Origin of the sequence: Pseudomonas sp. NPDC089408 (assembly GCF_044749445.1) — a bacterium.
Classification (GTDB): domain Bacteria; phylum Pseudomonadota; class Gammaproteobacteria; order Pseudomonadales; family Pseudomonadaceae; genus Aquipseudomonas.
The window spans coordinates 78253-135042 of sequence record NZ_JBIVHY010000011.1; the positions used below are offsets into that span (position 1 = coordinate 78253).

A 56790-nucleotide genomic window follows, 5' to 3' on the forward strand; every position below is an offset into this window, starting at 1 on the left:
GGTTCACCCGCGAATGCGATGGCGGCTGCAACGGTGAACGGCCAGTGAAATTGGCCGGCAGGCCCGGCCTATTCGCGGGTAAACCCGCTCCTACAATGGGCTGTAGCGGGTCGCCGTGCTGCGTTTTCAGCCACCAACTGAACAGGGTTCTTGCCCGCAAGAACACCACCCCGCGGTCACCCGTGGCTGAACAGCACCCGCTTGAACGCTTCGGCCGCCAGGTGCACCTGCACCGCCCAGTCCCCCGCCGCATCGCTGCCGGCGTCATCAGAAATATACTTCAGGCATACGAACGGGATGCCTTCGCTGCGTGCTATCAACGCCAGCACATAGGCTTCCATATCGACCACGTCATAGGGCGCCTCAGCATGATTGATCTCGAAGCTGTCGCCGCTGCCGCATGTTTCCAGGGGCAGGCCGGGGATCAACGTCCCGTACTCCAGCAGCACTGGGATATCCGATAAGGGCGTTTCATAACGGGCGAAGCCCAACGGCGTTACGTCCATGTCACGCTGCACGAAGCGAGTGCAGCACACCACCTCGCCCTTGCCGTGGCGCTGGCTGCCCGCCGAGCCGAGGTTGACGATCAGTTTTGGACGGCGCGTTGCGATGGCTTTGGTCAGAGTGATGGCGGCATTGACCTTGCCTATTCCGGTGAACACGGTATTGACCTCGGTGAATACATCACCGGCCTCGGCCTCCAGGGCGAAGACGAACAGCGTGTCATCCAGAGAAATTTCAGGGTAGTGATTGATCAGCATCATGGAGCAGATGTTTCCGAATGGCTGCGAGGGGCGCGGCCATTGTCGGTCAACCTCGGCTAATTGCAAGTCCCGGCGGCCACCACAGCCCGTAGTGCTTGCGCCTTGCTCAACCCGCTGACGGCGGCCTGTTGCAGGCAGCGCATCTGCTGATCAGCATGGGTACCGTCACGCAGCAGGTGCTGGGCATGCTGATAGGCGCGTTCAGCGTCAACACTGTCAATGGGTACGCGCTCTTGTAACTGGGCCAGCCAGCCGGCAGCCGTCACCGGTTGTTGCTGGTGCATGCCGATGAACTCACCGTGACGCCCATGGCGCATGGCGCGCCAATAATTCTCGTGAGCAACCCAACGTAACTCGCGATTGCACGCAGCGTCATGCCGGTAGCTGATAGCGTGCTCCACCAGATGGCGGAACAGCGCGGCAATGCACAAGGCGTCTTCCAGCTGCGGGCAGCTGTCGCAAATGCGTAACTCTACTGTGGGGTAGCGCCGTGAGGGGCGTATCGCCCACCAGAAATCGCCTTCTGCCGTCATTGACCCGGTACGCTGCAACAGTGCGCGGTAACGCTCGTAAGCGCCCCAATCCGGCAAGGCTTCGGGCAGCCCCATGTGTGGCCACTCGCCGCAAATGACCCGGCGATAACTCATGTAGCCGGTACGCTGCCCTGCCCATAGCGGTGACGAGGTACTGAGTACCAGCAAAAGCGGCAGCCAGCCTAGCAGGCGATTGATCAGTTGCATGCGGTCGCAGCTTGGCGGAACACCAACATGCACATGCAGGCCATTGAGCAGGCTGCGCCGGGCGACATGGCGGTAGTCTTCGAACAACTGCCGGTAGTGAGGCGACGCAGCGGGCTGCTGGCGCAGCCAGTCGGCATTGGGGTGGCTGGCTGCGCCGTACAGGCCCAAGCCCTCCTCGTTCAACACCGTCCGCAATCTGCTGCGACTGTGCTGGAAGAATTCACGTGCCTCGAACAGATTGGCGAACACAGGAGAGGCAACTTCGATCTGGCTGCGGAACATCTCCTGGGCAAAATGCGCGCCTATGGCTTCGCGGCAGCGACCGATTATCGCTGGCGAGGGGGCCGCCGGAACTCGCCCGGAACCCAGGCTGACCAGCAGGTATTCTTCCTCGATGCCGAATGTGCAAGCCTCAGCCATGCGGGTCAGCCGTTACGGGTAACGGTAAGCGCTACGGCAGCGATGCGTTCGACGTGCTCATAGCCGCGCTCGTCCAGTTGCTCGCCGAATACATCCGGGTCGATTTCCCGGTACACCCAGGACCATTCAGGCCCGGCCAGGCGCAGTCGGATGGCCTCGAGCAAGGCATCACGCCCCTCGACCATGGCCACTCCTGTATAGAGTAACAATGAACCCCCGGCGCTCAGGCGTTCTCGCGCCTGTTCGACGATGCGCAGCGACAGCTCTGCCCCCAATGAGCCGCCGCCATGGCGATACGTGCGTTCGCCAACGTCCAGCATGTAGGGCGGGTTAGCCACAATCAAGTCGAAGCTGCCGGTCACGCCGTCGAGCAGGTTACTGTGTTCGACAGAAACGTTGCTTACGCCAGCCAGGGCCGCATTGATCGCGGTATAGCGCAGTGCGAGCGGGTTGATGTCCACGGCTGTAACCTGCGCATGCTGCGCGGCTTTGGCAATGACCAAAGCACCAACGCCGGTGCCGCAGCCAATATCCACGGCATGCTCAACGCGCCTGGGGCTACGTTGCAGGTGCTCGTGGATGACCTGGGCAAACCGGTAGCTGTCCGGACCGAAAAATACCGCGTCACTGGCCTCGGTCGGATAGGCGGAATGCACCAGCAGCAGGTCATCGAGCGTCGACCAGCGCACGGTGCTCTGCAGCAGCTCGCCTCGCCCGGCAAGCAGTTCGGCGCGTTGCAGCTGGCCCAGTTCGTCGGCAGACACCAATGCCGGAGCGAACGGCCGGCTCCAGCCGAACACGTCGCGCAATGTGTGCGCCTGCGCGGCGCCTTCGCGGGCGTTCACGCGGGCATGGGTAGCGGGCGTAACGCAAGTGAACCGATAACCATCGGCACGCAGGCGCTTGCCCAGTTGCAGTAGCGCCTGGTCGGTTGCAAGTTGTTGCGGGTCTAGCATCATCAGCGAGGTTCCTCCTGGATCAGGCCCGTAGCACGTAGGTAGGCGCGAGTGGCCAATAGGCCCTCGGGCGCCGCATGGCGATTGCCCGACATGTGCTCGATCAACGTCTCGATGTCGGCCTGCGTAGCCTTGGCAGGCTGCTCGTCGGATTGCAGCGGTACGTCCCAGCTGCCGGGCAGGACGCGCTTGATCCGCGATTGCCAGCCGGCCGCAATCCAGTCGTGCCACAATTGTTTCTCGTAGGCGGTGAACACCCCGTACATGGGCGCCGACGGCCCTTCCACCAGCTTCCACCAACGGCTTTGGGCTGGGTCCTCGCCACGGCGAATCCAGCCTTGGGCTTGCAAGGCGTCGAGGAAACCCGGCATGGCGCCCGGTTCGGCCAGCCACTGGTTGACGGTACGCCCCTGCAGTCGGCAGCGGTCGGAATGCATGAACTGGCCAAAATTACGCTTGTGTTCCAACGCCTGGATTAGCTCGGCCTCAAGGTCGAAACTGCTGATCAGGCTGGGTGTATCGACACCCAGGTCATTCAGGCGATAGCCGAGCCGTACGCGCTGATAGAACTCGCCCTGGCTGTCGGCCGGGCACAGCTGGCGCAAAGCCTGTATCGCTAGCTGGGCATGGCCACTAGCGGCATTGTCGATGGTGACATGCAGCTGGAAATACTGGCCGTCGATACCCAATTCGGCCAATTCATAGGTGGTGATGAGCAAATGCAGCGGTGGTTGTTCGTAGCCAAGGTTGTAGCCGATCACTTCTGGCAGGAAATCTTCGCCAAATCGCCCAAGCGCCAGCTGCACAGTGCCTTGCAGGTAGCGTTGGTCATCCAGCTGCAACGGGTCAAGGCAGCCCAGGCGGGTCATCAGGCGCTGGTAGATCAACACGTGATTGCAGCGCGGGTCTCCGCTACCCAACTCCTCGATATACGTTCGTATGAGACCGTGGTAGCGCGGGTCGCCCCAATGCCGCAGGGCACTGTACAGCCAGGCACCGTCGACAGCCTTGGTTGGCGCAACCTGTTGCAAAAACCATATCGCCTGGGCGCGATTGGCAAAATACCGGCGCGGCGCCCCTTCCCGGCGTTGCTCCAGATACAGTGCATAGGCCCCCGCTACCTGGGCGGCATGATCGGCGCTCCAGGCTTCGAGTTGAGCGGGGTTGACAGGCAAGTCATCCGGTATACGCTGTGCGCGCGACAATTGCTCGTTCAACCAGGCCACGCCTGCAGGGTCTGGCCCTTCAAGTAATGCGTGGTAACGCTGTTGCAAGGTCGGCCCGGTTGGCGAGGCCGGAACCATTGCGGCGGTCTTGCGAGTCATGACCGTCATGCCGAAATCCTCGTGCGCGGTTATTGGCTAGGTTTCTGCCCTGGCATAGGCTCAGGGTCGGGCGCAGGTTGGGGTGCAGGCTTGTCACCAGGCTGCTGCATCTGCAGCGATGGCTTGCTTGGGTCGGCATCCTTGCCTGGGTGATTATTATCGCGGTCGAAACAGCCGCCGACCAAGGTCAGCGTGCCCAGCAGGGCGATCAGAGATGTCAGTCGCATAGGGTCCTCCGCTGTGGAAAAGCGCAGTGCCGGCTGCCCGGCACTGCGTAGCCTCACTTACGAACGGCCGCCCTTGCGGCTGGAATCGCTGCTCTGGCCGCCACCGGAGTGCTGGCCGCCTTTGCGCCCTGCCTCGGAAGCTTTCTCACGGTCATTGGCAAAGTTGCCTGGGTTCTTGTTACCGCCCTGGCTGCCTTGTTGATTGCCGCTACGGCTGTTGTCTTTAGTGGCCATGGTCTAAAACCTCGTATGACTTCGGAATGCACGGCGTATCTGCCGTACATCTGTTCGGAGTTCGGACATATGGCGGGATTCGTTTTATCGCCAAGGGTTCGGACCGGCGGTATTAAATAAACGGGGAAGCCTTATTTGGTACACCGTTCAGTGGTGCAGCGGGCTATCCAGGCGTGCTTGGTGGCGACCCAACCAGCCACCGATCGTTGCCCAGCCCAAGGCAAGCAGGGCACCGATCAGCATCGCCAGCTGGGGATGCTCCCCCAGCACGTCCAGCGCGCGCTTGACCCAGCCGCTGAAAGCATCACCGCCACGGTAAACCACGGTGTCGATGAAGTTCTTGGCCTTGTACTTGTCCTCGGCAGGCAGCACGGTGAACAGCATCTCGCGCCCAGGCCGTACCAGCGCATATTCACCGGCCCGGCGTACCACCATCACCACCACGAACACGGCGAATACCGGCGCCAGGGCCAGCCACAGGAAACCTGCGGCCATCACCAGCGGTATCGCCACCAGCAATACCCCTACCCCCATCCGCCGCGCCAGGCGCCCGGTAAGGAACACCTGCGTGAGGATAGCCAGGGCCTGCACGACGCTGTCTATCAGGCCAAACACCTGGGTTTGCCGGGTGCGGTCGGTGAAGGTTTCGCTGACGATGCGCGCCTGCTCGAAGTACAGGAACGTGCTGACGCTGGCCAGCAACACCACAAACAGGGCGATGCCCAGCAGATACGGCGAGCGCAACACCGCGGTCGCCCCGGTAAACGGGTTGCCGCCCAATGGCCGCGAGTCGGGGCGCTCGGCCTGCGTCGGCAACGCTTGGCAGGCTCGCCAGCGTTGCAGGAACAGGCTTGCGCCGACACTGCCTAGCAGAAATACCGCGGCCAGCAGTAGCAGCCCGGCATGGCCCAATGGCGCCACCAGCAAGGTGCCAAGGATCGGACCGCTAAGGCCGCCCAGGCTGGCCCCGGCTGCCAGCAGGCCGAAGAGTCGCTTGCCCTGCGCGGTCGAGAACAAATCGGCCAATACGCTCCAGGCCAGCGAGATGGTCAGCAGGTTGAACACCGACAGCCAGATGTAGAACGCCCGCGCGGTCCACAGGTCGTCCGGGTGGCGGGCAAGCAGCGCGGCGAACAGCGCCAGGTTGCTGGCAAAGAAGCCGTAAGTCCATGGCAGGATATGCCGGCGTTGCACCCTGGACGCCAGCCAGCCAAATAGCGGCAGGCACGCCAAGGTGGCAATGAAAGTGCCGGTGAATAGCCATTGCAGGTTGTCCACACCACCGGCAACGCCCATGGTTTCGCGCACCGGGCGCAGCATGAAGTAACCGGTGAACAACAGGTAGAACAGCAGCAAGCCGGCGATCACCGCCGGCCCCTCGCCGGGCTGGATGTTCAGCCCTTGGTCCAGGCGCCGCCGCCAGGTACTCATGGCTTTAGGCAAACTGTTTGATCAGCGCCTGCTGCTGCGCTTGGGTAAGCAATGGCTCATGCCCGGCCTTGAGCTGATCGAGTTGGCGGTCCGGGCGCCCGGTAGCAGGAATGACCGTGGTCACCGCCGGGTGGCTGATGGCGAATTTGAGAAACAGCTGCGCCCAACTGCCGATGCCGGCATCTGCGGCCCAGCCGGGCAATGGCTGGTCCTTGACCCGGGCAAACAGGCGGCCATCGTCGAAGGCGCGGTTGATCAGCACGGCAACACCCTTGTCGTGGCACAGCGGCAGCAGCTCGCGGGCAGCGTCGGGGGCGTTGACCGAGTAGTTTATCTGGATAAAGTCCAGCGGCTCGCTGCGCACGATACGGGCAACGTCGTCCTGGCCACTGTTCAGGTAGTGAGTGATGCCGACGTAGCGGGTCTTGCCCTGCTGCTTCAGCTCGCGGGCATAGGGCAGCTGGGCCTGCCAGTCGCGCAGGTTGTGGATCTGCAGCAAGTCGACCTTGTCGGTGCGCAGGCTCCGGAGGCTGCCGGCCCATTGCGCCTCGGCGTCGGCGCGGCTGTTGGCGGCGATCTTGGTGGCGATGAAGCACTGCCGGTGCCAGCCACCCTCCTCCAGCAACTGGCCGAGAATGCTGTCGGCCCCCCCGTAGTTGGGCGAGGTGTCGATCACCCGCCCGCCACCATCGAAAAACGCCTTGAGCACTGTTTTCAGTTGCTGGTACCCGGCCGAGCCAGCCTCTACTTCGAAGCTGCCGGACGTACCGGCGCCTATCACCGGCAACGCTTCACCCGTAGCGGGTACTGTGCGGGTCAGCAAACCGGCCGGGGTGGCGGCGTTCAACCACGGGGTTGCAGCCAGTACGCCTAAAGCGGCACCGGCCCGTAGGACATCACGACGTGCGTACATGGAAAGCTCCCGTCATGAATCGGAAACTTTCAAGGCTAGCTGCCCTATCCCGCGCCGGTGGGTGTTTCTGTATCTGGATGTTTAGTCATCAAGCTTGCAGTAGCTGGCTTAGGTCGACACCCGCCTCGCCCATTGGCGGGCACCAGTAATAGCCGCCGGTCAGCGGCCGGCTGAAACGGTACAAGGCGTCGATGATGCCGTCCTCCAGGCCGCTCATGCGTCGCAGCTGCACCTCGAACGCATCCAGTGAACGGCCCAAGGCAACGAACGCCAGGCCTGCGCCACGGGTGTCGGCCCAAGACACCGACCGCCGCACCATGAAGGCCTCAGGTTCGAAGCTCTCCTGGGCTGTACGCTTGACGTGCGCAGACGCTGGCGCGTCGTCCAGTTCTTCGTTATCGCTCAAGCGGCGTCCGATGATGTTGTCCTGGGTTTCTTGAGGCAACGACTTGAAATACTGCAAGTCATGCTTCCACAGCTGGAATGCCGCGAAGCTCGAGCCGTTCAGGCCAGGCCCTGCGCCGGCGAGAATGGCCGCATCGACAGCCTCCTCGTCTTGCGGGTTTTCGGTACCGTCTTCGTAGCCAGTCAGGTCCCGGCCCCCCTGGTGCAAAAAGCCGTCGACATGATCGACCAGGCTGAACGCCGGGGCCAGCAGTTGCTCGAGCGCCTGCGCCCGCAGGTACAGGTCACCGCGTTCCTCACCGCGCAGCCACAGCCACAACGCGTGTTGGGTGCTGGGGTTTTCCACTGCAGCATCCAGTTGCGGAAACGGCTTCAGGCCCTGCACACAGGTGTTCAGGGCTTTAGCAAGGGGGGCACCGATGCCGAGCGTCAAGCGCAGGCCGTCCACTTCGGCGGCCAGCGCATCCAGGGCTGCCGGCAACGCCTCAGGCGTTTCGATGGCGAAGAACAGGTGACGGGCATGGACCGGCACCGGGGTGGCAAGCAGACCTTGCTGGAACGGCATGACAGGCGAATCCTCGGCAAAAGCGGGAATGCTACTGTGCTTGCACACCCGCTGCAATGCGGCGTGTGGCCTGATGCGCCTGCTCTGCCGTAACAAATGGTTACCAACGGCCGGCCCTTTGCGATCAGCTATCAATCAGTGCCGACCTACACTGCTCGGGATCCTTCGCCCGAGAGAACGCCCATGACCGCCTCGCCCTTGCTTACCGCTGTTCTGCCGCTTGCCTTGGGCATCATCATGCTCGGCCTTGGTTTGTCGCTGACCCTCGCCGACTTCGCCCGGGTTGTGAAGTACCCCAAGCCAGTGGTGATAGGCCTGGCCTGCCAGATTCTGCTGCTGCCGCTGGTGTGCTTCCTGATTGCCAACGGCTTCGGCCTGGAATCGGCGCTGGCGGTGGGGCTGATGCTGCTGGCCGCCTCGCCGGGCGGCACCACCGCCAACCTGTTCAGCCATCTGGCCCACGGCGATGTGGCGTTGAACATCACCCTCACGGCGGTCAACTCGCTGATCGCGATCCTGACCATGCCGTTGCTGGTGAACCTGTCGCTTAGCTGGTTCATGGCCTCGGACCAGGCCATACCGCTGCAGTTTGCCAAGGTCATGCAGGTGTTCGCTATTGTCCTGCTGCCGGTGGCGCTGGGCATGCTGATTCGCCATTTCGCCGCAGCATTTGCCGCGCGGATGGAGAAACCGATGAAGCTGGTGGCGGCGTTGTTCCTGGCGTTTACCATTGTCCTGGCCCTGGCCAAGGATTGGCAGACGGTTGTCGAGTACGCACCGGTGGTGGGCCTGGCGGCGCTGCTGTTCAACCTGGTGAGCCTGGCGGTCGGCTATTGGGTGCCGCGCTTGCTGAACATTCCCAAGCGCCAGGCGATTGCCATCGGCATGGAGATCGGCATTCACAACGGGACATTGGCGATTGCCCTGGCGTTGAGCCCTTCGCTGCTGAACAACCCGACCATGGCGGTGCCGGCGGCGCTGTACAGCCTGATCATGTTCTTTACGGCGGCGGGGTTTGGCTGGTGGGTCAGCCGGGGGCATGTGGCGGCGCAGCCTGAGGGTGAAACAGTGAATTGATGATGTTGCTGCCGGCGACAGGGCCAGAACAGGCTGTCACAGCTGGTTGCGCTTGCCCCGAAGTTGCTGCTTCAACACCTTCAACGGCGGTGCATAGAAGAACCCGAACGACACACTCCCCGTACGCCCCTTCACTGCATGATGCAGCTGGTGCGCCCGGTGCAGGCGCTTGAGGTAGCGGTTGACCGGCCGTGGCTTGCGCGGCCAGTGGCGGTGGAAGAAACCGTCGTGGGCCAGTACATATAGGATGCCGTAGCCCGCCACGCCCCCGCCCACCCATTGCAACGGCGCGTAGCCACTCTTGCCCAGCGCCACCAGTGCCGTGGCAATCAGCCCCAGGGCCGCCAGGTACAGGTCGTTGGTTTCAAGCATGCCCAGCTGTGGCTCATGGTGTGAGCGGTGCAGCCACCAGCCCCAGCCATGCATGATGTACTTGTGAGCCAGCGTGCCAACGCCCTCCATGGCCACCAGGGTGCCGAACAGCACGGCGAAGTTGAACAGCATGGCACGGTCCGGGTGATGGCAAAGGGAGGCGCAAGGGTACCGGCTAGCCGCACTTTTTTCCACGCAGGCGTGACCGGCTGTGTCCTGCTGCCGATGAAGCTATTGTCATGCTATACACATTGCAAAAGGATTGGTTGATGCAGATGTGGGAGCGGGCTGTTAAGCGGTATGGGCTGACAGGTGCATGTCCTGAGATGTTGGGTGCCTGTGAGATCGAGCGCCGCCCGCGCGGCGCTTCGCGGCACAAGGCCGCTCCCACATCTGTTTCGGGCCAGTTTCTTCTGTGAGATCACCTGCGCCCGCCTTGTTTGTCCCTTTCGATATCGGCTGCACCACTGCTTTTCATCAATCTCAAGCCATGCACTCAATGGGGCGCGCGCCGAAGGCACAGGCATAATTGGCCCGAAACAAATGTGGGAGCGGCCTTGTGCCGCGAAGCGCCGCGCGGGCGGCGCTCGATCGCATAGGCGCTGCTAGAACACCGACGAGCACCTCGCCTATTCCCGTATCACGAATCCACCCCCACCACCACACCTGCCGCCACCGCATAACCATCGCGCCCCTGCCGCTTGGCCTGGTACAACGCCGCGTCCGCCGCCGCGATCAGGGTTTGCGCAGTCACCCCTTCCCGCGCCAAGTCACCCACTGCAATCCCGGCACTGAACGACACCCTTCCCAACGAGCTGCCGGCATGTTCCAGCCCTTGGCGCCTCAGCAGTTGCTGCAGCTCCTGCACCAGCAGTTCTGCCCCGCGGGCGTCAGTGTCAGGTAGCAACAAGGTGAACTCCTCACCGCCGTAACGTACCGCCAGGTCTGCGGGCCGTTTCAATACCTGTTGCAACACCTCGGCAAAGCGCCTCAGGCACTGGTCACCTGCCAGGTGCCCATAACGGTCGTTGTAGGCCTTGAAGTAATCCAGGTCGAGCATCACCAGCGCCAGCGGGTAACCCTGGCGCGTCGCCCGCCGTAGCTCGGGTTCGATCACCGCATCCAGCCGTCGGCGGTTACCCAGCCCAGTCAGGCTGTCGGTCAAGGCCAGCGCTTTCAGCGTCTGGTGCGCCTGGTGCAGGGCCCGCTCGATGGCAATGCGTTCGCGCAACTGGCGCAGCACCACGCCGCCAAACGCCGCCAGCCCGACCAGCAACAGCAGCAACACCGCCACCGACTTGATCGCATCGTGCCGCCAGGGCGCGACGATTGATTCGCGCGACAGCCCTGCCTCCACCACCAGCGGGTAGCTGGCCAGCGCCCGATAGCCATACAACCGTGGCGTACCATCGATCACGGCGACCGCCTCGGCCACCCCTTCCGGGGCATACGGCAGGTAATTACGGAAGATCTCGCTGCTGGCCAGGCTCCGGCCTACCACCTGCGCCACGAACGGGCGCCGTACCAGAATGGTGCCATCACGCTTGGCCAGCACCAGCGCCCCGCGCTCGTCAATCTTGAAATCGCCGTAATAACGCACGAACCATTCGACTTTGATAGTGCCCAGCAGCACACCGGCGAAGCTGCCATCGGCATGCTCCAGACGCCGGGAGATGGGGATGATCAGGTCGCCGGTCGAGCGGCTGCGCACCACTGAGCCAATGCGTACACCGCGGTCGGCATGGTCGCGGTGGAAGACGAAGTAATCACGGTCAGCGTTGTTGGCATTAGGCGGGATAGCCGCCTGGTCGGTGACGATCCAGCTGCCGTCCGGGCCATATACAAACAACCCGTGCAACTGCGGCATGATGCTTTTCTGCTGTGCCAGCAAGGCATGCAGGCGTGGCCGGTCGATGTGGTCGAAACCGTCGCCTTGGAGGCGCTCGGCCAGGGACGCTGTAATGACGTCAACCTGGCGGATGGCGTCCTCGGCGTGCTGCGCCGTTGCCCGCGCCAGGTTGCTAACCATGTTCTCGGCGTTGTTGTAGGCGTAGCGGTAGTCACGCCAGATACGCCAGCCTTCCACCAGCACGAAGGCCAGCATGACCATCAGCATGAACGCCAGCACCAGGCGGAACAACGCCACGCCGCGGCCCTCGCCACTGGCTGCGAAAAGCCCGTCTTCTTCCTGTTTCCTGGCTGCGCACATTGGGTTCCCTGGCCATACCGCATTCGCCGCCTTTCACTATAGTTCAGCGCTGTTCATGCCGAACCGCTGGCGAAAAAGATTAAACCTTTACCGTGCCCTCACCCTCAACCGTACGCGACACTGACGTCGCGTCAAGTTTAAGGAGTGAAGCATGAGCAATCTCTTCATCAAGCGCGCTGGGCTCAGCATGGTGCTGGGGCTGGCATCTGTGCACGCAATGGCCGCCAGTTCCGATGACTTTGTCGAGGCGGCAACCGAGTCCGGCATCGCAGAGGTGGTCACCGGGAAGCTGGCTCAGGAAAAGAGCCAGAATGGCGAGATCAAGACCTTTGCCCAGCAAATGGTCACTGACCACACTCAGGCCAATCAGAAGCTTGGCGATATCGCTCGTAAACTGGACATTTCCGTGCCTGACGAGGCGGCGATGACTGACAAGGTCAAGAAAATGATCCTGGAATGGCGCGATGAATCATTCGACAAGTCTTATATCAACAACCAGGTCGATGCCCACGAAAAAGCGGTAGAGCTGTTCAAAAAAGAGGCTGCATCGTCCGACAAGGCCGAGCTGAAGGCATTTGCCAGCGAAACACTGCCCAAGCTCGAAGAGCACCTGAAGCATGCCCAGGCTCTTCAGGCCAAACATGGCAAGTGAGGCCCCAGATGAGCAACGATGCATTGAAAGCCGAAGTGCTCACCCGCCTGCTGCACGCGCACCCAGAGGGGTTGGGCAAGGAAGTGCTGGACAACTATCGCGGTGAAAAAGCGGTGGCCGGCATGCTCAAGACATTGCAGGAAGCGGGCTTGATTCAGGATGGCAGCGTGGCAGTAAGCAGTGATCACCAGATTAGTGTGAGCTACCCGATCAAGCTGTCGGCGGCGGGCGTTGAGGCAGCCAGGCAAGCTGAGAACTGATTGCTGCATAGCCAGGCGGCCCTATTGCCGGCAAGCCAGCCCCCACAGCAACAGCGCTGACCTTACGCCATGCGCTATTGCTGTGGGAGCTGGCCTGCCAGTGATGGGCTGCAGGGCAGCCCTCCCCCGTTTTACCCTTTTTTCTCGACGTCTCTGGGCGGGGTGGCCGGCCCTTGCGGGTCGACCTGCGGGTCATCGACATCCGGCGAATCCGGGTCGAAACCCAAGTCATCCGGCTTATCGGCCTGCTCGGATGAATGAGGCCCTTGGTCATGCGGTGGTCGTGATTCAGACATGGCGCTATCTCCGGTGTGTGTCTACGGAAGAAAGCCCAGATCTGGAAAAGTTTGATTAATCTGCAGCTTCAGCCACCTGCGCCCGGTACTGCGCCAACGCCGCGTCACGCTCCTTCAGCTGTTCCTCGAAGCGCTGCAACTGTCGCGCCTGCGCGGCACACAGCTCGCGGCGGTCCTCCAGGCTTTGCGCTTGTGCATCCAGCTGGCGGCGCATTTCCTCGCTGGCGCCCTGGGCCTGGGCCAGGATCGTGCGCAGGCCTTGGATCTGCGCATCGCGCTGCTCCAGCAACTCGTCCTGCGCCCGGCATTCGCTGGCGGCCTGGCGGTGCTCACCCAGCAAGCGCTCGTTATCGCGGTGCAGGCGGGTCAGCTCGTCCTGCTTGACGATCATGCCCTGCTGCAACTGGCGCAACTCCACCTGCATCTGCTGCAACTGCGCTTCGTGGCGGCGCTGTTCCTGCTCGCGCTGTTCGCGGCTGGCGTTGCGGTAGTGCTCCAGCGCATCGCGGGCGTGACGGTGCTTGTCTTCCAGCGACTTGACCTGCTCGTCCTTGTCGGCAAGGCGCACCTGCAGTTCACCTAACGACTGGTTGAGGCTGGCATTGCGCAGCTGCTCGGCCTGCAACGTGCTTTGCGTAGACAGCAATTTTTCAGTCTCAGCGGCCAAGGCACCTGCATCGATCTGGTGCTGCTGGTGCGCTGCAGCCAACGCCTGCCGCGCGACTTCCAGCTGCGCCTCTAGTTGTTCGCGTTGTTTGGTGAAGGTGCTTTCGGCCTGCTCGATCGTAAGGTCCGCCTCGTCCTGCAGTTGGGTTGCCAGTTGCCCGACCAGCCGGCTCAGTACATCGCTCAGGGCGGCGCCACCTTCGGAGGCCAATGGCTGCTGGCCGTTCAGCTCCTTCAGGTAGCGGTGAATCGTGGTCTTGGAGCCGGTATTGCCCAGCTCGATACGTATGGCATCGATGCTGGGGTTCTCGCCCCGGGCAATCAGCGCCTGACGCGCCTGCTGCACTACCACCTTGTTGATACCGCCCCGGGCCATGCTTGCTCCTACGATTTTGTACTGTGTTATGTAACATGTAATTACGTACCAATTATGGCGATATCGCAGCACACCTGCAAACGTTTCCTCAGGTGGAATAATCACGGCTTATCGCATGTGAAAGGCAAATTGCAGCTGTTTTCGCGTCTGGTAGCCGTACTGGCGCCTTGGGTGCGCCGGCTTGTGTCAGGTGCGCTTTGCCGCCACCATGGGCGTCCGGCCCTCAAGCGCATCAAGAAATGACCCTGGATAACTACAAGGCAATCGCCGACAGCATCGCCCTGCTGCTCTACCCGCACGCGGAAGTCATCGTCCACGAACTGGGCAGCCAGACCGTCGTGCACATCGCCAACAACTTCTCGCAACGTAAACTGGGCGATGATTCGGCGATCGATCACGAGCTGGGCGATCTGTTTGAAGGCGCCAACCTGGGCCCGTACGAGAAACTCAACTGGAACGGCCAGAAAGTCCGCTCCATCAGCACCGTACTGCGCAATGCCCAAGGCGACGCCGAGTACCTGATGTGCATCAACCTGAATGTGTCGGTGCTGGAACAGGCCCGCGTGGCGCTGGATGCGTTCTTCCAGATGAGCCGGCTGGTGCCGCAGCCTGACGCGTTGTTCCGCAATGACTGGCAGGAACGTATCAACACCTTCCTGCATGGCTGGCTACAGGCGCGCAACCTGTCGCTGCAGACGCTGCAAATGAAGGACAAGCGCAGCCTGGTGCAGGCGCTGCATGCCGAGGGCGCGTTCGAAGGGCGCAGTGGCGCTGACTATGTCGCCAATGTGCTGAACATGGGCCGAGCCACTGTCTACAAGTACCTGAAGGAACTCAAGGCCTGACAACCTCGCTGTCATGCTGGCCACCCAACCGGGTGTTGCCAGCGGATGTGCGCGCCTGCTTGTCATCTATGGATAATTAATCTACGGTAGACAAATAATCCACGCGCATTCAGGAGCGCAGCATGTCAGCCACCCCAGTATCCCCGCCCCTTGTCGATGCCGCTTACCTCGATGCGTTGTTCGAAGCGATCAAGCAGGCCCATGACGCATTGCGCCCCGCCGTCAGCGTCACACCACTCACTCGCAGCGCACGGTTGTCGACGCAGACGGGCTGCGAAGTCCTGCTCAAGTGCGAGCACTTGCAACACACCGGCTCATTCAAGTTTCGCGGGGCCAGCAACAAAATCCGCCTGTTGCCGGCCGAGCAGCACGGCAAAGGGGTGATCGCCGCGTCTTCCGGCAACCACGGGCAAGCACTCGCACTGGCTGGCAAAGCTGCTGGTGTGCCGGTGAAGGTGTACAGCGCAACGTCGGCGTCGCCTTACAAACTGGCAGCCATGCGCACGCTGGGTGCCGATGTGGTCTGCCTGCCCACCGACCCGTTGGGCGCAGAGTTGGAGGCCGCCAGGCAAGCCAAGGCACAGGGCGTACCGTTCGTGTCGCCGTACAACGACCCACAAGTCATCGCCGGCCAGGGCACCATCGGCATGGAGTTGTTCGAACAGGCGCCAGACCTGGACGCAGTGTTCGTCGCTGTCGGCGGTGGCGGGTTGATTTCCGGTATCGGCGCGGCCCTGCGCGTACTCAAGCCAGGTACTGAGATCATCGGCTGCTGGCCGGAAAATGACCCGGCACTGGAGCAGTCGCTGAAGGCAGGAGAAATCATCGAGGTGGATGCCCGTGAAACACTTTCGGACGGCACTGCGGGGGGCGTCGAGCCAGGTTCTATCAGCTTCCCGTTATGCCAGGCGCTGGTGACCAATACCGTATTGGTCAGCGAAGACGAAATACGCGCCGCCATGCGCGATATCGCCAACAGCGAGCGCTGGATCATCGAAGGTGCGGCAGCGGTTGCGGTCGCCGGTATGCAGAAACTGGCTGCCCGTTACCAGGGTAAACGCGTGGCGGTTATCCTGTGTGGCCGCAACATCGTGCTGGAGAAATTCCTCGAGGCGGTCAAATGAAGGTCGTCAACAAGGCGCAGATCATTGCCAGCTTCGACCCGGAACTGGCGATCAACCGGCTAGAGCAAGGTTTCATTGCTTACTCTGAAGGCAGGGTACAGGTGCCACCGGTGCAGGGCTTTGCGTTTGCACAGGCCAACGGCGACTGCTGCGTGAAGGCCGCGTACATCGAAGGCAGCCCCACCTTCACCGTCAAGCTGTCGACCGGCTTTTATGACAACCCGTGCAAGGGCCTGCCCAGTAACGATGGCCTGATGCTGGTGTTGTCAGCGCTCACCGGGCAACCATTGGCGCTGCTGCAAGACCAAGGCTGGCTGACCGGCATGCGCACCGCCCTTGCCGGGCGAATTGCAGCAAGGCTGCTGGCACCGGCGCGGGTCAAGGCGATTGGTATCCTCGGCACCGGCATGCAGGCACAGATGCAGCTCGAACAGTTGCGCGCCGTTACCGATTGTCGTCAGGTGTTCGTATGGGGCCGCAATGCCAGCGGGCTTGCCACCTATGCGGCCTTTGCCCGCAGCCTGGGCTTCGACGTTCACAGCACCCAGGATGCAGCAGAACTTGCCGCGGCAGCCAACCTGATTGTCTGCACCACCCCTTCCCGTCAGCCTTTGTTGCGCAGCGACTGGATCCAACCCGGCACGCACATCACTGCCGTCGGTGCCGATGCACCGGGCAAGCAGGAACTGGACCCGGCGCTGGTCGCCAGAGCCGACCACATCATCGTCGACTCGATCGCCCAGTGTAGCCAGTACGGCGAAGTGGCTTGTGCACTCAACAGTGGCCAGATCAACACTGACCAGCTGATCGAACTGGGCGCGCTGCTGGCGGGTCGCGCCAAAGGGCGTGAGCACGACGGCCAGATCACCCTGGCCGACCTGACCGGCGTGGCTGTACAGGATGCGCAAATCGCACGCTGCGCCTTGGCGGCAGTGAACGCCTGAGACTGAAGCCGCGTCAACGCATACGCCGCACCTGCGCTGGCGTGCGCTGCATCAGCACCTTGCCATTACGTACCGACACCAGTGCATGCCCCTGGCTGCGTACCATCTCGTAATCGTCCGGCGCCGACAGCAGCAACAGGTTCGCCGGCCGCCCCACCTCAATGCCATAGCGCTCGCCCAGGTTCAGGGTGCGGGCGCTGTTGTCGGTGATCAGGTCCAGGCAGCGCTGCAGGTCTTCGTAGCCAAGCATGTGGCAAATGTGCAGGCCTGCTTCGAGAATGCGCAGGATGTTGCCGTTGCCCAAGGGGTACCAAGGGTCGACGATGGAGTCCTGGCCAAAGCACACGTTCATTCCGGCGCGGTCGATCTCGGCCACGCGGGTAACGCCGCGGCGTTTCGGATAGTTGTCGAAGCGCCCCTGCAGGTGAATGCTTTCGGTCGGGCACGACACGAAGTTGATCCCCGACAGCTTCAACAGGCGAAACAGCTTATAGCAGTAGGCGTTGTCGTATGACCCCATGGCCACGGTATGGCTGGCCGTGACCCGCGCGCCCATGCCGCGAACCCGGGCCGCCTCGGCCAGCACTTCGAGGAAGCGCGATTGTGGGTCGTCGGTTTCGTCGCAGTGCACGTCCACCAGGCAGCCGGTGCGTTCGGCCAGGTCCATCAGGAACTTTACCGATGACACGCCCTGCTCACGGGTGTTCTCGAAATGCGGGATGCCGCCAACCACATCGGCGCCGATGGCCACCGCTTCGGTCATCAGTGCCCGGCCGTTGGCATACGATTCGATGCCCTCTTGGGGGAAGGCGACGATCTGCAGGTCGACCAGCTCACGCACTTCTTCGCGTACCTCGACCATGGCCTTGAGCGCAGTGAGTTTCGGGTCGGTGACATCGACATGGGTACGCACATGCTGGATCCCGTGGTCCACCAGCATGTCGACGGTCTTCTTCGCACGGGTCTTGATGTCGTCGTGGGTGGTTATTTCCTTGCGCTCGGCCCAGCATTCGATGCCTTCGAACAGGGTGCCGCTCATGTTCCATCTTGGCTCGCCAGCGGTCAGGGTGGCGTCGAGGTGGATATGCGGCTCGACGAAAGGCGCCACTACCAGGTTTTGCGCGGCGTCCAGATCATCGCCAGCAACAGCCGCCAGCTCGGCCTGGGGCACGATGGCGGCAATGCGTTCGCCGTTCAGTTCGATGCGGAACAGCCCGGGTTTGCCGCGCAGGCGTGCGTTGATGATGTGCATAGTGTCGCTCCTTGCCATGGACTTCGCTCATACGCAATTGTAGGAGTGAGTTTGTCAGTTAAACAGTAAGGGCTGACAGGTGCTTGTCTTGAGATGTTGGGTGCCTGTGAGATCGAGCGCCGCCCGCGCGGCGCTTCGCGGCACAAGACCGCTCCCACATCTGTTTCGGGCCAATTATGCCTGTGCCTTTGGCGCGCGCCCTGGGTGCATGGCTGGAGACTGATGAAAATCGGCGGTGCCCCCTTCAATATCGAAGGGAACAAACAAGGCGGACAGAGGTGACCTCACAGGAATAATTGGCCCGAAACAGATGTGGGAGCGGCCTTGTGCCGCGAAGCGCCGCGCGGGCGGCGCTCGATCTCACAGGCGACGCTAAAGGCACGGCGAACACCTCGCCTTTTTCAGGCAACCCCATCCAACCCCATCTGCCAGAAATCAGCCTCCAGGCTGGAGGCCTGGCCAAAAACACCCACCAGCTCGGTGAAACGCTGCTCGGTCATGCTGCGCGCCGCCAGTTCATCCAGGTGTTTGCGCGCCGCTGCCGCCACGCCCTGATAGCCTTCGCTGGCATATTCGCCAATCCATTCGCGGTACGGGTGGTTGCTCAAGTCGCCAATCTGCTCGGCCAGGGTCCGGCCTATCTCTGCATAGCCAATCACGCAGGGTGCCAACGCCACCTGCAACTCCAGCAGGTCACCGGCGGCGCCGCAGTCCAGTACGTAGCGGGTATAGGCCACGGTAGCCTGGTGCTCCGGTGCCGCCTCGATATCGGCCTGGCTCAGCCCCCAGCGCGCGCACAGGCGCAAGTGCAGCTCGGTTTCATCGAGGATCGCCGACAGCGTGGCCAGCGCGGCGCGGATGTCGGCCGGGCGGCGGCTCTTGTAGGCGGCTAGCGCCCAGGCCCGTGCGAACTGGATAAGGAACAGATAGTCCTGCACCAGGTAGGTCCGGAACGCTTCCTCGCTCAGCGTGCCCTCGCCCATCTGCCGTACAAAGTCATGGTCTACATAGCGGTTCCACTGCGGTGAGGCCGCAGCTTTGAGGCGCGCGAAGATGTCCATGCTCATTGGCCCTCCGGGTAGACAGCATCGAAGAAGGCCAGCTCCAGCGCCACGGTGCGCTGGTAGAAGTCAGCCGCCAGTGCGGCCTCCTGCGGCCCGACGCGGTCCAGTTCGGCCTGCAGGAAGGCGACGAAATCCTGGAAGGCCGGGTTGTCGTGCAGGGTGATCCACTCGGCGTGGACGAAGTGCTCTGGCATCGGCTTTGGCGCCTTCAGTGCCCAGTCCAGGTACAGCCCTTCGGCAACAGTGAGTACCGCCAGCGCTGCTGCGTATGAACGGGTCGCGGCCGCTTCACGCATGATTGCCTTGAAGCCTGCAGTGGGTGCGGTATCGGCGGGCTCAGTGCGTTGCGCCGGGCTTACATCCAAGGCCTCGAAGGCACGCAGGAAATAGGTGTTTTCGTCGCTGGAAATCATCCCGGCAAAGCGGCCAAAGCGCAGGCGCGCCTCGAAGGTGTCGGCCGTGGCGATGGCCGCGCCAAGCAAGGTCAGGAAGCTGTCGAGAAAGCGGTGGTCCTGCACCAGGTAGTCGACCATGATCGGGGCCGGCAGGCTGCCGTCGCACAATCGGGTCACGAAACGGTGGCCAACGGCCGCCGACCAGGTCGGCTCGCTCTGCTGGCGCAGGGACTGGCTAAAACGTTCGGTCATGTTGCTGTCCTTGGTGAAGGTGACAGCGAGACCTTGGCAAATGGCATGAACGGGCCTCGCAGTGAGGCCGGCAAAAAGGCAGGTAACCAATCCCATCCCTTCGCCGGCATGATCCGGATCAGGTTCGAAGGGTCACCGCGCTATTGCATCCAGCGGTTTCTCAGCCCGTTGCCAGGCTCCCCTTGGTGGCGTCACATATACCCCAGCGCGGCCCGGCTGTCACTACATAACCCAAATGGTGGGCCATAGGATGCCCCGCTACTGGGGACTTATCCCCACATTTGCGGCGCGATTATTTAGTGCGGCTCAGGTATTGCGCAGTTTTGTATGACAAAGCATTGCAGAAATAACGGTTGGCACAGCCATTGCTCCGGGCCATTTATCAGGCAAAACGCCATTGATGGCTTAAAGCTATTCAGCCGCGAGCGAGGCATAAAGCAATGAAAACACCTGCCGTGATCGACCCTGCCAGGCACGCATTCCAGCTGTCCTGCCTCACCGCGCTGATGGTCAGCCTTGGGCTGATCTCGGCGATGGCATCTCCGCTTGACGACAACAGCATGCCACCGCCGACCGACCCGTCGGCCTACACTGACCAACCCGCCGACCCCAACCCCGCCCTGCTTAACCTGTACACCCTGCCCGAGGCTAATGAAGGCGCTCTGGAACTGACTGATGGCGTGTACGGCGACCGTAACACGGTGCGCATTGACAATGTATTGCCACCGTTGCTGCAAACCTCGGATAAATACCCTACCAACGGCAAGCCGAGCCCGTTATTCGGTGCGCAACCATTCACGCAGCAACTGCTGCTGTTCGAGGAATTCGGCCCTGAGAAACTCGACCCGAATTTGCCAGCACCCGACCTGACCTTCCCGGTCCCTACGCTGGGCGCTGCGCCTGCACAAGACCCTAACGTGGTTGCCCGCAGCGGCCCCAGCGGCACGGCCCTGGAGGCGTTTCTCAAGCAACCGGGCCTGTACCCGTTCCCGACCCAGTACGCCAATGTGCTCGACCGCAACCCATGGAAAGCGCAGATCGAGATGTTCCTCAACCGGAAACCCGTGGGTTCGCCGGCAGAAGGCCGGCCACCAGGAAAAGGCTGGTCGCACCAACGTTGGAACGAGTTCTACCCGCAGGCAGCGTTCAAGACGGCCCAGGCCGGCGCGCGCATCAACCTTGGCCTGCGTGACCGCAAGCAGCTGCACAACTATGCAGTCGGCGAGTTTGCCCCGGGCGGCCTGTATTACCAGACCTCGGATATCCCGACCACGCTGGGCACCACCAAGGGCATCGACACCCGCTTCCACCCGAACATGCCGCTGCAGAACCACAAGTCGTTGTGGACCTTCGACGGCACCTTCCCGGTCAAGCTGCTGATGGTGCGCTATGGCCAGCCGATCCTCATGCGCCATTACAACGCCTTGCCGATAGACCCGTCGGCCAACGGCGGTTTTGGCCTCCACACTATCTCGACCCACGAACACAACGGCCACTCGCCGGCCGAGAGCGACGGCTTTGCCAACGCCTACTTCTTCCCCGGCCAGTACTACGACTACCGCTGGCCCGTGCAGTTGGCAGGCTACGACACCATCAACACGCGCGCGCAGGACCCGCGCGCGGCCTTCCCTTGCTCGCCGGGCGAAACCCTGTTCGTCAACGATGGCACGCCGGGCTTGAAAACCTGCCAGAACGGCAGCATCAAGATTCGCGGCGACTGGCGTGAAACCATGAGTACTCACTGGTTTCACGACCACATGATGGATTTCACGGCGCAGAACGTCTACAAAGGCAACGCCGTGATGATGAACTATTACAGCGCCCTGGACCGCGGTAACGAGGCCCTGCAGGACGGCGTCAACCTGCGTTTCCCCAGCGGCACCGCCATGCCATGGGGCAACCGTGACTATGACGTCAACCTGGTGATCGCCGACAAGGCCTGGGACGCCAGCGGCCAACTGTGGTTCAACCCCTTCAATACCGACGGTTTCCTCGGTGACCAGATGCTGGTCAACTGGCAGTACCAGCCCAAGCTTAAAGTGCGCGCACGCAGCTACCGGTTCCGCATTCTCAACGGCTCGGTATCACGGTACTTCAAATTTGCCGTGGTGCGCGAAATCGCCGGCAACGGCGGCGAGTTCAAAGGCCCCTCCGGCTCCAACGTGTCGTATGCACGGGTGCCGTTCCACATGATCGCCAACGACGGCAACATCATGGAACACGCCGTTCCGTTCGACGGTACCCTGGACCTCAACGGCGACGGCAACCTGCAGGACAACAACGCAATCCTGCCGCTGCAAGGCATCGCCGAGCGTTACGACATCATCATCAACTTCGCCAAGAACGGCATCAAGGTTGGCGACAAGCTGTATTTCGTCAACCTTGAGGAGCACCAGAGCGGCAAAGGCCCGGAAGGCACCATTGCGCTGGCCGATGTACTGTCGGAAACCTACAAGGCAGTGATCAAGCAGACCAGCAAGGGTCCGCAATGGGATAAAGGCGACCCGATAGTCGGCAAGTTCCTGCAGTTGATCGTGCAGCCCTACACCGGCCAAGACGTGAGCATGGACCCCGCCGCCTATGAACCGGCCAAACCAGGCAAGCCCGAAGGCCTGAAGATGATTCCGCTGCCCATCGACCGCAATTCGGCGTCCGACCTGGCCAAGATCAAGGATGCCCGCCACCGCGAGTTCATCTTTGGCCGCTCGGACGGTACCGACACAACCCCGTGGACCATCAAGACCGACGGCGGTTTTGGCTACAGCATGGACCCTCGGCGCATCAGCGCGGCGCCGCAACTGGCCAATCAGTCCACCGACGGCGGCTTCAGTGGCGACGGCACCCTGGAAGTATGGAAGATCAAGAACGGCGGCAACGGCTGGAGCCACCCGGTACATGTGCACTTCGAAGAAGGCGTGATCCTCAGCCGCGACGGCAAGGCGCCGCCAGAATGGGAAAAATGGGCACGCAAGGACGTGTATCGCATCGGGCCAGACGCCGACTCGTCGGAAGAAGTGGAAATGGCCATCCGCTTCCGTGAATTTGCCGGTACCTACATGGAGCACTGCCACAACACCCAGCACGAGGACTCGTCGATGCTGCTGCGCTGGGACCTTGAACACCCGGGCCAGTTCCAGGTGATGCCAACCCCGTTGCCGGGTTGGGATGGCGTGGAGTACATGGCGTCGGTGGGCTTGCCAACCTTCCGTACCAAAGGCCACAACGATGACGACGACCCGGCCAACAAGCCACCGGTCGCGGCCAATGACAGCGCGGCAACCACCGCCGGCAAGGCGATCACCCTGAACGTGCTGGCCAACGACAGCGACCCGGATGGCAACGTACCGCTGACCGTCACTGGCCTGAACCAGCCGGACTCCGGCAAGGGCGTGGTCAGTACCGATGGCACCACGGTGACTTACACCCCGCCGGCCACGGTCGATACGCCGTTCACCGCCAGCTTCACCTACACAGCGCGTGATGCCAAGGGCGCCGAGTCGGTGAACCCTGCCACGGTCAGCATCGTGGTGAACCCGGCGGCACCGGTCGACCAGATCCAGGTCACCAGTGCCGTGGTGCAGGTGCGCAGTGGCAACCGCTACACCTGGGACCTGTCCGGAACGACCTCGGTGGCCACTGGCAACAGCATCAGCGCGACTGCGGCAACCACCAGCGGCCCGCTGAGCCTGGGCAATGCCACGCTGACCGCCGCCACCAGCGGTGCCCGCTGGCGGGTGTCGGTGACCACCACCGGCAGCGGGCCGGCCACACCGGCGACGGTAACGGTCAAATCGACACTGGGGCAGAGCGTGACCGTGCCGGTCAGCATCAAGTAACTGGAAAGCGGGGGCCGCTCTGCGGCCCTTCGCGGGTGAACCCGCTCCTACGGGGCTTTGTGTGGGAGCGGGTTCACCCGCGAACACCGGCCCGGCCGGTGCCATCCACCGCGTCGCAACCATTGACGAGGCCCCCAATCATGCCCGGCTCATGGCGTTTCCTGCTGGTACTCGCACTGTTCGCCGCCAGCGTCCCGTTCTGGCCGTTACAACCGCAACCACAACCGGTAGCCGCAGAAGCCGCCACCCCCTGGGGTGCCAACTACTTCCCGAACCTCCCCCTGCTCACCCAGGACGGCGAAAAAGTGCACTTCTATGACGACCTGATCAAGGACAAAGTGGTCGCCATCAACTTCATCTTCACCGGCTGCTCCGACTCCTGCCCGGTGGAGACCGCACGCCTGCGCCAGGTACAGAGGATTCTCGGCGACCGGGTCGGCAAGGACATCTTCCTCTATTCCATCAGCATCGACCCCTACAACGACACCCCCGCCACCCTCAAGCGCTACGCCGAAAAGTTCTCCATCGGCCCCGGCTGGACGCTGCTGACCGGCGAGCCCAACGACATCGAGCAACTGCGCCGTAGCCTGGGGCTGTGGATTGATGGCCTGGAAAACGGCCGCTCCAAGGACCACAACTTGAGCCTGATCATCGGCAACCAGGCCACCGGCCGCTGGATGAAGGCCTCGCCTTTTGAAAGCCCTTACATTCTCGCCGACCGCCTGGGCAACAGCCTGCACAACTGGAAGCAGGCCAGCGCCATGAACAATGACTATGCCCAGGCCCCCGAGGTGCGCCCGCCCAGCAGTGGCGAGCAGATCTTCCGTACCCGCTGCTCGTCCTGCCACGCCTTGGGCAACACCGAGCCGGGCCAGCCAGGCATCGGCCCGGACTTGCTGGGGGTCACCCGCCAGCGTGACGCCAACTGGCTGGCCCGCTGGCTGAAGGAGCCCGACCAGATGCTGGCCGAGAAAGACCCTTTGGCCCTGCTGCTGTATGAGCAGTACAACCGCTTGGCCATGCCCAACATGCGCCTGGGCGACGCTGAAGTCAGCGCATTGATCAGCTACCTCGAGGAAGAAACCACGCGCTTGCAAACGCCGGTAGCAGATAGGGGGACCCCTTAAAGGCATATCGCCGGCCTTGCGGCCCGATCGCGACGCAAGGCCGCGCCTGCAGGGACCGCGCTGGCATGCATTGCCTGCTGATACGCGTTATCGTGTACCCTTCACCCACCAAAACCACCTGCACCATGACCGACATCGAGCGCTACCTGCGCGCCGCCACCCGAGACAATACCCGGCGCAGCTACCAGGCCGCCATCGAACACTTCGAAAGCCACTGGGGCGGTTTCCTGCCGGCCACTGCCGAGAGCATCGCCCGCTACCTGGCCGACCACGCCAACCAGCACGCGGTCAGCACCCTGCGCCAACGGCTGGCCGCGCTCAGCCAATGGCACGTGGCACAAGGTTTCCCCGACCCGACCAAGGCGCCCTTGGTGCGCCAGGTGCTACGCGGCATCCGCACCCTGCACCCGACACCGCCGAAACAGGCCGCGCCGCTGTTGTTGCAACACCTGCAAACCGCCGTGGCGTGTTTTGATGAAGAGGCGCGGGCGGCCCGCGAACAGTATGATTTGGCTGCCCTGCGCCGGGCCCGGCGCGATAGCGCACTGCTGCTACTGGGTTTCTGGCGTGGCTTTCGCGGTGATGAGCTGGCGCGCCTGCGCGTCGAGCACATCCAGGCCGAGGCCGGTGTTGGCATTACCCTGTTCCTGCCGCGCAGCAAGGGTGACCGTGAAGCACTGGGCGTGCAGCACCGCACCCCCGCACTCAAGGCCTTGTGCCCGGTCACGGCCTACCTGCAATGGCTGGAGGTTGCCGGCATTGCCCATGGGCCTGTGTTCCGCAAGCTCGACCGCTGGGGCAACCTTGGCGACAGCGCGCTAAACAGCAACAGCTTGGTCGGCCTGCTGCGGCGCATGCTGGAACGTGCCGGGGTACCGGCGTCGCTGTATACCGGCCACTCGTTACGGCGCGGTTTTGCCACCTGGGCCACCGCCAATGGTTGGGAATTGAAATCGCTGATGAGCTACGTGGGCTGGAAAGACGCCAAATCGGCGCTGCGTTACATCGACGCGGCGCAGCGCTTTGGCGAGCTGGCTGTATTACCGGCCAACCAGGCGCAAGCGCTTATTCCCTGAAACTGTGCCGGGCGACACCGCCGGTTTCCGGGCGAATGGCGTGCAGGTCGCCCGCATCGGGGTGCGCCTGACCGCTGCGGGCGCGGCGTTTCTCGACACCGCTTACCGCACCCTGGCAGAGCTGGAGCAAGGCATAGAGTACGCCCGCCACGTTTCTGCGGGGGCAGCGGCAACCTCACCATCACGGCTATCTCCGTCGCCTACTACGACTCGCTGCTGAACAGCTTGCGGCGCTTTCGCGAGGCCTACCCTAATGTGCAACTGACCATCCGCGAGATGCCGTCGGCCTCCCAGGCCAAGGTGTTGCTGCTCGATGAGCAGATCGTCATGGCCATGTTCGATTCAGCCCAACACAGTCCTTTGTAGGAGCGGGCTTGTCCCGCGAACACTGGCGTAGCCGGTGCCATTCACCGCGTCGCTTTCTTCGCGGGTGAACCCGCTCCTACCGCGCAGCGCCACAGGCGGCCAATGTCGCAGGCCCGCGCCTGCAGCAGTTCAGCGGCATTGACACACGCCTGCTCCAGGCTCATCGGGCCACTGGCCAGGGCAAAGGCGGCATCGACACCCTGGGCATATAACTGCTGGTAACCCTCACCCAGGGTTCCGGCCAGCACCACCACCGGCACGCCATGGCGCTTGGCAACCCGGGCCACGCCCATTGGCGTCTTGCCGCGCAGTGTCTGCGCATCGAAGCGTCCCTCACCCGTCACCACCAGGTCCGCGCTCTGCACCAGGGCGTCGAGCCCGGCCAGTTCGGCCACCACCTCTACCCCCGGGCGGAACTGCGCGCCCATGAACGCCCGGGCGGCGAAGCCCATGCCACCGGCGGCACCACAACCGGGGTAGTCACGTACATCCTCACCCAGCAGTTGCGCGCAGTGGTCGGCGAAATGCCCCAACGCCTGGTCCAGTGCCTGCACCTGCTGCGGGTTGGCGCCTTTCTGCGGGCCGAAGATCGCTGAAGCACCGTTGGCCCCGCACAGCGGGTTATCGACGTCTGCAGCCACTTCGAATTGCACCTCGGCCAGGCGTGGGTCGAGGTCGCTGGCGTCGATGCGGGCCAGCCTGGCCAAGGCCAGGCCACCCTCTTCCAGCGCCTGTCCTTCGGCATCCAGCAGGCGCAGGCCCAGGGCGCGCAACATGCCACTTCCGGCGTCGTTGGTGGCGCTGCCGCCAATGGCCAGCACCACGCGCTGCGCACCGGCCGCCAAGGCGGCGGCAACCAGCTCACCGGTACCCCAGGTGCTGCTGCGGCAGGCATCACGCTGGCCGGTTGGCACCAGTTGCAGGCCACTGGCCTGTGCCATCTCGATGATTGCCGTGCGGCTTTGCGGCAGCCAGCCCCAGCCAGCCTCGACACTTTGCCCCAGCGGGCCACGCACGGTCTGGCGACGCAGCTCGCCATGGCTTGCTGCCAGGATCGCGTCCATGGTGCCTTCGCCGCCGTCGGCCATCGGGCACTCGACCAACTGCGCGTCCGGCCACGCCTCGGCCAGGCCCGCAGCGATGGCGCGGGCAACACCGGCAGCATCGAGGCTGTCCTTGAACGAGTCGGGGGCAATGACGATCTTCATGGCGATTCTCCTGTCCTGATGGCCGCATGCTGACAGGTGGCTGCCAAGGTGGCCTCGGTCAAATGCACAAAACGCCGGGCGGGTTGTTTGGGCAGATGCCTTCGCGGGTTGCTGGGATCATCTGTAGGAGCGGCCTTGTGTCGCGATCGGGCCGCAAAGCGGCCGCCAACTCTCGGCATCAAAGCGAACATTGCCGGGGCCGCCTTGCGGCCCGATCGCGACACAAGGCCGCTCCTACAACGATCGCAACAGGCTTCAATCAGCTGGAAGCAGCTGCAACCCCAGATACAAGCTCAGCATCCCTTCCATCCGCAGCGGGTCAACCTCGCCCAGTTCAGCAACCCGCTCCAGGCGATAGCGCAGGCTGTTGCGGTGGATGCCCAGGGCATCGGCACAGGCCTGGCTCTGGCCGTCATGGGCACACCAGGCACGCAAGGTGGTCAGCAACTGGCCGCTGCTGTCCCTGGCACGTATGCGCTGCAATGGCTCCAGCAGCTCATCCAGCGCGTCATCGTTGCGGTGGCGCCACAACAATGCCGGTAGCCGGTAGCGTTGCAGGCTGAGCAGGCGCTCACCCGGCAATACTTCGCGGCCATAGGCCAGCAAATCACGTACCCGCCGGTAACCCCGGCGCAACTGCTCCAGGCTCTGCGCCGTGCTGCCCAGGGCCAGCCGTTCCACCTCCCAGCCGTGCCGTTGCAGGCGCTCCAGCAGGCGCGCTTCATCCAGCGCTGCCCCTGCTGGGCGACACCACAGCAACGACTGGCGCGCCGGGCTGACGCACCAGCTGTCCGGGTAACGGCTGATCAGCCATGCCGCAAGCGCCTCGGCGGCTGGCCCAGAGGCCAGTTCGAACAGGCACGGCACCCGCGCTAGCTGGGGTTTCAGGCCCAGTTGCCGGGCTTCATCGAGCAAGCGCGGAGAATCACCGCTGCCGCCCAGCAACAAAGCCAGCAAGTCGTCACAGCGCTGCCGCCGCCATTGCTGGTCAGCCTGCAAATGGCGCTGGGCCAGCAACATCTCGGCAGTCATGCGCACCAGTTCGCCGTAAGTGCGCACCTGCTGCGGGTCGCCGGTCAGGCCGAGCACGCCCATCAGCCGGCCATCGAGCATCAACGGCAGGTTTACCCCCGGCTGCACGCCCTTCAGGCATTTGGCTGCATCCACGTCCAGTTCGACGATACGGCCGTTGGCCAATACCAGCTGCGCGCCCTCGTGGCGGGTGTTGATGCGTTCCGGCTCGCCACTGCCCAGGATCAGGCCCTGGCTGTCCATGACATTGACATTGCACGGCAGAATGGCCATTGCCCGGTCAACGATATCCTGTGCCAGGTCATGGTCGAGTTCGAACATTGCGTGTTCCTTTGGGTGTTAGGCTTTTGGGCCCGGGCACAGCAGCCTGGGGCAAGCACTGTGCAAAAGCACAAAGACAGGCACGCCGCAGTCCCCGAGACTCGTCAGGGCGAGCGCCGGAACAGGCGACGCGGCGACAACCATAACAACAGAGAACCCGATCATGGCACACAGCCCCGCCCCTGACCAAGGCACGGACACCACCCGCAACGCGCTGTACCGGCGCATCACCCTGCGGTTGATTCCGTTCATTTTCATCTGCTACCTGTTTAACTACCTGGACCGCGTCAACGTCGGCTTTGCCAAGCTGCAGATGCTCGACGCCCTGAAATTCAGCGAAACGGTGTATGGCCTTGGCGCCGGCATCTTCTTCATCGGCTACGTATTGTGCGGCCTGCCAAGCAACCTGGCGCTCAACCGCTTCGGCCCGCGGCGCTGGATTGCGCTGATGATGATTGCCTGGGGCAGTTTGTCCACCTGCCTGCTGTTCGTCACCACCCCCACCGAGTTCTACACCCTGCGCCTGCTCACCGGCGCCGCCGAAGCGGGCTTCTTCCCGGGTGTGGTGCTGTACCTCTCGCGCTGGTTCCCGGCTGCTCGGCGCGGGCGCATCATGGCGCTGTTCATGTCGGCCATCCCGGTGTCCGGCTTGCTGGGTGGGCCGTTCTCCGGCTGGATCCTCGAGCACTTCGCCACCGGCCAGCATGGCCTGGCCGGCTGGCAGTGGATGTTCCTGATCCAGGGCCTGCCGACCGTGGCGTTGGGTATCCTGGCGGTGTTCCTGCTCAGTGACGGCTACCAGAAAGCCGCCTGGCTGAGCCCGGCCGAGCGCCAGCTGATCGCAGCCGACCTGGAGGCCGACGCCGCCAGCAAGCCGAACACCACCGGCGACAGTGTATTGGCCGTGTTGACCAACCCGCTGATCTGGACCTTCGGCTTCGTCTACTTCTGCATACAGAGCGGCGTGTACGCAATCAACTTCTGGCTGCCATCGATCATCAAGGGCATGGGCTTCGACAACCCACTGCTGATTGGCTGGCTCAGCGCCATTCCGTACCTGCTGGCTGGCGTCTTCATGATCCTCTGCGGGCGTTCCGCCGACCTGCGCAACGAGCGCCGCTGGCACCTTGTAGTGCCGATGCTGATGGGCGCTATCGGCCTGCTGATCGCCGTGAACTTCTCGGGCAACCCGGCCATCGCCATCCTTGGCCTGTCAATCGCCACCATGGGCGCCCTCACCGGCTTGCCGATGTTCTGGCCGATGCCGACGGCGTTGCTCAGCGCCAGTGCCGCCGTGGCGGGCCTGGCGATCATCAACTCGGTGGGGCAGATGGCAGGCTTCCTCAGCCCGTACCTGGTGGGTTTCATCAAGGATCAGACCGGTTCCACCGATGCCGCGCTGTACTCGCTGGCGGTACTGATCGTGGTGGGTAGCCTGGTTGCGTTGCGCGTCACCCGTGCCGGTGCGCTGAGTTCTGCCCGGGCCAATTAAGACCCTTCGCGGGTAAACCCGCTCCCACAGGGGACACCACAATGTTCTGGCATGTGGCGATCCTGTGGGAGCGGGTTTACCCGCGAAGAGGCCCTCCACGCCACACAAAAACTTCCTATCCCCGCCGCTCCTCAGGCAGACATTGTCGCTAGACGGTGGTGACCATGACCTCCAAGAGTTCTTTAGTGGCCGGCATGTTCCGGATGTTGCGCATTTCTTCAGGCAGCTCAATATGAACAATGCCTGATTCCCTTCCACGTAGCAGGTTCCACCCGAACATCTCTTTCCCCACCTCTCCTGCAAGCTGAGCGTGGCTGATTTTGTACTGTTTGATATCCGCAAGCGTCCTGGCGCTGGAGCTCCAGGCCTGCATTCCTCGACCTGCCATGCCCGTTCCTCCGGTCACCAGTCGCGTCCCCGACGAAGCCATCGAGAAAAATGACGATTGCGCTTGCCAGGCCGCTACAACGCCCGGTGGCGTGGACAAGATCAAACCCGCGACCCCTGATAGCGTTGCAACTGAATTGCCGGAGCGAGCCAGCGTAGGGTATTCGGGAATACGATCGGGGGAAGCAAGGTACTGCTCGGGTGTCATGTTCAGGTGCGCGGCCTGAACAGATCTTTTGATAATGGGCGTAGCAACCTTGAGCGCCGACATGCCAGTGTTTATCAACCCTGTGACCCCACTGAAGAACTGCTGCAGCGTGCGCACAAAATCATGACCGCTTCTGTCAACATGGTTTACGGGGTCGCACTGACAGTATGCATAGCTGTTCAGTCCGCCTTTGCCAAAGGGGCTAATAGAGTCAGCGCTGCAGAATCTCATCAACTCCGGTCGATACAAACGCTGGCCATTTCCAAGTAAATAGCCCTCTGTTGCGATGTCCCACCACTCGCCGACAAAGCCCAAGGCAACGTCGCTCCGCGGGCTGAATCCATATGCAGTGTAAGCCGTGGCGCCCATCACTGACTGTTGTATATCCACTGCGAGCAGCATGGCCGGCTCCTTGTAGCACCGCAAAATGAAAGGATGGCTAAACGTGAGGCAAACTGAAACTGGCAGAAGTGCCAGTAGTGCAAACGCGACTCCGATCGTCAGATCGGCGCACCTACTGCCCACCACGGGCGTCAAATGGTACCAAAGGCCCCCTTTGGAGACGCCCCATGACCCAGCACGCCGTAGCCCGCCTGGCGCAACTCGACGAACACCGCCCCTTGCGCGTCCAGGCCGGCAACGAAGAACTCATCGTCGTCCGCCAGGGCGACCAGGTGCGTGCCTACCAAGGCAACTGCCCCCATGCCGGCGCGCCGCTCGACGAAGGCATGGTCTGCGCTGGCCAGCTGGTCTGCCCCTGGCACAAAGCCGCGTTCGCGGTTGATGACGGCATGGTTTGCGAACCTCCGGCACTGGCTGACCTGCGCCGTTACAAGGCCTGGGTCAAGGGTGATGAAGTGTGGGTCGACGACCAACCGTTGCCGGCAATCGAGCCGCCCAGGCACAGCGATGCCCGCTGTTTTGTAGTCGTTGGTGCCGGCGCTGCGGGCAGCGCTGCAGTCGCCACCCTGCTCAACCACGGCTTCTCCGGCCGACTGGTGTGGGTCGACCAGGAGCGCCAGCCAGCCTATGACCGTACCTCGCTGAGCAAATTCGTGATCGCCGGCCAGATGGCGCCCGATGAAGTCCCCGCGCTGCTAGAAGCCTACGCCCTGCGCAAAGGCCAACTGGAACGTAGACACGGCAAGGTCCGCAGCTTGAACAGCCAGAAGCGCCAACTTACCCTCGCCGACGGAGAGCAAATTGAGTACGACGCCTGCCTGCTGGCCACCGGCGGCAAAGCGCTGCGCCCGGAACTGCCCGGCGTCGACCTGCCTGGGGTGTTTACCCTGCGTTCGCGCGAGGATGCCGCCCAGGTGCTGGATGCCGCCGAACCTGGCCAACCGGTGGTGATCGTCGGTGATGGTTACATCGGCCTGGAAGCCGCCTCGGCCCTGCGCAAGTACGGCGCACAGGTCCATCTTGTCACTCGCCACGAAGTCCCGCTGGCGCGGCAGCTGGGTGAGCGCATCGGCCGCAGCATTCGCGAGCTGCATGAACGCAAAGGGGTCACCTTCCATGGCCCCACCGAGGTTGAGCAGATCGAGGGCCAGGACAAGGTCGAAGCCGTGCTGTTGGCCAACGGCGAGCGCCTGCAAACGCCGTTGGTCTTGCTAGGCACGGGGGTTAAGCCGGCCACTGCCTTCCTGCAGGGTGTGCCGCTGGGCGAGGACAAGTCGGTGCGGGTCGACGCAGAAATGCGTGCTGCCGATGGCCTGTGGGCGGCGGGCGATATCGCTACCTTCCCGCTCACGGGGCGCCCGGTGCGCATCGAACATTGGCGCCTGGCCCAGCAGCACGGGGTGATCGCCGCCGCCAACATGCTGGGCGAACAGCGCCGCTATGCTGATGTGCCGTTCTTCTGGACCTATCAGCATGGGCGCACCTACGAGGTGTTGGGACACGCGCGGGACTGGAACCGGATCGAGTTCGTTAGCGAGCCAGAGAAAGGTGATTTCATTGCCCTGCAGTGTGTAGATGAGCGGGTCGAGGCAGTGATTGCCAAGGGCTATTCCGATGCCATGGCGACGCTGTCGCAGCGCATGAAGCGGCCATTGACCCTGCAGGAGGCCATGGCGCTAATCGGCTGAGGGGCGCCTTTCAATGCGTGCCGGTTGTGTGTAAAACAGGGAAATCAGCCGACTGCAAAAGGACTACCGCGTATGATCTACCGCCCCCTCGGCCACAGTGGCCTGCAGGTTTCCGCCCTTACCCTGGGCAGCATGATGTTCGGCGAGCAGACCAGCACCGAAGACGCGCTGCGCATCATCGACAAGGCCTGGGACCAGGGCATCAACTTCATCGACACTGCCGACGTGTACAACGCCGGGCGTTCGGAAGAAATTGTCGGGGAAGCGGTGGCCCGCTATCGTCAGGACTGGATCGTCGCCAGCAAGGTCGGCTTCGGCCCGGCCGACGGCCTGCCCAACCGTAGCGGGTTGTCGCGCAAGCACATTTTCAACGGCCTGGAAGCCACGCTCACCCGCATGCGCATGGATTACCTGGATATCTACTACCTGCACCGTGAAGACCACAAGGTGCCACTGGAAGAGACGGTTCAGGCCATTGGCGACCTGCTGCGCCAGGGCAAGATCCGCTATTGGGGGGTGTCCAACTTCCGTGGCTGGCGCATTGCCGAGGTCTGCCATATTGCCGAGCGCCTCGGTGTGCCCAAACCGGTGGTCAGCCAGCCGTTGTGCAACATCGTCAACCGCCAGGCCGAACCCGAACAACTGACTGCCGCTGCCGCCCATGGCCTGGGTGTGGTGCCGTTCAGCCCGCTGGCGCGTGGTGTGCTCAGTGGCAAGTACGCACCGGGTGCGGTGCCGGATGCCAGCAGCCGCGCCGGGCGCCAGGACAAGCGCATCATGGAAGTGGAATGGCGCCAGGAATCGCTGGCCATTGCCCGGCAGATCCAGGCGTATGTCGAAGCCAAGGGTGTAGGCATTGTCGAGTTTGCCATTGCCTGGGTACTGAACAACTCGCGGGTCAGCTCGGCGACCGTCGGGCCACGGACCGAGGAACAGTGGGATACCTATGGCGGTGCGCTGGCGGTGAAGATCACGGCGGAGGATGAAGCGTTCATCGATTCGTTGGTGACGCCGGGGCATGCGTCGACGCCGGGGTTCAATGATGTGGGGCATTATGTGACTGGGCGGCTTGCAAGGCCTTAGCACGTTGCAATCTTCTCCGGTGCGCTTGTGAGCTTAGTTGGCCTTAAGGCATTAACTTACAAACGCTCTCACAGCGTTTTGATTACGTGCCAGAATATCAGCCGTGACACTGGCACTCCATCCTTGAGTAACATCAGCACCGTAGCCCAACTGCCAGAGCATGGTCAGCGCCATCTTCTGCTTGATCACTTTTCCCTCCTTACCCACCTCTTTAATAAGCTGATGCTGCACAAATTCATTAACAACCTTCGCTCTCTTTTCCGGAGTCATTTCATTGATATCAAGCTGCTTGGAAAAATCATCCCAATGCTTTTTTTCCGAACCAGCGTCCCAGGGTCTCCTCGCGAGTCGCTCCGTACGTTCCGACTGGACCTGATGAGCTGATGTACGTCGTGATTTTACGGAAGTGGTAGACAGGTCAATAAAAGTACTGGTTGCCAGTAAAGTCGGGTCATCAATCGAATCTATTGCCAGTCGACTAAGGGGACGACGGAGTGGGGCACGATTTCGGTAGCGAATAATTCTAGCAGACGAATGACCGCTAGGATCGACACGATTTACAGGATCACCCCCGCAATATGCATAACTATTCAACCCTCCTTTATCGAATGGACTGAAGCTGTCCGGGCTGGCGAAACGCATGAGCGAGCAGTGATAGCAACGAACTCCGTTACCCAGAATATAGCTTTCAAGAAACGCATCAATCGCCTGACCGTTAAACCCGAGCAACGTACATGTGCGGGCATTGCCTGAATAACCATATGCAGTATAAGCGCGAGGCATGGTGATACTGCTAGTGCTATGACCCTGCCCGTGACGGGACGACTCTGTTATCATATTTGGCTTATTCATCGCCCCGCCCTCGCTATGAAACCTACAAGACACAGCAACATTGAGACCTTAATTGTGGATGGTTTTAAGTTGCCCCGAAACTGTTAGAACTGCCAGTTCACGTTGACTTAAACTTATGCTTGTTGATTGGGGAGCCCAACGCCGGGCTCCCGGTCCCCCCTTTCCCCAATCATCCCGGTATCGTGCGCCCCAATGGTTTTCCTCCTTTGGAGCTGCGATGAAATTGCTACAACCGCTGCAAATCGGCCCCCTCACCCTGGCCAATCGCGTGTTTATGGCGCCACTCACCCGCCTACGCAGCCTGGAGCCGGGTGACGTCCCCACCCCGCTGATGGCCGAGTACTACCGCCAACGCGCCAGCGCCGGGCTGATCATCACCGAAGCCACGCAGATCTCCTTCCAGGCCAAGGGCTACTCCGGCTCGCCGGGCATCCACAGCGCCGAACAGATCGCAGCGTGGAAGCACATCAACGAGGGTATCCACGCCGACGGCGGCCATAGCGCCGTGCAGGTCTGGCACACCGGGCGGGTGTCGCATACCTCGCTGCAGCCTGGCGGCGAAGCACCGGTGGCCCCCTCGGCACTGCCAGCCGGCGCGCGCACAACCCTGCGTGACGAGCAAGGCAACCTGATACGAGTCGAAACCTCGGCACCGCGTGCATTGAGCGAAGCGGAAATTGCCGAGATCGTCGCCGACTTCGGCCAGGCAGCAGTCAACGCCCGTGAAGCCGGGTTCGATTTTATCGAGCTACACGCTGCCCACGGTTACCTGCTGCACCAGTTCCTTACCCCGAGCGCCAACCAGCGCGACGATCGCTACGGCGGCAGCGTTGAAAACCGTGCGCGCATCGTGCTGGAAGCGGTCGATGCGGCGATTGCCAACTGGAGTGCCGAACGTGTCGGTATCCGGGTGTTCCCGCTGGGTGGTTTCAATGGGGTGGACAATGGCGAAGACCAGGAGGCCGCAGGCCTGTACCTGATCCGCGAACTGGCCAAGCGCAACCTGGCCTACCTGCACCTGTCCGAGCCGGACTGGGCCGGTGGCAAACCCCTGCGCGACGAGTTCCGTGAAGCGATCCGTGCGGCCTACCCGGGGGTGATCATTGCCGCCGGTGCCTATACTGCCGAGAAAGGCGAAGACCTGATCGGGCGCGGCTTGATCGATGCCGTGGCATTCGGGCGCAGCTACATTGCCAACCCGGACCTGGTCGAGCGGCTGCGGCTGCAGGCGCCGCTGAACGAGCACCGGGCGCAGTTCGACTATGCCAACGGGCCTGAGGGATATACGGATTATCCATTCCTCAAGCAGGCTTGATTGAAACGGGGCCGTTTTTAGCTGGCGTGTGCAACCAACCAAAGGTCGGCTGCACACGCGTAGGGCTGTTACTCGGCACGCACCTGTGCAGCCTGCATGCCCTTTTGCCCTTTTTCAGCAACGAAAGAGACCTTCTGGCCCTCTTTCAGCGACTTGAAACCGTCCGACTCAATGGCTTTGAAGTGAACGAAAAGGTCATCGCCACCGCCATCCGGGGTGATGAAGCCGAACCCCTTCTCATCGTTGAACCATTTGACCGTACCGGATTGTCTGTTGGACATGCTCTGAATCCTCGAATGCTGTTGGGTGCGCGAAGTGGCCATGTCAATCGACCGGCCTCTGCACGTTATAGAGTGGGCGATATGGAGCAATCTGGCCACTGGCATTTCTCCCAGTAGGCCTGCACACCGCCCACACCGTGCGCACTACAGCAAATCAGCCAAGGCCTGCGCCGCATAGGCATGCGACCGCTGCCGTGCCAGCGGGTCATGCATACGGCAGTCGATCATCAACTCATCTGCCGCGGTCTGCTCGATCAGCGAGCGCAGCCCTTCCCTTACCCGCTCAGGGCCACCGGCCACGGTGCAGGCCATTACCTGTTCCAGCACCGCGCGCTCATGCTCCGGCAAGTGTTCGACATAGCCTTCCTGCGGCTTGGGCAACAAGCCAAAGCGCCCGACATGCAGGTCGAGCATCCACTTGCGGTGGGAGCTGGCCAGGTAATCCGCTTCGGCATCGCTGGCCGCAGCGAAAAGGTTCATGCCAACCATCACATACGGCTTGGCCAGTTGTGCCGAGGGCTGGAAGTTGGCGCGGTAATGGGCAATCGCCTGCAGCAGGTAACGCGGGGCAAAGTGCGAGGCGAACGCATACGGCAGGCCAAGCTTTGCTGCCAGGTCGGCGCCGAACAGGCTGGAGCCGAGGATCCACACCGGCACCTCGTGCTTGCCTGGCACACCCCGCACCCTACGCTTGCCATTGTCGGCCAGGTAATCACGCAGTTCGGCGATGTCCTGGCTGAAGTCGCGCTCCGGCGCGGCGCCGCGCAGGGCACGCACGGTGGGCCCGGAGGTGCCTGGCGCGCGCCCAAGGCCAAGGTCGATACGGCCCGGGTGTAGAGTGTCGAGGGTGCCAAACTGCTCGGCAACCACCAGCGGTGCGTGGTTGGGCAGCATGATCCCGCCAGCACCGACGCGGATATGCCGGGTGGCGTTGGCCACTTCGTTGATGACCAGCGACGTGGCCGCCGAGCCAATGCCCGGCATGTCGTGGTGTTCGGCGATCCAGTAACGGCTGTAGTGCTGTTGCTCGACATGCCGCGCCAGTTGGCGGGATTCTTCGATCGCGTCGGCAAAGGTCTTGCCTTCGCCGATCATGACCAGATCCAGTACGGACAGTGCAGTCATGGGGTCTCCAGAGGGATTATCAGTGGCTGCCAGTTTCCCGGCTGCGCCGCCAGTGATAAACCCGGTTTCAGGCCCGGCATAGGGGCCTGACAGTCCCCAATCAGGATTCCCAGGGCACGCCCGCCTCCCAACTGGCCACCAGCAGGTCGATGAAGCCGCGTACCCGCGGGGACAGGTGGCGCTTGCTCGGGTACACGATACGAATCGGGTCTGCCGGTGGCCGGTAGGCTTGCAGTACTTCCACCAGGGTGCCGGCGCGCAGGTCGTCGCCGGTGATGTAGGTGGGCAGGTGGATCAGCCCGAAACCGGCCCGGGCACCGTCAAGCATGGCCTCGGAACTGTCGATGTTCAGCCGCCCGGGGTCTTCGCACAGGTGCAGGCCGGCTTCGGTGTGAAAGCGCCAGGGCATGGCCTTCTCGCCGGCGAGGAAGGCGATTTTGTCGTGGCCGTAGAGGTCACCGGGCACCTGCGGCACGCCACGCGCCTCGAAGTACGCGGGTGAAGCACAGGTGACAAACTGCTGCCAGGCCACGGTACGGGTCAGCAGCTGCGAATCCTCTTTGGGCGCACCGATGCGCACAGCAACGTCGATGCCCTCCTCGACCAGGTCGACAAAACGGTCGGTAAAACGGATGTCGGCGCGCAATTCGGGCCATTGCTTGAGGTACTGGTCCAGGATGGGCAACACATGGCGCTGGCCCAGTGACAGCGGCGCAGTCAGGCGCAGGGTGCCGGTGGGTTTGCCACGGCGCTGGGCCATGGTGCTTTCCACCTCGTCGAGGTCGTCCAGAATCTGCCGCCAACGCTCGAACGCCACCAGGCCTTCGTCGGTCAGGCTCAGCTTGCGCGTGGTGCGGTTGAGCAGGCGCACGGCCATGCGCGCTTCCAGGCGGGCGATGCTTTTGCCAACCGCCGAACGGGTCAGGCCCAGGCTGGCGGCGGCCGCGGTGAAGCTACCGGCCTTCGCGGCGCTGACAAAGGCGGCGATGTCGCCGAAGCGGTTGGGTTCCATGAGTAGGTCCTGAAGCGGGTAGGCCGCTGTAAATGGGTACGTATTTGCTAATTGCAAGCGCTGCACAGCCTTTGTAGGAGCGGCCTTGTGTCGCGATGGGCTGCGAAGCAGCCCCGGCAATTTGTGCATCTGCGCGCAAACCCTGGGGCTGCTGCGCAGCCCATCCGACCGGTCCGGCGCCCCGGCAAGGCCGCTCCTACAAGGATCCTCGCAGGCGACGTGGCAGGCTTGCCGACAAGGTCGATCAAGCAAGGACCTTGATCACCAGCAAATGCACCGGATAGAACAGGTAACCCCAGCGCCCCACCGCAGGCACCCGCCAATCATCGTGCCGCAACAGCAGCATGCCAACCGGAATCGCCAAGGCTGTAGCCATCAGGGTCAGTAGGGTAAACGGCGCCAGCAGATGCCCCAGCAACCAGCTGTTGGTCAAATTCCCGCCCATGGCCAACAGGCAAGGCAGCAACCAGGCAACCCCGCGCAGCCGGCGCGCCATCAACCACGCTGCCGGCAGCAATACGCCTGGCAAGCCGTACATCAACTGCTCGCTGAACCCCCACCCGACCAGCAGGCCTGCGAAGCCCAGCACACGCGCCGATAGCAAAGGATGATGCACCGCCCAGGCAATAACCAACCCCAGCACCAGTGTCGGCATCACACTGAAGGTTTGCACGCCACTGTCCAGCCAACGGTAGGCAGGCTCCGACAGCAGCGTGAACAGCAACATCAGCCCCAGGTAGCGCACGTTGCCCCGGGTATACAGTGCCCCGGCCCTGACGCGCCCCACGTTCACTGCAATCGCCAGACAGAACAGCGGAAACGCCAGTCGGCCAAGCACGAACAGGCCATCAGCTTCAGGCCACAGGAAGCGCAAGTGGTCGGCGACCATGGTCAACATCGCCATCCACTTGACCAGGTCCAGCCCGGCCGAGCGCATGCCTTAGCGCCCGCGCTCGATCGGGCTCACGCCCAGGTAGCGTTCGGTCCATACGGCCAGCGGCAAAGGCGGTTGCTGTTCCATGATGCGCCGCCAGATCAACACAAGGTCTGCACCACTGAACATCGAGCCGGGCCCTGCGCCTTTGAACATGGACGGCACATCGACAACCCAGTGCCCCTGGCTGTCACGGTGGGCCATGTTGAAACGAAAGGTGTAGTTGCCCGGGATACCCATGCGCAGGTCGGTGACCACCAGCGCATCGCCGATCTGGTCGTAGCGCAACCAGTCATCGGTGAACCAGCGCAAACGCTGATGAAGGGGGTCATTGGCCAGCGCTTGCGCCAGCTGCAGGTTACGCGGCAAGCGCTGCATCTCTGGCGCTTGCCGGTCGAACCCGCTGCTGATGCCTTCGTAATAATCGCCTTCTGGTGTCTTGGCCAATACCCGCCAGACCAGGCTGTTGAACGCAATCGGCACGGCGCGCACCTCGCTGGCCGCGATACCTTGCTGGTCCAGCGCCGCCTGAAAGCGCTGCTCGGCCGCCATGCGCCCGGCGAGGCCGAAGCCGAGGTAGGCCGTGCTGAACACCAGCGCCAGGGTCAACAGGCGTGTGGCCCTTGCGGTCACGCCCTTGCTGATGGCGTAAATGACGGCCGCCAGCAGTGGCACGGTGTAGATCGGGTCGATGATGAACACCGCCGCCCAGCTTTGCGGGGTGCCTTGCAGCGGCCAGAACAGCTGCGTGCCGTAGACCGTGAAAGCGTCGAGCAACGGATGGGTAATGAGTACCAGCCAGAACGCAAGAAACAGCCTGGCCAAGGTATAGCCCTTGTCAGGCCAGCATTTGTTCACCAGCCAGGCCAGCAACAAGGCCAGCCCCGTGAGCACGAACAGCGAATGGGAAAAGCCGCGGTGGTAGGTCATCTGCGACACCGGGTCGGCATAACGGATGATGACGTCGAGGTCGGGCAGCGTGCCTAGCGCCGCGCCATACAGCAGCGCGCGACGGCCTTGGATGCGGCCCAGTACAGCGCCTTGCAGGGCGGCGCCGAGAACGGCTTGGGTGATGGAGTCCAAGGGAGGCGTTCCTGAAAAGGTGGTTGCTGGAAACTACCCTCAACCAAGCCTGATGCGCAATTCCCCGCCTTGTTGCCGGATGCAACACCCAACCCTCACGCTATACCCTGACGCGATCGTTGTAGGAGCGGCCTTGTGTCGCGATCGGGCTGCGCAGCAGCCCCGACTACCTCGAACCAGATCAAGATAGCCGGGGCTGCTGCGCAGCCCGATCGCGACACAAGGCCGCTCATACAACGATCCCCTGAAGCTTCAAAATGTGACGTAAACCTGTCAGAACAGCTGCCAGGTATACACCAGTGTCAGGCGGTTCTCGTCGATGTCGCTGCGGTAATTAGACCGTGCCATGGCATTGCGCACCCGAATCCCCAACCCCTTCAACACCCCGCTCTGCACGGCATAGCCAATGTCCAGGTCACGTTCGCGATCACGGCCCTCATACCCCAGCCCGGTATCGACATTGTTACCGGTAATGTAGCGCACCGTTGCCGTCAGCCCCGGTACGCCCATGGCGGCGAAGTTGTAGTCATAACGCACCTGGTACGAACGCTCGTCGGTGTAGGCAAACTCATAGGTCGGCACCTCGTTACCCAGCGGCGAGATATTGGCAAATACCCGCGGGAACGGGCTGTCGCCGTAGATCGCCTGGTAGCCGGCATGCAGGCTGTGCCCGCCATGGCGGGCAGTAAACATCGAGAAGAAGGCCTGGTTGTCGATGTTGCCGAGCAAGGCATCGCCCTCCTCGCGCGCGGTGAAGTAGCCCAGGTTGGTACTGAGCACCCAGTTGCCCACTGGCTTGCTGTGCTTGACGCCGACAAAACCCTGCTCGTAGAGGTCCTGCAGTTGCCCATACCACAGGCTGACACTGCTCTGGTTGGCGTTGAACGCATAATCGCCACCCACGTAGTTGAAGGCATCGCTCTCGGCCTGGCGCATTGGCACATGGCCAAGCATGGCGTTCATCTTGCCGTCGCCGCCTTCGTTGCGCAGGTGGGTGCTTTTCAGGTGCCCGGCCTGCACCGTCAGGCCGTCGATTTCTGCCGAACTGATGCTGGCCCCTTGGTAAGTGGGCGGCAGCAGGCGGATATCGCTGAAGGTCAGCACTGGCAGGTTCGGTTGCAATTCGCCAATGCGCAGTTCGGTTTTCGACAAGCGCACTTTGAGGGTGGGTGCCAGCCGGCTGTATTCGTCGGCGGCGCGACCATCGCCATGCACCGGAAGCAGGCCGGTGTTGACCCGGTCGGGGCTGCTGTCGAGCTTGATACCCAGCAGGCCCAGCGCATCTACGCCAAAACCGACCGTACCGGGGGTGTAGCCGCTCTTGAAGTCGAGGATGAAGCCTTGGGCCCACTCCTCGGCCTTGGACTGCCTGTTGGCCCCGACAATGTCGGAAAAATCGCGGCTGAAATAGTAGTTACGGGCGCTCAGGGTAGCCTTCGAGTCCTCGAAGAAGCCGCCTTCGGCAGCTAGCAACGGTTGGCTGAGCAAAGTCAGGCCCAGGGCGACGCAAGGGGTGTGATTCATTCCGAAGCTCTCTTGATCTTGTTTTTATGGGTAAAGCGTTGGGAACACGGCGGTTCAGGGTGTACGGCGCAGCACCTCCCGGGCTGATGGCTGGCGCAACCTGAGCAGCGCGTGGGTCAGCAGGCCGAACAGCAGCCCCCAGAACGCTGCCGACAGGCCAAGGAAGGCCACGCCCGAAGCGGTGACCAGGAAGGTGAACAGCCCGGCATCACGCTCAGCCGGTTCCGCCAGGCTGCGGGCCAGGGCCTCGCTGATGGCGCCATACAGGGCCAGGCCAGCCAGGGCGGCGATCAGCGCAGCAGGAAAAGCCGCGAACAACGACATCAAGGTGGCCCCGGCAATGCCCAGCAGCAGGTACAGCGCACTGCCGGCCACGGCTGCCACATAGCGCCGGCGGGGGGTTTCATGGGCTTCATGGCCGGTGCAGAGGCTGGCGGTCACCGCCGCCAGGTTCAGCCCGTGGCAACCGAACGGCGCCAGTGCTGCACCGGCCAGGGCACTGGCGCGGATCAACGGGCTGGCCGGGGTGTCGTAGCCGGCGTTGCGCAACACCGCCATGCCGGGCATGAACTGCCCGGTCAACGCCACCAGCACCATCGGCAGCGCCAGGCTGAACACCGCAGGCAGGCTGAACCGCGGGGTGACCCACTGTGGTGACGCCAGCTCCAGCACCAGCGCCTCGCTGCGCAACGCCCCACTGGCCAGCGTCACCAGCGTGCCGACGCACAGCACAGCGGCCACCGCATATCGGGGTTGCACCCGGCGCATCAGCACGTAAGTGACGAACATTCCCAGCACCAGCACAGGCTGCACCGGCAAGGCGCGAAACACCTCGATGCCGAAGCTGAACAGGATGCCGGCCTGCATACCGGCGGCAATGGACCCTGGCAGGCGCGCGATGATGCGGTCGAAGGCGCCGCTGATGCCGATCAGCAGCAGGACCAGGTTGGCCACCAGGTAAGCGCCCACCGCCTGCTCCAGGCCCAGTTGCGGCAAGGCGGTGACCAGCAGTGCGGAGCCTGGGATGGACCACGCGATCACCACCGGCACGCGGTAGCGCAGGCTGAGCAGCGCACCGAGTACTGCACTGCCCATGGACACTGCCCACACCCAGGACGACAGTTGCTGGTGCGACAGGCCGGCGGCTTCGGCGGCGTGGAAGATGATCACCAGCGGGCCGGCGTAAGAAATCATCGTGGCGATGCAGCCGGCGACGATGGCGGACAGTGAACTGTCCTTGATCAGGGTTTTCATCAAGCTTCTCGCAAGGCAGCGGCCGGCCTTGGTGGCTGGCTTTTGTTCTTGTGTTGGCTTCTTCGCGGGTGAACCCGCTCCCACAGGTACGGCGCACGTGCTAAAACCTGTGCAACCCCTGTGGGAGCGGGTTTACCCGCGAAGAAGCCAACTCGGAAATTCAGGCTTCCTGCAGCGCCCGCGGCCGCGCACTGCGCTGTTCATCCGCCCCGCCCTGGGCCAACTGCAACTGGAAGTCGAACTTCAGCTCGGCATGCCGCCCCGCCGTACCCTCGACAAACACCACCTCGCCCACCAACCCATCCCGCGTGGCGTAGGCAAAGTCATCCCACAGGTATTTGTCCCCCGACAGGTTGATCTGCGTGGTCAAGTGCCGATGCCCCGGCGCCGAAATGAAGAAGTGCACATGCGCCGGGCGCTGGCCGTGGCGGCCTAGCAGGTCCAGGCATTCCTGGGTCGGGCCTTGCGGGTCGCAGCCATAGCCCGACGGCACGATCGAGCGTGCGCGGTAGCGGCCTTCGCTGTCGGTGACGATGCGCCGGCGCAGGTTGTATTCGGACTGGCCCTGGTCGAAGAACGAGTAAGTGCCGCGGGTGTTGGCATGCCACAGGTCGACTGTGGCACCCGCCAGCGGCTGGCCGTGTGGGTCAAGCACCCGCCCCTCCAGGTACATGACCGTGGCCACACCTTCCTCGCTGCCGTCATCCATGCGCACTTCACCTTCTGCCATGGGCGCACCCGCCACGTACAACGGGCCTTCGATGGTACGCGGGGTACCACCGGCCAGCCCGGCCTGCGCGTCCTTGGCATCCTGCAGCAGGTCGAGGAAGTGCTCGATGCCCAGCCCCGCGACCAGCAGCCCGGCTTCGCCGCGCCCGCCCAGGCGGTTGAGGTAATCGACGGCGTGCCAGAACTCGTCCTCGCTGATTTCCAGGTCTTCGATCAGCCGGGCGGTGTCCTGCAGCATGCGCTGCACAATGCGCTTGAGGCGCGGGTTTCCGGCATCGTTGCCAAAGCCTGCGGCCTCCTCGAAGAACCGCTGTACCTCGGCAGTGTGGGAAATCTTCACGGTCATGTGGGCTTACCTCATGTTGTTTTTCTGGATTTACGCCTGCGCCGCAACCGCCTGAGCGTGGCGCCGGCCACTGGCCAGGTGCACGGCCATGGCCAGCGCGGCAATGGCGCCAGGGATGGCGAAGGCGATGAAATTGAGTTGCAGCGGCAGGTTGATACCCATCAGGGCGCCGCCCAGCAGCGGGCCGACAATGGCGCCATTGCGGCCAATGCCCGACGCCCAGCCCAGGCCGGTGGAGCGCACCGACAGGCCGTACATTTGAGCAGCGCCGGCGTACAGGAGGATTTGTGTGCCAATGGTGGTGGCGCCGGCAATGAAGATCAGCAGGTACAGCACCGGCATCGGGCTGTTTACCCCCAGCAGGCTGATCGACAGCGCCGCAGCAATGAAGAACGCCACCTTGACCTTGACCAGGTTGTAGCGGTCGCCCAGCCATCCGCCGAGAATTGCACCGGCCATGCCACCAAAGTTCAGTGCCAGCAGGAACGACAGGCTTGAACCCAGGCTGTAGCCGGCGTTGGCCATCAGTTTCGGCAGCCACGAGCTAAGCGCATAGACCATCAGCAGGCAGCAGAAGAACGCCAGCCACAGCGCCAAGGTGCGAATGGCTAGGCCGTTGCGGAACAGTTCGAGGACGGCGGTGAACTTGCCGGCCCTTTCGCGGGACAAGCCCGCTCCCACAGACAAGCCCGCTCCCACAGGGGCGACCAGCACATCATCAGGTTGTACATCGCAGCCTGGGTCCAGGCGCTTGAGCAGCTTGCGTGCCTCGTCGCCACGGCCCTGGCGCACCAAAAAACCGATCGATTCCGGCAGGTAGTAGAGGATCACCGGCAACAGCAACAGCGGCACAGCGGCAGCGAAGAACATCGACTCCCAGCCGAAACGCGGCAGCATGAAAATGCCGACGCCTGCCGACAGCATGCCGCCGAGCGAATAGCCACTGAACATGATCGCCACCAGCGTGCTGCGCAGGCGCTTGGGTGCGTACTCGTTCATCAGTGCCACGGCATTGGGCATCAGGCCGCCGCAGCCCAAGCCGGCGATAAAGCGGTAGATGCCGAACTCACTGGGGCTGCTGGCAAAACCATTGAGGATGGTCGCCCCCGAAAACAAGGCGAAACAGATGGCAATACCCTTCTTGCGCCCGATGCGGTCGGCCAGGCTGCCGAATGCCAGGGCGCCGAACATCATGCCGAACAGCGCATAGCTGCCCAGCGCACCGGCCTGCAACGGGGTCAGGCCCCACTCTTTCATGATCACCGGCAGTACCACGCCGTAGATGAACAGGTCATACCCGTCGAAAATCAGCAGCAGGCCGCACCAGGCCATGACCATCCAGTGGAACGGGGTAAAGCGCGCGTTATCGATGATCGGGTGTACGTCAAGGGTTCGCATGGCATCTGTCGCTCTTGTTTTTGTTGTGATGGAAAGCTGTTGCCTTGGGGTGCTGCTCAGCCGAGGTCGCCGCCCCCTACCGGCAGGGTCACGCCGGTGATGTACGAAGCTTCGTCGGACGCCAGGAACAGGATGGCCCCGACCTGCTCGTCGATGCTGCCGTAGCGGTGCATCAGGCTGCTGTCGAGGGTCTGGTCGACGATCTGCTGGTACCAGTGTTTTTCCTGCTCGGTTTGCTCGGCGCTGTTGCGTGGTACGCGCCGCGGTGGGGCTTCGGTGCCGCCGGGGGCAGTGGCGTTGACGCGGATGCCACGCCCGGCGGTTTCAAAAGCAAGGCAGGCGGTCAGCGCGTTGACCCCGCCCTTGGCCGCACCGTACGGCACGCGGTTGACACCCCGGGTGGCGATCGACGAGACGTTGACGATGGCGCCACTGCCGCGTTCGAGCATGTACGGCAGTGCCGCGTGGCAGCACCACAGGGTGGGGAACAGCGAACGGCGTACTTCTGCCTCGATCTGTTCGACCTCGTAGTGTTCGAAGGGCTTGGCCCAGATGGTGCCGCCGACGTTGTTGACGAGGATGTCGAGGCGACCGAAGGTTTCTACGGCGCTGGCCATGACCCGGTCGCAGTCGGCGTGTTGTTCGAGGTCGGCGGTGAGGGTCAGCATGCCCTCGCCGGCCAGTTCGTGGACCAGTTCGGAACGGTCTACTGCAACCACTTGCGCGCCTTCGGCCTTGAGCCGCCAGCACACGCCCCGGCCAATGCCCTGGGCGGCACCGGTGACCAGGGCGACCTTGCCTTTGAATCTGTTGTTCATCTGCATCTCCTGCTTGATCCGCGTCAGGGCAATTGGGAGGGCTGCGCCCTCCATCGCGACGCAAGGCCGCTCCTACATGGATCGCATCTCCCTGTAGGAGCGGCCTTGTGTCGCGAAAGGGCCGCAAAGCGGCCCCGGCAATCTGTCAGGCCGCCGCCGCAAATTTTTCGTAATAGAAGTTCGCCGGGGTAATGCCCTGCTCACGCACGTACTGGCTCACCGCCTCTACCATCGGCGGTGGCCCGCACAGGTACACGTCCACATCGCCGTCGTTCAGGTGGCATGGCGCGATGTGCTGGGTCACGTAGCCCTTTTGCGGGTACTGGCTGTCCGGGTTGGCCACGCAGGCGCTGTAGGTGAAGTTGGGGATGCGTGCCGCCAGCGCTTGCAAGCGGTCGAGCTCGACCAGGTCGAAGTCGTTGGTCACGCCATAGATCAGGTGCAGCGGGTGCTCACTGCCCTGCTCGGCAATCTTCTCCAGCATCGCCGTGAACGGCGCCAGCCCGGTACCACCGGCCAGCAGCAACAGCGGGCGCTGGATCGGCCGCAGGTAAAAGCTGCCCAGCGGCCCGGCCAGGCTCATGCTGTCGCCGGCCTTGGCCAAGTTGGTCAGGAAACTGCTCATCAGCCCGCCCGGCACGTTGCGGATCAGGAAGCTGACTTCGCCATCCTTCTGCAGCGAGCTGAACGAATAGGCGCGGCTCTGCTCGCTGCCCGGCACCTTGAGGTTGACATATTGCCCCGGCAGGAATGCCAAGCGGCTCAACGCTTCACCCTTGATCGACAAGGCAATGGTGCTGGCCGACAGCTGGCGTACATCGCTGATAGCCGCCTCGAAGCTGGCCTGTTCGGTCTTGCACAGCTGCGACGAGGCCGGGATGCGGATGACGCAGTCGCTTTCGGCGCGCATCTGGCAGGTCAGCACGTAGCCTTCGCCGATTTCGTCTTCGCTCAGGGCGTCTTCGATGAAGTTGTCGCCCAGGTCATAGCGCCCGGACTCGGCCTTGCACTTGCAGGTGCCGCAAGCGCCGTCGCGGCAGTCCAGGGGGATGTTGATGCCCTGGCGGTAAGCCGCATCGGCGACGGTTTCGTGGCCTGCGGCTTCAATGAAACGGGTGACCCCGTCCTCGAAATTCAGTGCGATCTGGTAGCTCATGTTGCACCTCGCGGGCGAGCCTGGCCACGGCGCGTCGCAGGACGCCCCGGGCATTGCTCGCAAAAACCCTGGTTCAGATGTGGTAGATGTCGATGACCTGGCGCACGTAGTCGTTCTTCAGCACCACCTTCTTGGCCTTGATCAGCGGCTGCTCGCCGCGCAGGTCAAGGGTGTAGAAGCTGCTGCCGAAGTAACTGTCGGTGGTCTTGTAGCGGAAGCTCAGGGTGTGCCAGTTGAAACGCACCAGGCAGCTGCCCTCGCCCTGTTCGACGATCTCGATGTTGCTGATGTTGTGCGAGGTGCGGGTGTCGGGCACGGTCGCACTGGAGCGCTCGGTCTTGATGCGGAACACACGGTCTTCCAGGCCGCCGCGGTTGCCGTACCAGATCAGCGAGATTTCGCTTTGCGGGTCTTCGGTGAGGGTATCGTCATCGTCCCAGCTGGGCATCCAGAAGGTGGCGTCGCTGGCGTACAGCTCCAGCCACTGGTCCCACTGGGCGTCGTCCAGGTAGCGCGCCTCGCGGTAGAGGAAGTCGCGCACGGTTTCATACAGGCTCATTGCACGGCCTCCACGGGGATCAATTGCTGCTCGTCCTTGAGGGCCTGGACCATGGTGTCCTGCCAGTATTTGTGCTGCAGCACGAACAGGCCTTCGTCCTCGGTGCGTACGCCGGACAGCAGCGGCTTCAACTCGATCTCCCGGGCCGCCTCGTCAGCCCCTTCCACCCAGTGCGCCGCACCGCGGGACATGTCGTTCCAGCCAGTACCGCCGCCATAGCCGGTCTGGCACGAGCGGAATTCTTCCAGGTCGTCCGGTGTGGCCATGCCACTGACGTTGAAAAAGTCTTCGTACTGGCGGATGCGTTTGGCGCGGGCGTCGGCGCTCTCGCCTTTTGGCGCGATGCAGTAGATGGTGATTTCGGTCTTGTTCACCGAAATCGGCCGGGCGATGCGGATTTGCGAGCTGAACTGGTCCATCAGGTACACGTTCGGGTACAGGCACAGGTTGCGTGAGTTCTCGATCATCCAGTCGGCGCGGGCCTGGCCGTAATCGGCGGCCAGTTGGTCGCGGCGCTCGTAGGCCGGGCGATCTTCCGGGTTGGCCCAGCGGGTCCACAGCAGCAGGTGGCCGTGGTCGAAGGAATAGAAGCCACCGCCCTGCTTGGCCCAAGCACCGGCGCTCATGGTCTTGATCTCGTCACCCGCTTCGCGCTGCTTGCGCTGGTTCTGGGTGGCGGCGTAGTTCCAGTGCACCGAGCTGACGTGGTAGCCATCGGCGCCGTTTTCGGCGGTGAGCTTCCAGTTGCCTTCGTAGATGTACGAGCTGGCACCGCGCAACACTTCCAGGCCTTCTGGCGACTGGTCGACGATCATGTCGATGATCTTGGCCGATTCGCCCAGGTGCTCGACCAGCGGTTTCACGTCGGCTTTCAGGCTACCGAACAGGAAGCCCCGGTACGACTCGAAGCGCGCCACCTTGGTCAGGTCGTGCGAGCCGTCGCAGTTGAAGCTGTCGGGGTAGCCGGCATTGCTCGGGTCCTTGACCTTGAGCAGCTTGCCGCTGTTGTTGAAGGTCCAGCCGTGGAACGGGCAGGTATAGCTGGAGCGGTTGCCGCGCTTGTGCCGGCACAGCATGGCGCCGCGGTGGCTGCAGGCGTTGAGGAAGGCATTGAGCTCACCGTCCTTGTTGCGCGCAATGAAAATCGGCTGGCGCCCCATGGTCAGGGTGAGGAAGTCGTTCTTCTCGGGGATCTGGCTTTCGTGCGCCAGGTAGATCCAGTTGCCCTCGAAGATGTGTTTCATTTCCAGCTCGAACAGGCGTGGGTCAGTGAACATCTCGCGCTTGCAGCGGTAGATGCCCTTTTCACGGTCGTCCTCGAGCAAGGCATTGAGGTAGTCGAATCCCAGGGACATGGCCAGGGTCTCCCTTGTTATTGTTTAGACCTGGTCAGGTTAGGGGCTGGGATGGGGTGGGAATATCCGGTTTGTGCGGGGTGCTATCCGTTATGTGCAGGGTATGTATCTGGTTTGAGGGCCTTTTCGCGGGTAAACCCGCTCCTACACGGATCACCGCAGGCCTGAGAACTTGCGCAAAACCCAGTAGGAGCGGGTTCACCCGCGAAGAGGCCAGCCCAGTTCAGCGCCGATTGCGGAAGGTTTCCGAGGGCAGCTCACCAAACTGCTGCCGATAAACCTCGGAAAACCGCCCAAGGTGCATGAAGCCATAGTCCATGGCCAGCTCAGTCACACTGCGTACCGAGCAACTGGCGTCACCGAGGCAAGCGCGCACCTGCTCCAGCTTGCGCTGGCGTACATAGTGTTTTGGCGTGGTCTGCAAATGCCGGTCGAACAGTGCATAGAGCGAGCGCAGGCTCATGCACGCTTGCTCTGCCAGCGCTTCGGCTGTCAGTTCATGCTTCAGGTTGCGGTCGATATGGTCGATGATCCGCTCAAGGCTTGCACCTGGGGAACCTAAGCTCTCGCGGCGGACATTGGTGCTCATCAGGGTCAGCAGCTTGCTGGCAACGATCTGGCTGTAATGGCACTGCACCCTGGGCAACGAATCGCTGACCTCCGCCTCATGGCAAACCATGGCCAGCAGGTTGACGAAGCCGTCCAGTTCGTCCAGCCGGTAATGGTTGCGAAGGAAGCGCACACCGCCATCGGGCCGGTGCCAGCGCTGTTCATCGCAGATCGAGTCCAGCAGCCGGGTCGGCACCTTGAGGATGAACTTCTCGCAGTCTTCCGAATAGGTCAGGTCAACCGGGTCGTCGGGGTTGATCAGCAGTAATTCGCCCGGCACCAGGTGTTGCTCGCGCTTGTGCCCGCGCCACAGGCAGTTGCCGTTGAGCAACACCTGCAGGTGGTAGATGGTTTCCAGCGCTGGCGAGGTAACCCGCACGCTGCCGCCGTAGCTGATACGGCACAGGTCGAGTTCGGCAAACTTGCGGTGGCTGAGGCTGGCCTGGGGGTGGGTGGTGCGCGACAGGCCGATGCAATGCTGGCCGACATGCTGGTTGACATAATCGGACACAGCATAAGGGTCGGCGTGGTGAAACACGCTACTGCGTTCGCTCAGCAGGCGGCTTTCCATAGGCAAGGCACTCGGTGTCGTTATTGTTCTGGTCGCCGCTTCCTACGGCCTTGTGGGCGGTGGTTGCGGTCGTCACGGTCATTCTATCGGGCCGGTTGCGGGTCGCGGGGGCAGGCGACAACCGGTGGATGGGCACACTACAGCAAAAAGGCGGGGGTTGGGCAATGCGGCGATGGGATTGGTTGGGCGGATAGCGGACAGTCTGTGCGGGTTTTTTGTTCGTTTATCGAACCGTACTTTTCCTGTGCTGGCCCTTTCGCGGGTAAACCCGCTCCTACAGGGCTTGCACAGGCCGTTGTAGGAGCGGGTTTACCCGCGAAGAGGCCGGTACAGGCAGCACACCACTCAATGCACCGCCACATCCTGCCGCCCCGCCCACCCCTGGCTACGCGCCCGGTATTGCCGGGGGGCAATGGCAAACAACTCACGAAAGCGCCGGTAGAAATGCGGGAAGCTGACAAACCCGCTGGCCACCGCCACCTCGGTCAATGACTTGCTGGTGTGCTGCAACAGTTGCCGGGCATGGGTCAGGCGCAGTTCCAGGTAATAACGCGGTGGCGTAGCCTGCACATGGCGGCGGAACAGCCGTTCCAGGTGGCGACGGGACAAGCCGGCGTGTTCGGCGATCTCGTCGATGCCGATCGGGTCTTCGATGTTGGCGTGCATCAGCTCCAGCGCCAGGCGTACGCCCTTGGGCAGGCTGGGGTCGATTTCCGGGGCGCAGGCGGGGGCATCGCTCATCACCCGCGCACGGTCACAGGCCAGCATCTGCTCCACGGCCCGGCGCAAGGGTGCGCCACCGCACTGCTCCAGCATCGCCAGCATCATGTCCAGGGCACTGCTGGCACCCGCGCAGCTCATGCGCCGTCGGTCCAGTACATGGGCCTGGCGGCTGATGCGCACTTTGGGGAACAGCTCGCTCATCATCGCCCGGCCATCGGGGTGAAAGGCGCAGTCGTAATCGTTGAGCAAACCGGCTTCGGCGAGGAAGTACGCGCCATTCCACAAGCCGCCCAGCTGGCAACCCTGCTGGTCGGCCTGGCGCAGTTTGGTGCGCAGTTGCGGTGCGGTTTCCAGGCGTACACGGAAGCCGCCGCATACCAGCAGGCAGTCCAGGCCTTGCAGGTCGAGGTCGGCGAGTTGGGTGTTGACCGGCAAGGCGATGCCCAGGTCGCTCATCACCTGCTCGCCCTCACCTACCACGTGAATCTGGAACAACGGCGTGGCGCTCATCAGGTTGGCGGTGACCAGGCTGTCCATGGCGGCGGTGAAGGCCATCATCGAGAAATGCTCGCGCAGGACGAAAGCCACGCGCTGGCAGGGCATTGACAGTGTGGTGCGGATGGCGGGGTCCAGGTGGGCCAGGTTGGTGTTCTTGAGGATGCTTTCGAAGTGGCTCATGGCTTTACTCAACAGCAGGAAATCGCGTTGGCTTCTTCGCGGGTAAACCCGCTCCTACATGGACCGCACGGCATTCGGATCCTGTGCACACCCATGTAGGAGCGGGTTTATCGAGGCGTCGAACCGCCGCGAAGAAGACAGCGCCGATGAAACAGGTTACTTGCCGGCCTGGGCCGCCGCGTCACGCGAGGCTTGCAGCCACTGGTCGAACTGCTGGCGGTGCGCTGCGACCCATTCCTTGGCATGGCGGGTAATGTCGGCGGGCTTCTTTTCACCCTGCTGCATCTTCAGGTTCTGGTTGCTCTCGTCGTCGGTGCTGATCTGCACCAGCGACAGGAACTTCAACGCTGCCGGGTTCTTTTCGGCAAAGTCCTTGTTCAGCACGGCCACCACCTTGTCGATGGCAAAGCCCAGGTTCTTGCCGTGGTAGGTGGTATCGACATTATTGTCGCCGCCCGGCAGGTCGGTTTTCGGCACTTCCAGCCAGACCACGTCCTTGCCTTCGACGAGTACGCTGGCGATCCACTGCGGCACCCAGGTGAAGTACAGGATCGGCTTGCCTTCCTTGTAGCGGGTAATGGTGTCGGCCATCAGCGCAAAGTACGAGCCCTGGTTGACGGTGATGCTCTTGTCCAGGTCGTAGGCCTTCATGTGGTGGGCAATCACCAGCTCGCAACCCCAGCCCGGGTTGCAGCCGGTCATGTCGGCCTTACCGTCACCGTCGGTGTCGAACAGCTTGGCAATTTCGGGCTTTTTCAGGTCGGTGATGTACTTGATGTTGTATTGGTCGGCAGTCTTCTTGTCGATCAGGTAACCCTGGGCCACGCCCGGCAGGATGTTGCCGGTCTTGACCATCACAGCGTCACCGCCGGCCTGCTGATAGAACTTGTCGTGCAGCTTTTCCCACAGGTGCACGGTGAAGTCGGCATCGCCGTTGGCCAAGGCCACCATCATCACGCCGTACTCGGTTTCCTTCGGCTCCTGCACCTTGTAGCCCAGCTCGCGCAGGCCTTCCATGGCCACTTCGCCACGGAAGCGCTCTTCGGCAATGGAGGGGAAGATCGGGGTTACCTTCACGCCATCGCCGGGTTTTTCCGCCGAGGCGTGTGCGCCCAGTGCAGCGGCTACCAGGGTCAGCGCGGTAGCGCATTTGAGGATGCTGCGGGTGAACGTGGATTCGTGCATCGTCGCTTACCTTTTTCTGATTTTTATCTTCAAGTGCGGCAGATCGAACGTCTCAAAAAGTCTTGCAATGCTCAGGCGGTCTTGCGCCGCGCTTGCGCTTGCCCGGCACCACACAGGCGCAGCACCCCCCCTACCGGGCCGGTGTGATACCAGCGCAGGCTCGGGTCGGCACTGGTACGGGCGCCCATGGCCTGGGTCAGGCGGTCGAGGAAAATCGCCAGCAATACCAGCCCTACGCCACCGACCGTGGCCAGGCCCATGTCCAGCCGGCCGATGCCACGCAGCACCATCTGGCCCAGGCCACCGACCGAAATCATCGAGGCGATCACCACCATCGACAGCGACAGCATCAGGGTCTGGTTCAGGCCGGCCATGATGGTCGAAGTGGCCAGCGGCAGTTGCACGCGGGTCAGCATTTGCCGTGGGGTGCAGCCAAAGGCGCGGGCGGCTTCGATCTTGTCTTCCGGCACCTGGCGGATACCCAGGTTGGTCAGGCGCACCAGCGGCGGCAGGGCGAAGACGATGGTCACCAGTACCCCGGGCACGTTGCCGATGCCGAACAGCATCACCACCGGTACCAGGTAGACGAATGCCGGCAGCGTCTGCATGGCGTCGAGCAGTGGCCGGATGATGCTTTCCAGGCGGTTGCTGCGGGCGCAGACGATACCCAGCGGTATGCCGATCACTGCGCAGAAGAACACCGAGGTCAGCACCAGCGCCAGGGTGGTCATCGACTCTGACCACACGCCGATCAGGCCGAGTAAGGTCAAGGTGATGAAGCACAACAGTGCCATGCGCTTGCCGGCCAGCTGCCAGCCCAGCAGCGACGAAAGGATGATGCCGATGGTGGGCGGGATGCTCTGCAGGGTGAACTCGATGCCATTGAGCACTTGGTCGATCGGCCAGCGAATGGCGCGAAACACCTCGCGGAAATTGTGCACCAGGAAGTTGAGCGTCGCGGTGACCCAGTCGCCCAACGGGATGGTGGCCGCCTGGAACGGGTCGAGAAGGCTGAATTCGGACATGAGTGCATACCTCTTTGTTGTTTTAGTTGCGGCTCAGGGTCTGCAGCAGCTCGTTCTTCGACAGCGTGCCCTTGAAGGCGCCCTGGCGGTCGAGTACCGGCACCGGGTACGGCAAATCGGCGGCAATGCCCAACACCTCGTGCAGCGGCGTGTCGGTGTACACCGGGCGCTGCTCGTGCAGGCTGTAGCGGTCACTGGCGGTAGCGCCGTGGGCGTCGGTGTCGACCACACCCAGCAACTGCCCGCGGTCGTCGATCAGGTAGCCGAATGGCACACCGGCCTGGAAGCTCGGTGCCTTGCCGTTGACCTTGCACACCACGGCTGGGTCGAACCTGGCCACATCGCCGGCCTTGAGCACCCGCGAGCTGTCGAAGCTCTTGAAGAAGGTGCGCACGTAGTCGTTGGCCGGCTGGTTGATCAGCTCCTGAGGGGTGCCGATCTGCACCACGCGGCCACCTTCCATGATCGCGATGCGGTGGCCGATGCGGATGGCTTCTTCGATGTCGTGGGAAATGAAGATGATGGTGCGTTGCTGTTCGGCCTGCAGGCGGATCAGCTCGCCCTGCATTTCACTGCGGATCAGCGGGTCGAGGGCAGAAAACGCTTCGTCCATCAGCAGGATCGCCGGGTCGTTGGCCAATGCCCGGGCCAGCCCTACGCGTTGCTGCATGCCGCCGGACAGCTGGTGAGGGTAGCTGTGCTCGTGGCCGGCCAGGCCAACCTGGCTCAAGGCTTCACGGGCGCGGGTGTGGCGTTCGCCTTCCGGCACGCCGGCAATCTCCAGGCCGAAGGCAGTGTTTTCCAGCACGCTCATGTGCGGCATCAGCGCGAAGGACTGGAACACCATGCCCATTTCCTTGCGGCGCACGTCGAGCAGGGCCTTGTCGGAGAGCCCGGTAATTTCCTTGCCGTTGAGGTGGATGCTGCCGGAGGTGGGTTCGATCAGGCGATTGAACAGCCGCACCATGGTCGACTTGCCCGACCCGGAAAGGCCCATGATCACGAAGATCTCGCCACGCTTGACGGAAAAGCTGGCATTGAACACGCCGACGACGTGACCGGTCTTGCTGAAAATTTCGTTCTTGTCGGCCCCCTTTCGGAGCATCTCCATGGCCATGTTCGGGTTGGGACCGAACACCTTGAAGATGTTATTTACCGAAAGAATCTCATCGGCATGGCTCATACGACCCTCTTTATTATGCTTATTAACCAATCTTTCAACATCGCACTTTCATTAAGGCGGGTAGCGATCAGTGCGAGTACGCTTGGCAGTCCGTTCAAATCCGAACGTGAGTCAAAACCGGCACGCAGAATGTCCTGCTTCAAAAAATTATCGACATCGATGTCTCGAATGTCGCGCCGTGGTTTTAACGTTAGGCCCTGCACCAGAGCGGGTCCAACGACATTTGTTTCACGCTAACCATTACCTGAAGTTATCAATCAGGGCCAAAGCCCGGCCCCAGAGCCTCTGCGCACTTACCAGGGTGCGTGGAACAGGCTAGAGTGAACCGATTGGCTAGACGAAGGACCTCGCCCCGCCCCATGGTCAGACATTCCGAACCCGATCAGACGCTGATCAAGATGCCCTCGCTGCGCGCGGTCAAAGTCTTCGTCGCTGCCGCCAAGTACCAGAACTTCACCCGTGCCGCCGAGGCGCTGTGCGTGACCCAGGCCGCCGTCAGCCGGCAGATCCGTGAGCTCGAGACCTACCTGGGCGCCGAGTTGTTCACCCGTGTCGGGCGTGCTGTGGAACTGACCGTGGCCGGCTCGATCTTCTTCGATGCGGTGCAGTTGTCGTTCGTCAACATTTCCCAGGCGGCCGAGCGCATCCGCAGCAACACCAATACCAAGCACGTGGTCACCCTGTGCTGTTCGCCGGCGTTCGCCGCCTTGTGGATGGGCCCGCGCATGCCCCGGTTCTTCGACGAGAACCCGGACATCGACATCAACCTGGTGACCACGCAGAACTTCCTGTCGATGGAGCCAGGGGTGCGCCCGGACATCTACATCACCAAGCTGGGCAAGGTGCAGGCAGGCTACAGCTCGCACCCGCTCAACCATGACGTGATCTACCCGGTGTGCACCCCCCAGTACCTGGCGCAGCACCCGGAGGTGCGCACCCTGCAAGGCTTGCGCGATGGCACCCTGCTTAACCTAAGCCCCTATGGCCGTTCACAGGTGGCCGAGCATGTGGACTGGAATGTGTGGCTGGCCTTCCATGACGTCGACCTGAAAAGCCGCGCCAACACCGCGCCGCATTTTTTCAAT

At 62.7% G+C, this 56790-nt stretch carries 51 protein-coding genes, 2 pseudogenes and 1 riboswitch (1 of these 54 only partly in view); of the genes and pseudogenes, 15 read left to right on the forward strand and 38 right to left on the reverse strand.

Annotation, left to right across the window (positions count from 1 at the left end):
* Window positions 1–176: 176 nt before the first annotated feature.
* From ACIP02_RS18150 to ACIP02_RS18190, 9 genes and pseudogenes are all read right to left on the reverse strand, one after another.
* A complete protein-coding gene (locus ACIP02_RS18150; RefSeq protein ID WP_400618715.1) occupies window positions 177–764 on the reverse strand; it encodes a nucleosidase in 588 nt (195 codons plus the stop codon).
* 56 nt (window positions 765–820) lie between these two features.
* A complete protein-coding gene (locus ACIP02_RS18155; protein WP_400618718.1) occupies window positions 821–1924 on the reverse strand; it encodes a carboxylate-amine ligase in 1104 nt (367 codons plus the stop codon).
* Between the two features lie 5 nt (window positions 1925–1929).
* Entirely contained in the window at window positions 1930–2883 is a 954-nt protein-coding gene (locus ACIP02_RS18160) for a methyltransferase (protein ID WP_400618721.1), read from the reverse strand.
* Complete coding sequence (locus ACIP02_RS18165; RefSeq protein WP_400618724.1) at window positions 2883–4214, reverse strand: iron-containing redox enzyme family protein; 1332 nt, start codon at window positions 4212–4214, stop codon at window positions 2883–2885. The genes ACIP02_RS18160 and ACIP02_RS18165 overlap by 1 nt, the downstream gene beginning before the upstream one ends.
* Before the next feature lie 20 nt (window positions 4215–4234).
* Complete coding sequence (locus ACIP02_RS18170) at window positions 4235–4432, reverse strand: hypothetical protein (RefSeq protein WP_400618727.1); 198 nt, start codon at window positions 4430–4432, stop codon at window positions 4235–4237.
* A gap of 57 nt (window positions 4433–4489) precedes the next feature.
* Window positions 4490–4609 (reverse strand): annotated as a pseudogene (locus ACIP02_RS18175) (KGG domain-containing protein); the annotation flags it as partial.
* Between the two features lie 204 nt (window positions 4610–4813).
* Window positions 4814–6097 carry an NTP/NDP exchange transporter gene (locus ACIP02_RS18180; protein WP_400618730.1) on the reverse strand — a complete coding sequence of 428 codons (1284 nt, stop codon included), beginning with the start codon at window positions 6095–6097 and terminating at the stop codon, window positions 4814–4816.
* Window positions 6098–6101: 4 nt separating this feature from the next.
* Window positions 6102–7010, reverse strand: a complete 909-nt coding sequence (locus tag ACIP02_RS18185; protein WP_400618733.1) for an aldo/keto reductase — start codon at window positions 7008–7010, stop codon at window positions 6102–6104.
* Between the two features lie 88 nt (window positions 7011–7098).
* Window positions 7099–7980, reverse strand: coding sequence for a Dyp-type peroxidase (locus ACIP02_RS18190; protein WP_400618735.1), 882 nt, complete (start codon window positions 7978–7980; stop codon window positions 7099–7101).
* Between the two features lie 183 nt (window positions 7981–8163).
* Between ACIP02_RS18190 and ACIP02_RS18195 the strand changes: the two genes are divergently transcribed.
* Entirely contained in the window at window positions 8164–9057 is an 894-nt protein-coding gene (locus ACIP02_RS18195) for a bile acid:sodium symporter family protein (protein ID WP_400618738.1), read from the forward strand.
* Window positions 9058–9093: 36 nt separating this feature from the next.
* On the opposite strand, the gene ACIP02_RS18200 is transcribed toward ACIP02_RS18195, so the two are convergent.
* Window positions 9094–9561, reverse strand: coding sequence for a sterol desaturase family protein (locus ACIP02_RS18200; protein ID WP_400618740.1), 468 nt, complete (start codon window positions 9559–9561; stop codon window positions 9094–9096).
* Between the two features lie 508 nt (window positions 9562–10069).
* Window positions 10070–11638 carry a diguanylate cyclase gene (locus tag ACIP02_RS18205; RefSeq protein ID WP_400618743.1) on the reverse strand — a complete coding sequence of 523 codons (1569 nt, stop codon included), beginning with the start codon at window positions 11636–11638 and terminating at the stop codon, window positions 10070–10072.
* A gap of 151 nt (window positions 11639–11789) precedes the next feature.
* On the opposite strand from ACIP02_RS18205, the gene ACIP02_RS18210 reads away from it, so the two are divergent.
* Window positions 11790–12290, forward strand: coding sequence for a DUF4142 domain-containing protein (locus ACIP02_RS18210; RefSeq protein WP_400618746.1), 501 nt, complete (start codon window positions 11790–11792; stop codon window positions 12288–12290).
* 8 nt (window positions 12291–12298) lie between these two features.
* Complete coding sequence (locus ACIP02_RS18215; RefSeq protein WP_400618749.1) at window positions 12299–12550, forward strand: hypothetical protein; 252 nt, start codon at window positions 12299–12301, stop codon at window positions 12548–12550.
* Window positions 12551–12681: 131 nt separating this feature from the next.
* On the opposite strand, the gene ACIP02_RS18220 is transcribed toward ACIP02_RS18215, so the two are convergent.
* Both ACIP02_RS18220 and ACIP02_RS18225 read right to left on the reverse strand, forming a co-directional pair.
* Window positions 12682–12846, reverse strand: a complete 165-nt coding sequence (locus ACIP02_RS18220) for a DUF6021 family protein (protein ID WP_400618751.1) — start codon at window positions 12844–12846, stop codon at window positions 12682–12684.
* Between the two features lie 55 nt (window positions 12847–12901).
* Window positions 12902–13888, reverse strand: a complete 987-nt coding sequence (locus ACIP02_RS18225) for a DNA-binding protein (RefSeq protein WP_400618754.1) — start codon at window positions 13886–13888, stop codon at window positions 12902–12904.
* Between the two features lie 239 nt (window positions 13889–14127).
* Between ACIP02_RS18225 and ACIP02_RS18230 the strand changes: the two genes are divergently transcribed.
* The 3 genes from ACIP02_RS18230 to ACIP02_RS18240 all read left to right on the forward strand — a co-directional run bounded on the left by ACIP02_RS18230 (window position 14128) and on the right by ACIP02_RS18240 (window position 16801).
* Window positions 14128–14733, forward strand: coding sequence for a transcriptional regulator (locus ACIP02_RS18230; protein WP_400618757.1), 606 nt, complete (start codon window positions 14128–14130; stop codon window positions 14731–14733).
* A 122-nt stretch (window positions 14734–14855) separates the two neighbouring features.
* On the forward strand, window positions 14856–15857 hold the full coding sequence (locus ACIP02_RS18235; RefSeq protein ID WP_400618760.1) for a threonine/serine dehydratase: 1002 nt from the start codon (window positions 14856–14858) through the stop codon (window positions 15855–15857).
* On the forward strand, window positions 15854–16801 hold the full coding sequence (locus tag ACIP02_RS18240; RefSeq protein WP_400618762.1) for an ornithine cyclodeaminase family protein: 948 nt from the start codon (window positions 15854–15856) through the stop codon (window positions 16799–16801). The genes ACIP02_RS18235 and ACIP02_RS18240 overlap by 4 nt, the downstream gene beginning before the upstream one ends.
* Before the next feature lie 13 nt (window positions 16802–16814).
* Here the strand turns inward: ACIP02_RS18240 and codA are convergent, their stop codons facing one another.
* The 3 genes from codA to ACIP02_RS18255 all read right to left on the reverse strand — a co-directional run bounded on the left by codA (window position 16815) and on the right by ACIP02_RS18255 (window position 19764).
* Window positions 16815–18053, reverse strand: coding sequence for a cytosine deaminase (gene codA, locus ACIP02_RS18245; RefSeq protein WP_400618765.1), 1239 nt, complete (start codon window positions 18051–18053; stop codon window positions 16815–16817).
* Between the two features lie 401 nt (window positions 18054–18454).
* Entirely contained in the window at window positions 18455–19120 is a 666-nt protein-coding gene (gene tenA / locus ACIP02_RS18250; RefSeq protein ID WP_400618767.1) for a thiaminase II, read from the reverse strand.
* Window positions 19117–19764, reverse strand: coding sequence for a TenA family protein (locus ACIP02_RS18255; RefSeq protein ID WP_400618770.1), 648 nt, complete (start codon window positions 19762–19764; stop codon window positions 19117–19119). The genes tenA and ACIP02_RS18255 overlap by 4 nt, the downstream gene beginning before the upstream one ends.
* 78 nt (window positions 19765–19842) lie before the next feature.
* Window positions 19843–19957, reverse strand: a riboswitch (TPP riboswitch).
* Between the two features lie 247 nt (window positions 19958–20204).
* On the opposite strand from ACIP02_RS18255, the gene ACIP02_RS18260 reads away from it, so the two are divergent.
* The 4 genes and pseudogenes from ACIP02_RS18260 to ACIP02_RS18275 all read left to right on the forward strand — a co-directional run.
* Window positions 20205–23600, forward strand: coding sequence for an Ig-like domain-containing protein (locus ACIP02_RS18260; RefSeq protein WP_400618773.1), 3396 nt, complete (start codon window positions 20205–20207; stop codon window positions 23598–23600).
* Window positions 23601–23740: 140 nt separating this feature from the next.
* Window positions 23741–24727 (forward strand): SCO family protein, encoded by a 987-nt coding sequence (locus ACIP02_RS18265; RefSeq protein ID WP_400618776.1) that lies wholly within the window; start codon window positions 23741–23743, stop codon window positions 24725–24727.
* A gap of 65 nt (window positions 24728–24792) precedes the next feature.
* On the forward strand, window positions 24793–25803 hold the full coding sequence (locus ACIP02_RS18270; protein WP_400618779.1) for a site-specific integrase: 1011 nt from the start codon (window positions 24793–24795) through the stop codon (window positions 25801–25803).
* Window positions 25804–25861: 58 nt separating this feature from the next.
* A pseudogene (locus tag ACIP02_RS18275) lies at window positions 25862–26103 on the forward strand (LysR family transcriptional regulator); the annotation flags it as partial.
* A 107-nt stretch (window positions 26104–26210) separates the two neighbouring features.
* Here the strand turns inward: ACIP02_RS18275 and ACIP02_RS18280 are convergent.
* On the reverse strand, window positions 26211–27377 hold the full coding sequence (locus tag ACIP02_RS18280) for a glycerate kinase (protein WP_400618781.1): 1167 nt from the start codon (window positions 27375–27377) through the stop codon (window positions 26211–26213).
* A 255-nt stretch (window positions 27378–27632) separates the two neighbouring features.
* Window positions 27633–28730: a sugar diacid recognition domain-containing protein gene (locus tag ACIP02_RS18285; RefSeq protein WP_400618784.1), complete on the reverse strand. Its 1098-nt coding sequence runs from the start codon at window positions 28728–28730 to the stop codon at window positions 27633–27635.
* Between the two features lie 163 nt (window positions 28731–28893).
* Here ACIP02_RS18285 and ACIP02_RS18290 point away from each other — a divergent pair, with 163 nt between their 5' ends.
* Entirely contained in the window at window positions 28894–30222 is a 1329-nt protein-coding gene (locus tag ACIP02_RS18290; protein ID WP_400618787.1) for an MFS transporter, read from the forward strand.
* Between the two features lie 148 nt (window positions 30223–30370).
* On the opposite strand, the gene ACIP02_RS18295 is transcribed toward ACIP02_RS18290, so the two are convergent.
* Window positions 30371–31219 carry an RHS repeat-associated core domain-containing protein gene (locus tag ACIP02_RS18295; RefSeq protein ID WP_400618790.1) on the reverse strand — a complete coding sequence of 283 codons (849 nt, stop codon included), beginning with the start codon at window positions 31217–31219 and terminating at the stop codon, window positions 30371–30373.
* Window positions 31220–31386: 167 nt separating this feature from the next.
* Between ACIP02_RS18295 and ACIP02_RS18300 the strand changes: the two genes are divergently transcribed.
* Together ACIP02_RS18300 and ACIP02_RS18305 are read left to right on the forward strand one after the other, a co-directional pair.
* A complete protein-coding gene (locus ACIP02_RS18300) occupies window positions 31387–32907 on the forward strand; it encodes an FAD-dependent oxidoreductase (protein ID WP_400618793.1) in 1521 nt (506 codons plus the stop codon).
* 72 nt (window positions 32908–32979) lie between these two features.
* Window positions 32980–33990, forward strand: a complete 1011-nt coding sequence (locus tag ACIP02_RS18305; protein ID WP_400618796.1) for an aldo/keto reductase — start codon at window positions 32980–32982, stop codon at window positions 33988–33990.
* A gap of 51 nt (window positions 33991–34041) precedes the next feature.
* Here the strand turns inward: ACIP02_RS18305 and ACIP02_RS18310 are convergent, their stop codons facing one another.
* Complete coding sequence (locus ACIP02_RS18310) at window positions 34042–34773, reverse strand: RHS repeat-associated core domain-containing protein (RefSeq protein WP_400618799.1); 732 nt, start codon at window positions 34771–34773, stop codon at window positions 34042–34044.
* 286 nt (window positions 34774–35059) lie between these two features.
* Between ACIP02_RS18310 and ACIP02_RS18315 the strand changes: the two genes are divergently transcribed.
* The gene (locus ACIP02_RS18315; protein ID WP_400618803.1) at window positions 35060–36157 is read left to right on the forward strand and encodes an alkene reductase; all 1098 of its coding nucleotides are present in this window, start codon (window positions 35060–35062) and stop codon (window positions 36155–36157) included.
* A 68-nt stretch (window positions 36158–36225) separates the two neighbouring features.
* On the opposite strand, the gene ACIP02_RS18320 is transcribed toward ACIP02_RS18315, so the two are convergent.
* From ACIP02_RS18320 to ACIP02_RS18405, 18 genes are all read right to left on the reverse strand, one after another.
* A complete protein-coding gene (locus ACIP02_RS18320) occupies window positions 36226–36438 on the reverse strand; it encodes a cold-shock protein (RefSeq protein ID WP_016499620.1) in 213 nt (70 codons plus the stop codon).
* A 144-nt stretch (window positions 36439–36582) separates the two neighbouring features.
* Window positions 36583–37563, reverse strand: a complete 981-nt coding sequence (locus ACIP02_RS18325) for an LLM class flavin-dependent oxidoreductase (RefSeq protein WP_400618807.1) — start codon at window positions 37561–37563, stop codon at window positions 36583–36585.
* A 100-nt stretch (window positions 37564–37663) separates the two neighbouring features.
* Entirely contained in the window at window positions 37664–38575 is a 912-nt protein-coding gene (locus ACIP02_RS18330) for a LysR substrate-binding domain-containing protein (protein WP_400618810.1), read from the reverse strand.
* Between the two features lie 244 nt (window positions 38576–38819).
* The gene (locus ACIP02_RS18335; RefSeq protein ID WP_400618813.1) at window positions 38820–39512 is read right to left on the reverse strand and encodes a TraX family protein; all 693 of its coding nucleotides are present in this window, start codon (window positions 39510–39512) and stop codon (window positions 38820–38822) included.
* A 3-nt stretch (window positions 39513–39515) separates the two neighbouring features.
* On the reverse strand, window positions 39516–40592 hold the full coding sequence (locus ACIP02_RS18340; protein ID WP_400618816.1) for a metal-dependent hydrolase: 1077 nt from the start codon (window positions 40590–40592) through the stop codon (window positions 39516–39518).
* A 273-nt stretch (window positions 40593–40865) separates the two neighbouring features.
* Window positions 40866–42116, reverse strand: a complete 1251-nt coding sequence (locus ACIP02_RS18345; RefSeq protein ID WP_400618819.1) for an OprD family porin — start codon at window positions 42114–42116, stop codon at window positions 40866–40868.
* A gap of 54 nt (window positions 42117–42170) precedes the next feature.
* On the reverse strand, window positions 42171–43370 hold the full coding sequence (locus ACIP02_RS18350; protein ID WP_400618822.1) for a benzoate/H(+) symporter BenE family transporter: 1200 nt from the start codon (window positions 43368–43370) through the stop codon (window positions 42171–42173).
* 160 nt (window positions 43371–43530) lie between these two features.
* Entirely contained in the window at window positions 43531–44445 is a 915-nt protein-coding gene (gene catA / locus ACIP02_RS18355; protein WP_400618825.1) for a catechol 1,2-dioxygenase, read from the reverse strand.
* 30 nt (window positions 44446–44475) lie between these two features.
* Complete coding sequence (locus ACIP02_RS18360) at window positions 44476–45843, reverse strand: MFS transporter (RefSeq protein WP_400618828.1); 1368 nt, start codon at window positions 45841–45843, stop codon at window positions 44476–44478.
* A 56-nt stretch (window positions 45844–45899) separates the two neighbouring features.
* Window positions 45900–46661, reverse strand: coding sequence for a 1,6-dihydroxycyclohexa-2,4-diene-1-carboxylate dehydrogenase (locus ACIP02_RS18365; RefSeq protein WP_400618831.1), 762 nt, complete (start codon window positions 46659–46661; stop codon window positions 45900–45902).
* A gap of 145 nt (window positions 46662–46806) precedes the next feature.
* On the reverse strand, window positions 46807–47817 hold the full coding sequence (gene benC, locus ACIP02_RS18370) for a benzoate 1,2-dioxygenase electron transfer component BenC (RefSeq protein WP_400618834.1): 1011 nt from the start codon (window positions 47815–47817) through the stop codon (window positions 46807–46809).
* Between the two features lie 73 nt (window positions 47818–47890).
* Complete coding sequence (benB, locus tag ACIP02_RS18375; protein WP_400618837.1) at window positions 47891–48376, reverse strand: benzoate 1,2-dioxygenase small subunit; 486 nt, start codon at window positions 48374–48376, stop codon at window positions 47891–47893.
* Window positions 48373–49731: a benzoate 1,2-dioxygenase large subunit gene (gene benA / locus ACIP02_RS18380; RefSeq protein WP_400618840.1), complete on the reverse strand. Its 1359-nt coding sequence runs from the start codon at window positions 49729–49731 to the stop codon at window positions 48373–48375. Before benA ends, benB begins: the two co-directional genes overlap by 4 nt.
* Window positions 49732–49954: 223 nt before the next feature.
* A complete protein-coding gene (locus tag ACIP02_RS18385) occupies window positions 49955–50911 on the reverse strand; it encodes an AraC family transcriptional regulator (RefSeq protein WP_400618842.1) in 957 nt (318 codons plus the stop codon).
* Window positions 50912–51256: 345 nt separating this feature from the next.
* The gene (locus tag ACIP02_RS18390) at window positions 51257–52312 is read right to left on the reverse strand and encodes a GlxA family transcriptional regulator (protein WP_400618845.1); all 1056 of its coding nucleotides are present in this window, start codon (window positions 52310–52312) and stop codon (window positions 51257–51259) included.
* A 156-nt stretch (window positions 52313–52468) separates the two neighbouring features.
* Window positions 52469–53497 carry a glycine betaine/L-proline ABC transporter substrate-binding protein ProX gene (gene proX / locus ACIP02_RS18395; RefSeq protein WP_400618848.1) on the reverse strand — a complete coding sequence of 343 codons (1029 nt, stop codon included), beginning with the start codon at window positions 53495–53497 and terminating at the stop codon, window positions 52469–52471.
* 71 nt (window positions 53498–53568) lie between these two features.
* Window positions 53569–54522 carry a glycine betaine/L-proline ABC transporter permease ProW gene (gene proW, locus ACIP02_RS18400; protein WP_400618851.1) on the reverse strand — a complete coding sequence of 318 codons (954 nt, stop codon included), beginning with the start codon at window positions 54520–54522 and terminating at the stop codon, window positions 53569–53571.
* Between the two features lie 22 nt (window positions 54523–54544).
* Entirely contained in the window at window positions 54545–55705 is a 1161-nt protein-coding gene (locus ACIP02_RS18405; protein ID WP_400618854.1) for a glycine betaine/L-proline ABC transporter ATP-binding protein, read from the reverse strand.
* A 359-nt stretch (window positions 55706–56064) separates the two neighbouring features.
* Between ACIP02_RS18405 and ACIP02_RS18410 the strand changes: the two genes are divergently transcribed.
* Window positions 56065–56790 carry the 5' portion of a LysR family transcriptional regulator gene (locus ACIP02_RS18410; RefSeq protein WP_400618857.1) on the forward strand. 255 nt of this gene lie beyond the right edge of the window, so 726 of the gene's 981 nt are visible here — the first part of the coding sequence; the start codon lies at window positions 56065–56067; its stop codon lies off the right edge, out of view.

Excerpts from the sequence above, each read along its gene's own strand:
- ACIP02_RS18235 (WP_400618760.1), top strand. The coding sequence starts at position 14,856 with ATGTCAGCCACCCCAGTATCCCCGCCCCTTGTCGATGCCGCTTACCTC.
- ACIP02_RS18360 (WP_400618828.1), bottom strand. The coding sequence starts at position 45,843 with ATGCGAACCCTTGACGTACACCCGATCATCGATAACGCGCGCTTTACC.
- ACIP02_RS18320 (WP_016499620.1), bottom strand. The coding sequence starts at position 36,438 with ATGTCCAACAGACAATCCGGTACGGTCAAATGGTTCAACGATGAGAAG.
- ACIP02_RS18220 (WP_400618751.1), bottom strand. The coding sequence starts at position 12,846 with ATGTCTGAATCACGACCACCGCATGACCAAGGGCCTCATTCATCCGAG.
- ACIP02_RS18325 (WP_400618807.1), bottom strand. The coding sequence starts at position 37,563 with ATGACTGCACTGTCCGTACTGGATCTGGTCATGATCGGCGAAGGCAAG.
- ACIP02_RS18150 (WP_400618715.1), bottom strand. The coding sequence starts at position 764 with ATGATGCTGATCAATCACTACCCTGAAATTTCTCTGGATGACACGCTG.
- catA (WP_400618825.1), bottom strand. The coding sequence starts at position 44,445 with ATGACCGTGAAGATTTCCCACACTGCCGAGGTACAGCGGTTCTTCGAG.
- ACIP02_RS18385 (WP_400618842.1), bottom strand. The coding sequence starts at position 50,911 with ATGGAAAGCCGCCTGCTGAGCGAACGCAGTAGCGTGTTTCACCACGCC.
- benA (WP_400618840.1), bottom strand. The coding sequence starts at position 49,731 with ATGTCCCTGGGATTCGACTACCTCAATGCCTTGCTCGAGGACGACCGT.
- ACIP02_RS18310 (WP_400618799.1), bottom strand. The coding sequence starts at position 34,773 with ATGCCTCGCGCTTATACTGCATATGGTTATTCAGGCAATGCCCGCACA.
- ACIP02_RS18210 (WP_400618746.1), top strand. The coding sequence starts at position 11,790 with ATGAGCAATCTCTTCATCAAGCGCGCTGGGCTCAGCATGGTGCTGGGG.
- ACIP02_RS18265 (WP_400618776.1), top strand. The coding sequence starts at position 23,741 with ATGCCCGGCTCATGGCGTTTCCTGCTGGTACTCGCACTGTTCGCCGCC.
- ACIP02_RS18260 (WP_400618773.1), top strand. The coding sequence starts at position 20,205 with ATGAAAACACCTGCCGTGATCGACCCTGCCAGGCACGCATTCCAGCTG.
- ACIP02_RS18290 (WP_400618787.1), top strand. The coding sequence starts at position 28,894 with ATGGCACACAGCCCCGCCCCTGACCAAGGCACGGACACCACCCGCAAC.
- ACIP02_RS18295 (WP_400618790.1), bottom strand. The coding sequence starts at position 31,219 with ATGCTGCTCGCAGTGGATATACAACAGTCAGTGATGGGCGCCACGGCT.
- ACIP02_RS18205 (WP_400618743.1), bottom strand. The coding sequence starts at position 11,638 with ATGTGCGCAGCCAGGAAACAGGAAGAAGACGGGCTTTTCGCAGCCAGT.
- ACIP02_RS18185 (WP_400618733.1), bottom strand. The coding sequence starts at position 7,010 with ATGTACGCACGTCGTGATGTCCTACGGGCCGGTGCCGCTTTAGGCGTA.
- ACIP02_RS18345 (WP_400618819.1), bottom strand. The coding sequence starts at position 42,116 with ATGAATCACACCCCTTGCGTCGCCCTGGGCCTGACTTTGCTCAGCCAA.
- ACIP02_RS18285 (WP_400618784.1), bottom strand. The coding sequence starts at position 28,730 with ATGTTCGAACTCGACCATGACCTGGCACAGGATATCGTTGACCGGGCA.
- ACIP02_RS18300 (WP_400618793.1), top strand. The coding sequence starts at position 31,387 with ATGACCCAGCACGCCGTAGCCCGCCTGGCGCAACTCGACGAACACCGC.
- ACIP02_RS18305 (WP_400618796.1), top strand. The coding sequence starts at position 32,980 with ATGATCTACCGCCCCCTCGGCCACAGTGGCCTGCAGGTTTCCGCCCTT.
- ACIP02_RS18165 (WP_400618724.1), bottom strand. The coding sequence starts at position 4,214 with ATGACGGTCATGACTCGCAAGACCGCCGCAATGGTTCCGGCCTCGCCA.
- benB (WP_400618837.1), bottom strand. The coding sequence starts at position 48,376 with ATGAGCCTGTATGAAACCGTGCGCGACTTCCTCTACCGCGAGGCGCGC.
- ACIP02_RS18255 (WP_400618770.1), bottom strand. The coding sequence starts at position 19,764 with ATGACCGAACGTTTTAGCCAGTCCCTGCGCCAGCAGAGCGAGCCGACC.
- ACIP02_RS18335 (WP_400618813.1), bottom strand. The coding sequence starts at position 39,512 with ATGCGCTCGGCCGGGCTGGACCTGGTCAAGTGGATGGCGATGTTGACC.
- ACIP02_RS18225 (WP_400618754.1), bottom strand. The coding sequence starts at position 13,888 with ATGGCCCGGGGCGGTATCAACAAGGTGGTAGTGCAGCAGGCGCGTCAG.
- ACIP02_RS18405 (WP_400618854.1), bottom strand. The coding sequence starts at position 55,705 with ATGAGCCATGCCGATGAGATTCTTTCGGTAAATAACATCTTCAAGGTG.
- proX (WP_400618848.1), bottom strand. The coding sequence starts at position 53,497 with ATGCACGAATCCACGTTCACCCGCAGCATCCTCAAATGCGCTACCGCG.
- ACIP02_RS18160 (WP_400618721.1), bottom strand. The coding sequence starts at position 2,883 with ATGATGCTAGACCCGCAACAACTTGCAACCGACCAGGCGCTACTGCAA.
- ACIP02_RS18315 (WP_400618803.1), top strand. The coding sequence starts at position 35,060 with ATGAAATTGCTACAACCGCTGCAAATCGGCCCCCTCACCCTGGCCAAT.
- ACIP02_RS18200 (WP_400618740.1), bottom strand. The coding sequence starts at position 9,561 with ATGCTGTTCAACTTCGCCGTGCTGTTCGGCACCCTGGTGGCCATGGAG.
- ACIP02_RS18155 (WP_400618718.1), bottom strand. The coding sequence starts at position 1,924 with ATGGCTGAGGCTTGCACATTCGGCATCGAGGAAGAATACCTGCTGGTC.
- ACIP02_RS18190 (WP_400618735.1), bottom strand. The coding sequence starts at position 7,980 with ATGCCGTTCCAGCAAGGTCTGCTTGCCACCCCGGTGCCGGTCCATGCC.
- tenA (WP_400618767.1), bottom strand. The coding sequence starts at position 19,120 with ATGAGCATGGACATCTTCGCGCGCCTCAAAGCTGCGGCCTCACCGCAG.
- proW (WP_400618851.1), bottom strand. The coding sequence starts at position 54,522 with ATGTCCGAATTCAGCCTTCTCGACCCGTTCCAGGCGGCCACCATCCCG.
- ACIP02_RS18180 (WP_400618730.1), bottom strand. The coding sequence starts at position 6,097 with ATGAGTACCTGGCGGCGGCGCCTGGACCAAGGGCTGAACATCCAGCCC.
- ACIP02_RS18215 (WP_400618749.1), top strand. The coding sequence starts at position 12,299 with ATGAGCAACGATGCATTGAAAGCCGAAGTGCTCACCCGCCTGCTGCAC.
- ACIP02_RS18390 (WP_400618845.1), bottom strand. The coding sequence starts at position 52,312 with ATGAGCCACTTCGAAAGCATCCTCAAGAACACCAACCTGGCCCACCTG.
- ACIP02_RS18365 (WP_400618831.1), bottom strand. The coding sequence starts at position 46,661 with ATGAACAACAGATTCAAAGGCAAGGTCGCCCTGGTCACCGGTGCCGCC.
- ACIP02_RS18240 (WP_400618762.1), top strand. The coding sequence starts at position 15,854 with ATGAAGGTCGTCAACAAGGCGCAGATCATTGCCAGCTTCGACCCGGAA.
- ACIP02_RS18270 (WP_400618779.1), top strand. The coding sequence starts at position 24,793 with ATGCATTGCCTGCTGATACGCGTTATCGTGTACCCTTCACCCACCAAA.
- codA (WP_400618765.1), bottom strand. The coding sequence starts at position 18,053 with ATGCACATCATCAACGCACGCCTGCGCGGCAAACCCGGGCTGTTCCGC.
- ACIP02_RS18170 (WP_400618727.1), bottom strand. The coding sequence starts at position 4,432 with ATGCGACTGACATCTCTGATCGCCCTGCTGGGCACGCTGACCTTGGTC.
- ACIP02_RS18330 (WP_400618810.1), bottom strand. The coding sequence starts at position 38,575 with ATGGAACCCAACCGCTTCGGCGACATCGCCGCCTTTGTCAGCGCCGCG.
- benC (WP_400618834.1), bottom strand. The coding sequence starts at position 47,817 with ATGAGCTACCAGATCGCACTGAATTTCGAGGACGGGGTCACCCGTTTC.
- ACIP02_RS18350 (WP_400618822.1), bottom strand. The coding sequence starts at position 43,370 with ATGAAAACCCTGATCAAGGACAGTTCACTGTCCGCCATCGTCGCCGGC.
- ACIP02_RS18195 (WP_400618738.1), top strand. The coding sequence starts at position 8,164 with ATGACCGCCTCGCCCTTGCTTACCGCTGTTCTGCCGCTTGCCTTGGGC.
- ACIP02_RS18280 (WP_400618781.1), bottom strand. The coding sequence starts at position 27,377 with ATGAAGATCGTCATTGCCCCCGACTCGTTCAAGGACAGCCTCGATGCT.
- ACIP02_RS18230 (WP_400618757.1), top strand. The coding sequence starts at position 14,128 with ATGACCCTGGATAACTACAAGGCAATCGCCGACAGCATCGCCCTGCTG.